This is a genomic window from Spirosoma terrae, from assembly GCF_010435915.1.
GTDB lineage: Bacteria > Bacteroidota > Bacteroidia > Cytophagales > Spirosomataceae > Spirosoma > Spirosoma terrae.
The window spans coordinates 576,716-626,887 of record NZ_JAAFZH010000003.1 but is presented as its reverse complement, the minus strand read 5'-3'; the positions used below and the strand labels follow the sequence as shown (position 1 = coordinate 626,887).

Sequence of the window (50,172 nt, the reverse complement as noted above, 5' to 3'; positions counted from 1 at the left end):
TGAGAGTTGGAAAATGCGCCCGATGCTGACGAAATTTCAATTCCACTACGGTACGATTAGAAGACTCGAAATTGGCTTCCACTTCCTGGATAGTGTATTATTTCAATTCCACTACGGTACGATTAGAAGATAAGGATTTATGAGCAGCGTTCGAATCGCCTTTTAATTTCAATTCCACTACGGTACGATTAGAAGCATCTGGGCGGTGTAGGCAACCAGTCCGGCCAGAATATTTCAATTCCACTACGGTACGATTAGAAGAGGTTGCGTCGACAAGACGTTTATAGAGTTGAAGCAATTTCAATTCCACTACGGTACGATTAGAAGACACTTTATCGCCCTGTGTGACTACAATGAGCAGTTATTTCAATTCCACTACGGTACGATTAGAAGCGAGTTCTTCAATAACACCTGCTGCGATGTAGCCCCATTTCAATTCCACTACGGTACGATTAGAAGGGTTTTCGTCAAAAGAAAGACGATAAGCCTTTAGACATTTCAATTCCACTACGGTACGATTAGAAGGTCAACCAGGATCCGGTTACGCCTGAGTTTAAAGAATTTCAATTCCACTACGGTACGATTAGAAGCAGGCAACAGATTGCCAGGGCTCATCGCACTAAAAATTTCAATTCCACTACGGTACGATTAGAAGTAATGGCAAACCAGCACCTGGCAAGGTACTAGACAAATTTCAATTCCACTACGGTACGATTAGAAGTTTTTCTCTTGAAAGAGGTGGTACTGATAATCCTGATATTTCAATTCCACTACGGTACGATTAGAAGAATCCCGTCTCTGATTTCTCCTGTAGAGGGGGATCGGATTTCAATTCCACTACGGTACGATTAGAAGTGTTCATCCCGTTCTTTTTGCCTGTCATTTGCACTAATTTCAATTCCACTACGGTACGATTAGAAGATGAAGAGTTCATGCAAGCAATCACTAACACCCGCCATTTCAATTCCACTACGGTACGATTAGAAGATGAAGAAGGCGAAGTCGTTTGTGGTAATCTTATCATTTCAATTCCACTACGGTACGATTAGAAGATATGATTTTGTGGCTCTAGCGTTTGTTTCTCCCTCATTTCAATTCCACTACGGTACGATTAGAAGTCGTGGTTCATAGCGACTTGTTTGAATAAAATGGAATTTCAATTCCACTACGGTACGATTAGAAGTTAATAGCAAATGGCGCCGAGGACAATCTATTTAATTTCAATTCCACTACGGTACGATTAGAAGACAATTGTTTGGCTGCGTAGAAACCGCCCAGCCCTGATTTCAATTCCACTACGGTACGATTAGAAGTTGACAACCTACATACTTGTTTGCCGCTATCTCAATATTTCAATTCCACTACGGTACGATTAGAAGGACGACGCGCCAAGGCCGATAAGGAGGCTCTTGTAAATTTCAATTCCACTACGGTACGATTAGAAGTACGCGATTGTTCGTTACATCATCAATAAAGCGCTAATTTCAATTCCACTACGGTACGATTAGAAGGTCCGCTTTAGGCTCAATCAGCACAACACCGTCGTATTTCAATTCCACTACGGTACGATTAGAAGACTGGATGAAATCTGATCAGGGGTTCGCTTCGATATTTCAATTCCACTACGGTACGATTAGAAGTTCAGCGAACCGTCCGCATTAAAGGCTGTTACGTTATTTCAATTCCACTACGGTACGATTAGAAGTTTTGCCCGGCCAATTGGAAATCCCTTGGGTTTTAATTTCAATTCCACTACGGTACGATTAGAAGACCGCTGGTGCTGAGGCTATGGCGCAGTTTATAGATTTCAATTCCACTACGGTACGATTAGAAGGATGAATCGTAGAATACACGGGTTACTTTAACAACTCATTTCAATTCCACTACGGTACGATTAGAAGTTTTGTCTGCTCAGTATAGCAGCCTTCGCGCAAAAAAATTTCAATTCCACTACGGTACGATTAGAAGGACGAAAAAGGCAACCGACTGGCCGTAGTGGCCGCATTTCAATTCCACTACGGTACGATTAGAAGTGTTTGTTTGAGCATCAACAGCGATGCTTTGAAACCATTTCAATTCCACTACGGTACGATTAGAAGATCCGAACGTATCCGAGCTTCACCGCCAAAGAATTTATTTCAATTCCACTACGGTACGATTAGAAGTTCGCTCGATGACCCGGCTAAGACGGTTACTACAACATTTCAATTCCACTACGGTACGATTAGAAGCAGGTCAACAAAGCTGTTGTCGTCTCAACGATTTACATTTCAATTCCACTACGGTACGATTAGAAGTTCACGCCTGACTATGCTGGTACCGAACATGACGTTATTTCAATTCCACTACGGTACGATTAGAAGGCGCTGACGGGATTCGGGCTTACCGTTGGCATCGAGATTTCAATTCCACTACGGTACGATTAGAAGGACTCACCAGGGAGCTAAAAGAGTATGGCGATACCGATTTCAATTCCACTACGGTACGATTAGAAGAGCAGTGACGGGTTCAAAAGATGCGATGGATCTATATTTCAATTCCACTACGGTACGATTAGAAGATCGCTCATGATGGGGTCATTGACCAGATTGCGACATTTCAATTCCACTACGGTACGATTAGAAGCGTAAGAAAACAATCCCTTGTGTCACCACCAAGCGATTTCAATTCCACTACGGTACGATTAGAAGTTGATGAGGTAGGTTTTCCCATCTTTCAGTACCCCATTTCAATTCCACTACGGTACGATTAGAAGAATTCAAAATGGATACGAAACGTTCTATTTTACGTAATTTCAATTCCACTACGGTACGATTAGAAGGCGCTGATACGTCAGAGGGGCGACAGAATAGAAGCAATTTCAATTCCACTACGGTACGATTAGAAGTTTTTGCGCCGATTGCACTTGCGCAGATATTCCCAAATTTCAATTCCACTACGGTACGATTAGAAGCCCCTTGCCGCACCCGCATTGTTAAGCCGGTATCGATTTCAATTCCACTACGGTACGATTAGAAGAAAATTGTCAGTAGCTATACGGGTGAAGTTGCCTATATTTCAATTCCACTACGGTACGATTAGAAGCCGTCAAGTTGGTGATAAAAAAAGGGCTTTGCAAGCCCCAAATGCCTTTCTCATTACTGATAACCGGTATAAAATATCGTCGACCTCAGATAGTACGAAAATACCCGGCGATCGACGACACATTATTAATCAGAACGTTATACCGTTTACACAAACTGTAGGCCATATAAAACCAATACATCAAAGAACGTTTTGGGGTGATCGACGACGCGACCGCTCATAAAAAATCATCGGTCGATTGGCGTTCAACGCCTACAATTTGCTTGTCCAGCCACTTTTTATCGCGGTTTTTGAACAGGATCAGGCTGTCTTCCTCATCGTTCATGATCCGCCTGGCTTCATAGAGCAACTCCTTTAACTGCACGTCGGTCAGTTCGCCCTCGAAAACCGAGTTCTGAATCCAGTTCAGATACCGACGACAGAGTTTCAGCATCTTCCCGACCCGCTTCTGCTTAATATCGTAAACCAAAATCACGTACATAGTTCAATGATAGAATGAGTGAGTGATAGAATGAGCGAATAAACAGCTAATACCAATTATTCACTCATTCTATCACTCACTCATTCACAATTAATTTTACCACCAGGCCTTAAACGGTTTGTAGGTATCGATGCCCAACAGATGCTTCTGAAGCTTGTAACACTCCAGCTTGATGAGGTGCTTGTAACTCACGCTACGTCCTAACGACCGGTGCTTGATCGTTTCCTTCAGCGACTCATCGAACGCCTGTAAAAACCGCTTTCGGGCCGACTCTTTCATCACACATCCGCCTACCTCCATCCGAAAATCAGACGGCTGCAGTTGGCGCTTGTTGACCATCCTGAAAATGAGCCGGTCGATCAGAATCGGTTTGAAAATCTCGGCCATATCGAGCGCCAGCGAGTATCGACGCGCCCCCGGCTCGTGCAAAAAACTGATCGTCGGGTTTAGCTGCGTGTGATAAATCATACTCAGACAGGCGGCATAACACAGCATATTCCCCAGCGAAATCATGGCATTCAGCTCGTTCTGCGGGGGCCGTTTGCTACGTCCGTCCAGACAGAAGGTTTCGCCCAGAATAGCGTCGAAGCATCCGTAGTACGTTTGCCGAATGTTGCCTTCGATGCCCATCAGTGTGGGTACATCGGAAGCCGTGTGGACCGACGCCAGTAATTGCTCGACGGTAGCAATGGACTCCGAGAGGCAGTTATCCTTTCGATTATCGTAGTATTTTAACACGCGCAAAATATTGGTGGCCGCTCCTTCTACAAACGCCCGCGCAATAATGATCCGCTTTTTCGCCGATACGTAGTGTTTTGTCTGCTCAACCTGCATCTTACCCGCTAACAGGTATTCGCGCGGCATAAACGAACCCGTATAATGTTCGTAATAGTCGAAGAAGTGAACGGCAATTCCTTCCTTACCCAGAAAATTATAGAGGGCTGAGTTAGCATCTAAACTCCCGAATATATACAAATCGGACACCTGCTCGATGGGCAGAAAACGCGGTTGTCCTTCGTTACCAGCCTCATCGACGGGTGTAAACTTGAGCGTGTTATCCTGCCGGCTTAAGCGTCCCGGATTCATCAGGTATTTAGTTTGTTTCATGTTTTTTTAGACAGGATTTACATGATTCACATGATTTTTATTTACATGAAATCATCCCGTCAATCTTGTAAATCCTGCCTAAAAAATCACTTCTTATACGCTCGGTATTTTCGTTTAACCGTAACACTACTCCCAAAATTGATGAGCAAACCGATATCCAATCCTGTGGCTGCTAAGTAATTGACCAATTGGGCTTCATGTTTTGGATGTACTACTTCTACAGCTTTAAGCTCAATCAACACCACCCCTTCAACCAACATATCCGCTACATAATCACCCACCTGAACTTCCTGGTAAAATACGGGTACGCTAACTTGCTGAACCACCAAAATCTCCCGATTCAGTAATTCGACAAAGAGCGCATTTTCATACACTTTCTCCAGAAAACCGGGCCCAAGAGTGTTATGAACGGCGTGAGCGGCTGCAATGATTCGGTGGGTTAGATTGTCATTCATTTTCTGACAGGATTAACAAGATGTACATGATTTTACTTTCCGGTGAGACGATTATTCTCAAAGAAGTAATCCTGTCAATCATGTTAATCCTGTCAAAGTGATTCTTCTATGTAACAAAAATCAAAATAACTACACGACCGGCATTTGCTTTTGGCGATACGTTCGGGGCAGTGTTCGGCCTCCACGATACGTTCTATATCCTGCACCCAGTTTTCAACCATCGCTACGTCGTCATCGGCCAACGTAACGGTTTGCGTCTGACGGAGTTTTGGATATTCAATCAATCCGGTAGCGCCCTCGATGCCGTTACGTCGGAGCAGATACAGATAAAATTGCACCTGCGCTACGTGTGAATGCTCCAGCTTATCGGACTTTTTGATCTCATGCACCACTTTATCGACCGGATCGTAGAAGTCGATTTTGGAACCATCAAGGAGGAGTTCGCGGTATCGTTCGGCCCGTTGCGGGTATGACTTTTCCCCAATGAATGAACCTTCAGCTACCAGTTCAGAGGTATGCTCCATCTCTATTTTGTGATGAAACAGCCACGTTTTCCGATGACAGACTTTGTAGTATTTGATATACGTACCGGTGATGGTCATGAATGTCAATAAAAATCATCATCTGAAATCAACTCTGCCAATCCAATACTGGGATTGTATTGACCTTTGTGGGCTATATAAACTCTTACAGGCTTATCATCTCGTTTGTCATCAATCGTGATTTCACGCACATAGAGAGCATTTATTTTAACACCTTTGTCGATTAGGTATTTAGGCAATTCGACAGATTGATCGTTTTTCAACTCATTTAACTCCGACCAATTTTTAAATCGGGTCTGTGTTAGTTCCTCAACGAACACAGTGGCATTACCAATAATATCACGGCTACGCCAGAAAGTGGTTTCTGTATCATCTTCTTTTGCTACTGTCATCGAACCAATTATCCAGTTACTAATAAACAGTTGCCGCAAGTGTTCAGCATTTACTATTGCCCGAGTTGTCTGAGCTGGCGGTTGGTCATAGACTTCATTAAGTAAATCGGTAAATGTAGCCGCTGAATACGCTCTAACGGATAGTCGCTCTTTAGTTGCAATCAGAGCAGGGTTAGGTTCCCAATCGGCTCCTCGCTGATAAGTACCATACGGAGCAGGATATAATTTACCTGAAATAGTCGGAATCACTACGTGCAATTCGCCAACTTTCTCTTTATCGAAACGGCTAAGACGACCAGCACGCTGGATGAGTCTATCTATTGGACATAACTCAGAAACCATAATATCAGCACTAATATTGACACTCATTTCCCCAATCTGAGTCAAAATAGCAATTCCTTCTGCTCGCTTTCCTTCCCAAGCAGCACGTCCTAATTTTTGTAGTAATTCTTCTTCTTTCTTTGCTTTGTGCGGCTCTGTAAAACGACTATGATAAAGTATAGGAGTAATGCCTCTTGCCTCAAACCAGTCGTAGAGCTGCTTAGCTTTAGCTACAGTATTCGCATAGATGATTGCAGATTTAGCTGATATGCATTTATTCAATAAGCCTTCCAATTCTGAAATATTTTCATACTCCCGAATTGATCGAATGCGGCATCTGTCACGTGTAAGCTCAGATTCGTCTTTAAAGATTTTATTAACGTTGTATCCTGTCGCCCGATACTGCGATAGACAAGAGTCAGGCAATGATGCACTCATCAGTAGGACAGGTACTTTCCACGTATGCAGCGCCCTTAACAATGTTAAAATGTTTGCCTGGGTAAAATCATCGTAAAAATCAGCTTCATCAATCACCAGGCAGCTATTAGCCAAATTAAAGGCAATTAAGTGATGATCTTCGCGAGTAAGCGTTAGTGACATTAGTAAGTGATCAATCGTACACACGGTAACTGGTGTCATCAGTTGTCGTGCCGATTCATGCTGCTTCTGCGCTTCCTTAAAATGAATTCGTTTTTCTTCAATGGCTACCCTAAACTTGTTATGCCATGCACTCGAGTGATATAGCCCTGTGTCTGAAAGACTTTCTGCTACGTTGATTGCCAGTGCGTTTGATGTAAAGCGAGTAGGCATAGCAATAACCAATCGCTGAGCCTTCCCAGCTTCAATTTGTTTAGAAGCCCATAAAAGTGCAGAATCTGTTTTACCTGCGCCAGTTGGAGCTCGAACTAATAGCAAATCTTCTTGCCAATTCGCTTCGACTATCTGCTGTACATTACGTCTTTCCGAATGAGGAAATTTGTATTCAAACGATTTAGGGTCAGGCAACTTTTCTCCTGATTCCTTGGCACTTGTTCGACGATCAGCTACTTGTAAATAAGACCTTACACCAGCATATTCATAGTGTGGTAGCAGAGCCTTTTCAAAATCATGGTGGCTTTCAAACTGGTTGTTATGTTGCTTAAACTTCCGCCATATCTTTTCACCTTCGCCCTTAAACACTGGTCTTTTCCATTTATCCTCGTGTCGAATGGACAGCTTTCCATGATGTGCACCGATAGCAACTTGAACGGGTAATGAGAAATTATCTTTCTGTCGTTGAATTAGTGAATCAATCTCGTGCCTAATATCTGCTTTTAACAAATTCCGACCTGTCTGCCCTTTACAAGCACGTTCGTAATCTTGGTAAGAGCCACCATATTCAGCATGCCATTTTAAGTATTCATCATAATCACGTTGACAAGCAGACTGCCATTGTGGATGTTTTTTACCATCATCATGAAACTTGCAGGCTCCGTTTAAGCGCTTACGTAAATCGCTACCAGTCAAGCGTTGATATTTATCAAATGTGGTGGATAAAGAGCGCGTCAACATTTGTCCTTCATCAACAACACCTGAAACATGCTGTGTAAACGTAATGCCGCTGGGTTTGGCAAGAGGTTCAGTAGTAGTCATATGCTAACAGCTATTTTGATGTGGAGTAAATACGTTCTTACCGCTCCAATTAATGACTGGTGCGGTAAGAACAATTTCTAGTTACGGCCCGCAAACTCTTCAAAAGTCACTATAGCACTATCACCTTCACTTAAATCAGTTAGTGTTGAAGAAGCCAATAAAGTCAACGCTTTCTCATAGGCTTTAAAGACGGATTCGTTTGTATCGTCATCCCCTAAAAAATATTGCGCACCACGTGCCTGTAATTCTGCCAAAATATTTTTTTGCTGTGTTTCACTAACTGAAAAATAGCGAGCAGCCTTGCGGCTATGTTTTGTATCAAATACGATCAGGACTCTTAGTGGCTCACCACTTACCGCATTTCGAGCTTGATTTGAATAATCATGCAATGAACGAGTAGCCTCCAGGAACAGCCGTACGCGACGCATACGCTCCGTTTCGGGTGCATGCTTGTGATGCGTTGTTTCTAAATGAAATGAATTCTGATAGCGGAAAGCCTTCGATGTACTCAGTGACGTAATATCCAGATAAAAATTCATTAACATCATATCATTCTCGCTGAACTCACGAGTGGCAAGAGCTTGGTCACGACTGTCTTCATTGGGGTCCTGTTTAAGACGAATCAACAAGTCTCTGCCCACTTTGCTTTCGTCCAAGGCTACCGCCATTGTAGCAGATAGTGGCGCTGTCCGGCGGCCTGAGTAATCTCCCCTTGAAGGATGCATAAAACCGCCCATATCAGCCCGAAGATCAACTTCAATATGGTTGCTGACTCCATCTCCGTTTGAGACATATGTTTGTGCTCGATTGGGGTCAGCTTCATTTAAACGCGACATAGCAGAGAATAAAACGTGACGTTGCATCTGCCCAGAAACATATACTTTCCCGTCTGGTGTCCGCTTTATAGATGATGCATTACCAAGTAATTTTTCGCCACCGTTAGCCATGTGATAGTCAAAAGGAGCAACTAGAGAAACAAGTATTCCTGAAATTTCCATGAAGAATATTGGTTTAAGAAGTTATAAATTAAGCTTGTGCATCGGAGACATCATCTGTACCATCGGCTTGCGTTCCTGCATCGCCAGATGTATCTGTATCTCTAGGCTCGTATTTGTTACGTAAGCGTGAAAAGGCAATAAGTAGGTTCTTAGCTTGGTCAAGAGTAATGCTACCAGCAGCTGTTTGCTCCATAAATAGACTAGCTTCTTCAGGCGCATCCATACCCGACAGACGACCAGCGCGGGTAACGGCTTGGGCAATAAGTGCGTCGCCAGATTTGGCGGAAAATGTTGAACTTTCTAACTCGACCAACACTTTCGCTTTCATCTTACGCATATCTTCTTTAGTAGCCTTTTCATCGCTTTCTTTAGCTACACGATAAGCTACGTAATTCAGCCATCGGCCTAATGACTTGGCGGAACGAACTACTTCTGGTTGAATGCTTTCCATTTTTTCAAAATAAGTGGTGAATAAGATGCTGGTTTGAGAAGGGTATTCCGCTCGTTGAGCTAAGAAATCACGGAATGATGCTCGATTAAATTGGATTAGGAAGCGAGCCGTAAATAAATCGAAAACCTGATAGTCATTTCGGTTATCAGTACTTCGTGGTCCAGCGTTTAGCAACATAGTGTAATATAGACTGTCAATAATTTCGCTGAGACGATTTTCTTTCGCTAAATCAACGAGATAGTGGTTATATCGAAACGACTGCGCTTTGCCATAGCTGATGACATACATTTGAGCATTTTTCAAGCTTTCAAGAACATCCAGCGCCCAAGTCGTGTCTTCTGCTTCTTTTGACCATCTACCAATTGCACCTAAAAGTGCTACAGGACCAAGCGCGCTGCTTCTAGGTGCGTGAGGAAAATTGCCATCATAGATTTTGGGTCTTAATGGACTTTCTTTTGTCACCTCACCTTTTTTGTTTTTCTCCTGAAACACTCCGCCTTCCATGGCTTCGCTGCCCAAATAACGGTCCTTCATTTTACTAAAAAGTCTAATGAATCGGACTGTATCTTTAATCGAATCGAAAGCAGGGATGATGGTTGTATTGCTACGTTCTGTCTTACCTTGCGAGTACGTCTTATAAGCCATTGCAGGCTTGTTAGAGGTAAGTGAAGTAAGTAGAGCAAAGGCATTTTCAGCGGTTGATACTGAAGGCTTTCCTCGGCCAGCAGTTGCACCAAAACTTAAGTATTCGCCAGATGTCGGCGTTGATGACATACTGGCCTTAGTTGGTTTATTTAAGTTTATAACTCCACCAGTTTTGACTAACTCACTTTGAACTTCTGCAATCCAATCTGTGCAGCTTTTAATTAGATTACCTGCCGCTTTATCTGAAGCAATAACATTAGGGGCAAGAAAAACACCTTTACTTGTATCTCCCTTTGCATCATCGCAAAACGTGAATTTTACCGAACGCATGCCAACATAAGAGGCTGCTGGTTTCAGGCGAAAATCCAGTAAACTTTTTTGTAATTCACGAATCAAGGCCGGTGCATGCTCATTGAATGAAATGCCCTCTTCAAGATTTGTTTCAGCCAAAAACAGCGCGTAGCCGTATCGTAAATATGGGTGCGTCATAGCCTGTCTATTTGAATATCTACCCAGCCATCATTTGTGCCGAGGTATGCAAGATTGTTTTTTACTAATGCCTCTTCAAGTCGCTGCAACAGAGCCGTAGATATATCAAGTTTAAGTACATAGCTACCATTCGTCATTAAATATTCCCGCGTTGCCAAGGTTGAATAGTAGAGAGGGAACAAACCTATTTGAGCCGTAAAGAGATCGCCTAACGCTTTTTTCGTCGGACGGTCGGGCTTTTCAGGATCACGTTCGATCAATCGCTTACGTCGAACTACTTCAATATCCTGATTCATACTACCATTGGCATGAACTGGGTTGTCACCAGCATCCGTACGTCGAAAGGCTTTCTTCCATAAATCATCAATGTGGATGACGGGAGGAACCAGCGTAAGGCTAATGTCGAACAGATGATAAAGTAGGGGCAAATAGCCAGACTTGGAATAAGTCCGCTCAAACTTCATCTTGTCTTTACCTTTCTGTTTTTTCTCATATACCTTGGCCATATCTTTGAAAAGTCGCTCTCGATCTTTTAAGGCCAGATGTAAGCCAATTACATTCTCGAAAAGTCCGCACAACTGGTGTTTCGAAGGAGCAGTAAGCGTTTTGTAGTACGAACCGGGAACTTCATCAACCATTGAATAAGGCGCTAGTGGTTGCAGAATCAGTTTGCAGTTTGTTCGTTCACTATCTTGAGTAATGAATGATATATCCATATATAAGGCATAAAAAAAGCAAGAGACGTTCAAAGATTACATGTTGGCATATAATCATTATGAGTACACTTCATTCCAGCTGTAGCTTTGGACACTACTTCCTTAAATTGAACTTGGTATAGACATAACTCTGAACGTCTCCTGCTTCACAAAGCAAAAGATATTTTTCATTAAAAACTACACCTATGTAAGTAGCGAAGCTTTTACACACAATCCTATTTTTAATAATACGCTGACTATCAGACAATTAATATGAAAAATATTTTTAGTATATTTGTGAGCCTGATAACTGGAATTGAAAAATGTAAGTAGTTAAGCACAATTGTCTAATCGTACCAATCAGGAATTAGCCCAGCTTAGCCTGGGCTATTTTGTACCCAAATACAACCGTTACCAATAGCATTGTATTTTCCCACGCCAGCCAGCACGGCCAATTCTAAAATTTCTTTCGGGCCGCTGAGTTCGAACGTAAAGCCGTAGTAACCACGAACCTGCGTTTGCGCTCTTGAATCTTCTTTTATCGTAATCAGCCGGGAGCGCGGGTCCCGATTCGGGAGTAAGTGATACGTTACCGCCGACGTAGCAAAATCATCGTCAGACGTAGCGTCAGCAGCGACCGCCCTCGGTACGCTGTTCCACTTCGCCAGCAGGTTATCAATCAGTAACGGTCCATATTGTACGTCACCTGGATGTAAGTACTGGTCCATGCCGCGTCGTCCGGTTCGGCGTTCCGACTTCTCGGCAATCACCACGGGCGAGAGTGTCCGTAACGTAACGGTCGTTGACGAAATCTCTAGCGGTATGGCTTCGACCCGTTCAATGATGAATTCGGCCCGGTGCTTCGGTGTCGCGATGACGCATCGCTGGTCCTGAAACAGACCCATAATAAAATGCTGGGCGGCCTTATCGACGTAGAAACTCACCACCCATTCGATATGGGGTGTCGTAACCCATAGTCCGCCCGCTTTCGGGTCAATTCGGGCATTTGGGATGATTAAATCCGAAAACGTAAACAGTTTAAACCGTCGCGTGGGCGAGTATTCGTAGCCCTGCTGGTGCAGGAATGTAGCATACTGCGCGTCGGCATCGGCCAGCACGGCGTAGATGAACGCACTCAGTCGATACGCGTAATTGAACGGTACGAGCGTCTGTCGGGCTATCGGACGTAGCGTTAGTTTGAATTGCATGTTTCTGTATAGGCGTAGATAGTGAAAGGTGAATGCTATTTTTTTTACGATTTTACTCGTTTTGACAAACAGATTTAGTAGACGGCAGGTAAATCATAACCCAAAGGTGACTTCTAAAACGGCAATCTATTTGCCTAACCACACTTTTTTATGCCTGTCGTTAAAAATCAATACGAACGCCTGAAGAAAATCAACGATTATCTGAATAGCTGGGGCGGCAAGCCCAAGTCGAAAGCGGATCTGCTTAAGCGGTGCAACTGCTCAGAGCGGACTTTTCGGGAAGATATCCGACTAATGCGCGACGATTACGGAGCACCAATCGCGTATGATTACCGGCTTCAGGGCTATTACTACACCCATCCATTCGAACTGGCCGTTCCTGTTACGTTAACCAGTAAAGACCTGGCAGCGCTTCATACCGCCGTTGCAACGCTCAACCAGTTCAAACACGTTAATTTATTTACCGACCTGCGCGGCACGGTCGACAAAATCGACAAGGCGGTTCGGTTCCGGAGCAATCCTGCCGACAACTTTGGGCAATATATTCTATTTGAGTCGGTACCGTATGTAAAAGGCAGCGAATGGGTCGAGGCCTTTTTACAGGCCATTCATACACGTAGCGTCGTACAGTTCGATCATCAGCGGTTCGAGACTGAAATCAGGAAATCACACCGTCTGTTTCCATATGCGATCAAGGAACATCGGAACCGCTGGTACGTAGTAGGCTGGCAACTCGATTATGGAGCGGTTCGCGTGTTTGGTCTGGATCGCCTTGTCGACGGTTCCGTATACGTAACAGACGATACGTTTGAGGCTCCGGCTTTCGATGCCGACCTGTATTTTCGGCAGGCATTGGGTGTAGCGGCTTACGACAACCCACCCGAAGACGTCGTGCTGTCTTTTACCCGTCAGCAGGGCTTGCACTTCCAGGCTCAGCCGTTTTATCCATTCCAGACGGAGGACATACTTATTAACAATGACGAGGAGTTTCGGGTAAAATTGTCCATTATCGTCAACAAAGAACTGGTGTATGAACTGGCTCGCTTAGGAAATGGCGTCAAAGTGATTAGCCCGCCGTCGCTAATCGAAAGCCTTACCAACTTTCTACGGCAGGCCCTGGACCGATACGATCAGGCTACACGTAGCGGCAGCCCGTTTGCAGACTAATCGGCCATGAAAAAGCCCGGCCATCAACGGTACCGGGCTACTACGTTCGTATGTTTATGTAATTACTTTCCGATGCAGAAAGTAATTAATTTAGACAAACTATTGACTTTCAATATATTACAACTAAATACACACTAGCAAGATACAAACAGGATCCAATTGCCGCTGTTTATCCTAAATAGTTAGACTTTATAACCGTTAGGCGAGTTAGTCTTGTAAGCAATACTTTAGCTACTGCGAACTCATTATTACTTACCGTATTGCCATACCGTTTTACGTAGGCTGATGTAGGCTCCAATCGTATTGTCATATAATTGTCCAATATCCGCCGACATTGATGCATTGAGATAAGAACCGCCTAACCAATTCACAGGCAGTGCGAGTTGTACGAGTGATGAGAATTGGGCAGGTGTACCGGGTAAAGGCTCACCCGGCACACCATGGTTTTGACTGTAGGAAAGCTTCGTCATCAGTTTTATACGCTGAAGGACGGTAGCTTGTAAGCCAATATGAGCCATCTGCACGCGATTATTATTTATAGCCCAATTGGTCGTATTGCGATACACCTCACGAACATCTTGTTTTCTGGTAATAAAGGGCGTCCCAATAATGCGATCATGATATACCCACCCCTTACTGTATTGTTCATTGTTAAAATAATGATCCCCACCTTTAACAGTTGTATTGGTTTGATTAAATGTAGGTCCGCTTTGATTGAGCGTTGAAAGGTACTCTATTAGTAAACCATCGATTCTAAAGCTTGACGTGCGATTGTTGACTGGTCGTATGCGTAACCCAGTTAGACCATCTGGTAGATTCTGCATCATTACACCAGATGCATCTTCAAAGCTGTGTTGATGGTAAAGCATTAGGTTCACCGAAGGTAGCTTGAGTTCAAACCCAAAATCAGTACTACCTACGTGGTTCCCAAACAGATTAACCCAATCAAACTGAGTTAGTCTCGGGTCCAGTTTACCACCTATCCTGATTGCAAAGAGTACATTGGGAAAGTCTCGAAACTCACCTGGCAACTTACCATTTACGGCTAGACCAGGTGGTAGATCATTTGACTGACCTCCCCATTGCACATTATGATTAAGCCCAATGTAAAATCGTACAACTGACGAGGGCTTACCTACCCTAAAAAAGACCGATTTCTGATGCAGGAAGGAATGCAGGATGTAGTCAGTATCAAATTGACCATGAGCAATAAAAGCATTGATTGCTAACCATTGCCTGCGCCCTAGTGGCGCAAAGCCTTTGGTCCCGAATCGGATTTTAGGAATAGGTAATGCGTTGCCAGACCAGGAATAGGAACCTGAACTCAGCGTTGTGTCCACTAGTCCAATTACTTCACGTCGCCTACCAACCATTAGCTCAAGCTGCCGATGGGCTAGCTGAACGTAGTACTCTGGCATGAGTAGTTGATTCTCTTTACCGATATTACCCACTGTCTCTGCGCTATAGTTGAGAATATAGGCTCTACTGGGTGCTTTACGGGCATACAATCCGGAGGTATCTGTCAGCAAGACAGATCCGTTGATGCCAACTCGTGCGGTTCCGATTGGGGCGCTGGCAGGTACGGTGCCAAATTGATTGGCTCTTAGCCAAAACGGTGTCCGTTCAGCAGAGGAGACAAGACCACCGACTTCTACAAAGGCCTGGTGTTGACTGTTGATTTGGGCAAAGGTGGATAACGAAATAATGAGTGCACCAAGCAAGGAAAGGTATTTCATTGGAATGAATGCGTGTGGCTATTGGCTTATCGAGGAGTCAAGGCATAAGTGTACAGAAAATAGAGATATATTTTGAAAACTAACTTTTAAGCGGTTACAAAATCTGCTTTGCAGGTTGTAGCCTTGACAAGCACTTACTGTAGAATTGGTTGAGGATGCCTTTAAACGACTCCGCAAAGGCATCCTCGATTGGGTAACGATCCTTACTATTGCTTCCTTTATTTTGCTCTATTCCAGTAAAAGCTCTTGCTTCAAAGTCGGGGCTGCTTCCGTTACCGGGTTAGATACTTTGTTTTTCTGAAAGTATTTCTTTAAACCTAAACAGGGCTGTTCAACCAAATGCCAGGACAAAATAGCCAGCAAGAGGGACACACCGTAACTGATAGACAGCATTTTATAAAAAGAAATATGAGGATATAAAGCGATCAAGGATTGCTGGATAGGAAACCCATAAATATAAAGTCCATAGGAATAATCCGCCCCCTGACTGAACCGGCGTATAAGCCCCTTAGGAATAAAAGCCAAATACAGTACTATATACCCCTGAAATAACACATAGGGAACAATAAGCCAGCTTGTAAAATAAGCGCAAATACCAAGTATCCCTATCATACTGACAGCTATATACGTAGACATAGGAATTTTATGTCTAAGCAAGTAATAAGCGGCTCCACAGAAAAAATGGGTACCAAACCGTAAGAGCGGATTTACTACAATAACGGTTCCGCGATTAAGGTATGAGTACATATAATAAATGGCAAAAAATAAGAAAAGTCCCACAATAATGGCCGTCATAGCCCGCTGAAACGCTCTAAAGCTTTTAACGTAGCTAACTATACCAATAGCGAGCAACACACCATACATGTTTACCTCCCAAGGCAATGTCCATAGTGATCCGTTAACTATAGTCTTATACGGATTATGCTGAAAAACACCGGGCAACCCTCCTTCAACCCCTTGGAATATTACGATGTTTTTAACTAAATACTTGATTGTTTGCTTGTTAAGCAGATATTGCTCAATAGGCAATGTGGTAAAAATAAGGCCAACAAAAAACACACAGAATAATATGTTCACAATCAGGGCTGGATAAATCCGTAACCCTCTAGACCAGACAAATGCTGTTACGTCGTAATGAGTTTCTAAACTTCGCGTGATTAGAAAACCACTCGTTACAAAAAACAAATCAACCGCTAATGCACCCAGGTCAAACGCGTACTCAGTGATAGGTGCGGGAATGCCCATCAGTGGGTAGCAATGATTATAAATGACAAGACTGGCAGCCATGAAGCGTAATAGGTTGAAATTATTATTTCTGTCTATTACATACTCAGAGAGGAAAATTGATTTCATAGGTGGAATAAGATCAAAAGAGGAAAGGAGAACAACAATTTTAGTCACGAATTTAACTATATAAATTACTTTAATTAACTTTTATGGACCTGGATACGGTCAGATCAAGCCGATGAGCCCGAAAAAGCAGATAAAGCCAATCAAACTAATAATGTCATTCATAGGGAGGGGGAAACAAAGAAGTTCTAATAGCAAATTTTACAAGGCTGATACCCCATTGCTCGAGCCTCGCTTACACTAACCCGGCTGACTCCTGATTGACATCGGTTAAGGCCATGACATTCGTAACTATGATAGGCATAGGCACTTCGACTACCGCAGACCAAAACGGAAGCCACCGCTGGTGCTTTACGGGGATGCTTTTGGTATGTAGAGCGGGGTGCTGGGCGTTGGCTGGTAAAACTCGTAGTTGTAAACAGCCAAAGGCCAATAAGTAGGATCTGGATCAGGATTCGCATGGTAGTTAGCACTGGCATTCCGACCGATCCACGTATTCCTTATTATTATTGCTATTTATGTAGTAGCAGCCACCTCTGGGGCCGACATATAGCTGTTTACCATTGTGCTTTCGGCATTGTACCACAGCATCTATATCTTCGTCGCTGCTTCCACTATTACTACCGCCTGAACAGGCTATGATTGAGAGACTTACTAAAAAGAGGTAAAGGATTCTTTTCATAGAGAATTTGTAGAGAAAATTGGGCTAAAACTAGGGCTTATAGCAATTCCGAGCTACGGGAAAAATACGGTATTTTAACTGGGAGTTTACCCGTTTCAGTGTCTCCTCTATGAATAGAATCAGTAGGCGGAAGGTGAATCAGGTATATAAAAAAAGCCTCATCTTGATAGAATGAGGCTTGACTTTTTTGGTGTCACGTGATTAATTCTGCTAATATCAATAGCGTATCTTAATGGTTCCATCACTGGTACGGTACATATAACCAACGGGAACTCCACCTGTTGTTGCTGCGGCATTGTCAGCATAGGTGGGTAGAACAACTCTATCGTACAGGGAATCGCTACAACGTATGTTTCTAGCGCCACCTCCTGTTGGTGGCGACACCTGAGTTGATACCGTATAGAAACCTAGGGGACCAGGAATTGTAGTTTTACCTGTTGGTTGATTTTTTCTGTCTTCAACGGCGTATGTCACTGGGCCATTGAAATCTGTGAGATCACCTGTAGAGCGAATGGCACTCAGCATATATCCAAAGCTGTCATAATTACTCGATAGATAAATCGTTCGCAATACTTTCACTTGTGCGTTAACCCCCGTTATCGAAAAGGCAATCACAGGGCCTTTTTCGCCAATACTGATTCCCCGAGCCAGATTCTCAACATGGATAGATGAAATCGCGAAACCAGATACTCGATTAAGTTCAATCCCATATCCTAACGCATTTTTTCCTACTATAGAGATGTCTCGTAAAGCCTGGAGATCACCCCCGTTTGCATCAATCACTATACCTCGTGTATTAGCGTCTTCAGTGGTATCAAAAATGATTTCTCCTCGTGTAATCTTAAAGTTTTGAGGGCCATAGCCAGGATTTGATCCTGGTGGCTCAATTAAGATCCCAATATACCTGACACCCCCAATTAAGAAATGATCTAACCCTGCATGCTCATTGATTTCGGTAGAATAAACACCAATCAAGCCTGCCTTCCCTAACAGATGCAGACTTATGTTTTCTATTCCCGTTGAAAAGATGTTGATCTTACCTGGAGGAGAGAAATTTTTGTTACTTAATTCTACGAGAATTGAATCGGAATAGCTTGAAGTAGGTCTTATTTCAGAGACACGCGGCCCTTCTCCTAGTAATCTTATCTTGTTTGGTATTACAAGCCGTTGAGCTACGCTATAAACTCCTCTGGGTAAAAAAACTACCCCCGAATTTCCATGCCCCATATAGCCTACGCTTCTGGTTACCGTGTAATTAATCGCTGCATTCAAAGCTGCTATATCATTGGTAGTACCATCGCCTTTTGCCCCAAACCACTTTACGTTGACAACACCATCATAAACTCGTAAATACCGTCCTGCCCCCGAAGTAATACTTAATGACATAGCTCCATCAGGAGTAACTGTTGACGTTGAGTTATACCGAAACATACCTTCTCTGCCTTCATCAGCAATGTAAATAATGTCAGGAAGAGTCGCAGACAGGCTGGACACCTGACTAATTAGGTGAGCTGGGATTGATTGTCCATTTACTGCCGCTACCCGGGCACTTCCTGGATGATCAGTCGTTAGCCGCAACCATTTACTACCCTCCCAGTAATAATAGCCAGGTGTCACGTCATTCTGATTGGCTGTGTTATAGACCAGTAAGCCAGTGACTGGCTTGGTGATTGGGGAAGCAAGTGACGTTTTGCTTAATGCTACTTTAGGAGGAGCAATTCCTCGATACTCACTTCCTGTTGTATATGGACCGCCACTCACTTCCAGTGCCGCTGAACCATCGGGTGGTGCAGTCGGTAGGCCTACCCGAACTTGCGCTTGAAGTGAAGCTAAACCTAAAATTAAACTGGAGAAAAGAAGACAAACAAGTGGGCGTAACCTAATAATAATCCGGTGCATATGGCTAAACGGTTGACATGGACAACTAGATAAATTAGGGTAACTAGAGAGTATCGTAGCCAATTACCCAATACGATAAATATAGGCTTTAAGGGTATACTTTAAGTTACCATAAAATGTATTTAATTGAATGTTCGCATCATATGAACCTATATCGTGTAATTTGTATCATTATTTTACTAAACGGTAGATGTAATAATGTTGACAAATGGATACATTTGGCCACGTCTAACGGAATATGTCTTGTTAGTCCATCCCCATACCACTCCTGTCAACCATGCCCCTTTCTCCCTTATCCAGCAGCCTGTGGCTAGCCATTTTAACCTGCCAGTTTACTCTTGCCCAAACCGTGATCAGCAATGCCTCTCATTCGGCAGGCACATCAGATAATACGGGAACGAGCCTTCAATCAGGCACCGAGGTTTTACACTCCTCGCTTAAAGCTGGGGTACAATTTGAGGTCAATGGCAGTTACGAGCACGTGGGCCAGTTCTACGTAGCGGAGGATGGCCTCTGGAACCAGTCCAGTCAGCTTGGCTCACAAATCAAGGGTACTGATTACTTTGGCTATGCGCCTAGTCCGTTCGGTTCTGGCTTAGTCTACCAGGGGAAAGGCATCATGGGTGCTTCGGCTACCAATGGCGGACAGGGAGCAGGGCGGCCTGCCTTTGGACGAATCGAGCTGAACAGTACGGGCGAGTTCCCCCTGGCAGCAGGAATGTATATTGCTGGCACCATAGCCTTCAACCAACATGGGCCCGGACGTAGTAGCATTATTACCACTCCCAACTGTACACAATCAGCATCTCCAGAGCATGCAGTTGTTTTTGCTCCAACGGCTAGTGTGCTGGGAGCTAACAAACAAAATTACATTGATGGCTTCGCCAGTGTAGCAAGCATAAGCAGCCCTTTTCTCTTGCCAGTAGGCGATGCTACCGCTGGATTAGATGGCTATCATCCTCTCCTAATCAATTCCTCGCAAGAAGGTACGATTACCGCTCGCTACCTCTATAGCACGCCTTATCTAAATGATACCCGAAGTGAAGCGATTGAGTGGATTTCGCCAACAGGAAGTTGGTTACTCAGTGGACCGACTGGCACTAATTTGACAGTTTATGCACCTGAGATTACTAAACAGAACACTGAGACGGCTGAGCTGCAATTGGTGGGCTACAATGGCCGCCAGTGGGTTCCGTTAGCGGATCCTGTTTACTGGTCTACAGATGGGACTACTCAATTCAGTGCTAGTTTGATAGAAGGGGTCTCAGTCATTGGCATAGGGTTAGTCAAAACCGAGAAAGAATCCATTGGCTTGACACTGTGGCCCAATCCGACTAAAGCCTCATTGCAAGTATCGGTATCCTCCCGTCAGCCTATTGATCAATTACAGGTGTTCGATCTAAAAGGCAACCCACTACTTCATCCGGTGACAGCTACCCCTATGGTGAACACCTCCAGCTTGTTGCCAGGTACCTATGTACTAGAAGTGCAGACACAAGATGGCCAACGCCTTCGTCGGCGTTTTCTGAAGCAATAATATTTCCTTTTCCTCATTCTCATTCCTGCCCTAGCCAAATGGGCGTTGGCCTTACTATATCCATTTCCTATCATTTAACTATCCTTTTCCTTCTTTATGCAAACGCAATACATATGTTGGATACGCCAGCTAGTAAGCCTGGCGATACTAGTAGTCATGGGTTTAAGTGCCGTTTATGGCCAGGTTCGAGTGGGTTTACCTAGTGCTGCGCCTGAGAAGTCGGCCAGTTTGGAGATCAACAGTGGTCCTTACCCTTCGGGTAGTGAGTACCGAGGATTGTTGCCCCCTAAAGTAGCGCTGAAACAGAGTATAAGTGCAGCACCCATCACCCAGCCAGCTACGGGACTACTGATTTACAATACGGCTACGGCCAGCGATGTGACACCGGGTTACTATTACTGGGATGGTAGTAGATGGTTACGATTCGAAACCTCCAGCAAAGGCTCTGCTCGGGTAGCTGCCGCTGGTGGCGGACAAGCAGTACCGGCTTACCTGCTGAGTGAGATTCAAAGTCTAACTACTACAGCCGATCATATTCTATTAGTCGAGCCAGGTCGGGAGGGCTTGTTTCGCTACGTAAGTGGCGATACTTCTCCTAATGATAGTGCCATGGTACTAGTACCATCTAGTGGAAAGCGTTATAAGCGAGTATTCTCTGGGCCTATTGACGTCCGCTGGTTTGGCGCTAAAGGTGACAATGCAACTGATGATACCCAAGCCATTCAAGCAGCGGTTAATGCTGCCGCTACTGCTCAAGCAATTGTTTATTTTCCAATGGGAGTTTACAAAACAACTTCTCAAATTCTACTCAGACGCGATATACGCGGAATTGATATGGCCAATTCCTCATACATACGTCCTGTGGGAAGTGGTTATACTGCACTAATGACAGAAGAGAGTTTCGTTTGGGCTGTGTGTAAAATTCAAATATTTGGTGATCCTGACAATCGACCTGCGGTAAATGGTATTCAACTAAATAACCCACAGCGGTCAGTAATTAACTGGATTGGCGTATTTAATTTGGATGGATTTGGCATGAAAGTAGTTAATGGTTGGGACTGCACATATCTTACTATAACTACTGAGAATTGTGGGAACAGTAATAATTATGCCTTTAGTATTATAGGTGATAATGAGACTAGCAACATGACCCATGTATTAAGGTTGCAGGTTGAATTAGCTCATGAACGCGCAATCTTTTGCTCTGGTAATAACCTGAGTATTACTATCGATAATATCCATTCTGAAAAAGCCTATGCGACGAGCTCAGGCAATGTATGGGTATTGGGAGGGGGAAGCTGCACCTACAACAATGTTCGGTTAAATGCTCTCGATACAGATGGTTCCTCATCGTCTAATGCCATTTGTTTATTACAGGGTGCAGCAAATACCGGAAATGATTTCAGGGTAGAGGGGAATATAAAAGTAGTAGCTGACGCTAATGGCGGTGGTAGCCCAATAACATTAAATCAAACCTCGATTGCAGGTCAACTTGCCAGTACCGGCACAGGGCCGCTTTGGGTGAATAATTCATCGATTACCAAGGTCACTGGAGTTGCCGTAAAGACTAAATTTAACAATTGTGTGATTGGAACCGTTGAGACAGGATTTGCAGGAGCGTGGGAAAACCGGCAAATTTTTATCGATTCAGAAATTGGTTCGCTGACTTCAATAAGTGGGGAGTCAAAACTTGAATTAATCAATACGGTGGTTAACAATGCTAATGACTTGGGGAATGCTCGCACAAAATTATTTAACTCAAAAATCAGTGCCCCAAACGGTGTTGGAGTGAATTATAGGTCGCTTGAGCTATATGGCTCTGAGATAATTGGTAATGTAACGACAGACGTAGGCTATCTAGGCCTCTATAGTAATTCTAAGATAACAGGGAATTTAACTATTGGGACCAATCGACAAGTTATATTCGATTTATCTAGTACGCTCACCGGAACGTTAACCAACATGAGTTACCCTGAATCGGCTGCTTATTATGGCTCTTGGGAGGAAGGTAAGATCACCAGAAACCCCAAAACATTTGAAGTTTGGCAATATAATAACTCAAGTTGGCAGCCAATCAATACTTTTCTAAGTCAGCTTACAAAGGCTGGTTCTCCAACCACCGGAGATATCCCAAGTGGTTTTAGCCGGATCGTAGTTAATACGGCGGATAATACCATAAAGCTGTATACTAATCATGGAGGATCTCTATTTTCGGTATTGTTAAATTAGTTATGCATTACCCAAACCCGTGATGTGAGTTAAAGAGCGGGCATTTCAATACTCAACAGGCAATCGCCTAACTGACTTCCGGGAGTATTGGGCACTAATCACACAATACAATTCTACACATAGGAGATGAGTTGGAAAAGGATGAGTAGTCACCTTTTCCACTTATTCACAAATGCCATAAATCGACTCTGGGCAAAGGTTGCTTCGCCTTCTGGCTAGCCCTAAGCAGAAAATAAAAATGTTTTCTCAACCCTCACTTTTACCTCTTTCACCACTTTTATATAGCAACCCAAACCATCCTCTTCAAACAAAGAAGCCCGAATTGACTAATCCGGATTTCTGAAAAGAACAGGTAATTGACCTATTGTTTAATGAGCTTGATCGCTTTTTTCTCCTTACTTGTATTCACCTGCAACAAGAGTAAGCTAGGGTGATTACTCATTGGTAAGCTAATACGTTCCAGTTGAGAAGCTTGTTGTATATGTTGTTGGCCAACCTGCTTACCTTGCTGGTCAACTAAACGCAACTCAACAGTCTTGCCAGCAACTCCAGTGATTTCTATCTCAATGGAGAGTCCTTCAATTGGATTACCCAGTACCTTAACCTGTAAGCCTTCATTCTCTTCCGAAGCTCCTAATCTGGCGGGTGTGTTGCACAGGGCTAACCAATTGTAGCTGTAGGTAGCAACAGAGCTACCCTGCTGAGCGCTTAAGGTAATAACCGGATTGTCCGTATAAACCCGTAACGTAAAAGGACCATTAGCAAGCGTAGGGGTCATTTCATTAACAACAGAGAAACTAACTGGCTCGCCTGTCAAACCTATGTATTGAGGGGCAAAAGTTACACGGTGCTCTTGGGCCGTTATGGCTTGACAAGCCTCCTGGGTGATTCCATAAATACCAAAGGTTGTCGGCATCGGAGATACGTTACAAGCCTTTTGCCAGTCATAGGTAAACTGTGCAGTGTTTACTCCTTGCTGAGCAACGAGCCTAATCAGTGGATTATCCTTATAAAGACGCAGAGTAAAAGGGCCAGCCATTGTTGTTGTTGACATTTCATTAACAACTGAGAATGATATAGGATCGCTTGTCTGACCAAGGTATTTAGGCAAAAACTGAATGAAATATTCGCCATGATTGGCATCCGTAATCTGACAGGTCACTAGACTTACCGACGTAATGGCAAATGTGATCGGTGCATGCTCATAAGCGCCCATATCAATACGGCCTTGATTGATACGAGGTTTGCCCGCAAGATCTAAAAGCGAGACGGTTTCCGTTGTGCTACTGGGATCGCCCATATTGATCGCTGGACTACTGTCTCTAAGTTGATAGTCACCTGTACTGCTATCAACAAAGAGGGGGTCTTTGTCAATATTGCCAGTTCCACGATACCCACCCTGAATAGTTGAATAACTCACTATTAATTGTGCAATTTCACTCCCCTCATACAAGCGAGATTTAACTATAGGCCCATCAGGTGCGGTATTTTGCCACACCAAGCAATTGGTCAACGTGATTTCGTTTCTATTTTTTACAGGAGGGACGGTTGGCTCTAATTCAGCATAAAAAGCTCCGCCAGCTGTTGATGCCGAGTTACCAATAAAATTGCAGTTAATGAAGGAGGGTTTTGAACTTGCGTATTCTGACGTATTATAGATCGCTCCACCAAGGTTAGCGGAGTTATTTAGAAACACACAATTTTTAAAGGATGGCTGATTCGATTCCACATGAATGGCTCCTCCTATACCTGCTTTTACAGAATTATTAGCAAACCAACAATCTTCTATTGTATTGTTTCCTGAAACAAGGTCAAGTACCCCTCCTCGTAGGCTTGGGTAACCTGGAGCAGGGGTATGATTTACGAATTGACAGCGTCGAATAGTTAATGCATCCATGCCAGATCCAAATCGAGTAGATATTGCTCCGCCAAAACTATAGGCTCGATTCGAATCAAAAATGCAATCTTCAATCACAGAAGTAGAGCTTCCTCCTTGTGAATTAGTTGTGTAAGCGCCACCAACCCCCATTAAATTGCGAGCAAAGTAACAATGCTGAATAGTGATATTACAGTGAGCGCCATTCCTTGGAAGGACTATTATACCACCGCCACCAGTAAAGGAGCTAAACGATTGAAGATTGATAAATTGACAGTTAGTAACCTGAACATTATGAATACCTGCTGATACCTCAATACGGATGCCACCGCCCCCATCTTTATGGGTGGCCATATACGTATCCTGAAATGTTATTCCATCTATGTGTATAGTAGAACTAGCATCTCTGATATCGATTAAAATTTCAGCTTTGACAGAAGGGTTAGCTGCTATATAACCGGAAAAAATTGTTTGGTTCAGTTTGGTATCTCGCTGCGACAAAGCAGTTTCATTCCCCGCAAATCCTCCATAGAGTTGTACTCCTGAAGCCACACTGAACGAGGAAATTTGTCCGGTATTACTGATTGTTTGCGAATAGGTACCTTTTGCCAACCAGAACTGAATCCCTGCCGGAGTTTGTGTTGTTTTATGGGCTAGCTCCACTCCTGGAAGAGAGTTATTCCATGAGCTTCCAGATTTATTTCCAGAGCCATGCTCTGTGACATAGACTATCGATTGTGAAAAGGATGATGAAAATAGTAGAAGTGAGAGAATGAGTGTAAATAGATGCTTCATTATGGTGGATTAGCTATGAAGTATAATAGTAGACAGAATCATGTAATAATTAATGCCCCGTAAGCATTAAATAAGAAATTCAACGTCAAGCGGAGTTTTTGCATCAACCAGTAAGCCGGGTTTCGTATGAGACTTGGCTTACTGGTTGATGTGTTCACATGTCTATTTCCTCTCCAGTAGCTGTTTAACCAAACGTTTCAACTCATCGATCTCTGCCTGTTGCTTTTGGCTAATTGCTTGCTGTTGCCGCTTATCCTTCTCCAACTGAATGCTATACAGTGTCAACTCTTCGATCTTCTCCAATAACTTGGCATCCATCTTAGCCGCATCAATTCCTTGTTCAACTATCTCGGCTGCCGACGGCACTCCTGGTAGGTGTTGATGCTTCTGGATGTATTGATCCACTTCCGATAGCGAACGTAGCTTGTAGCCATTCATAAACACCTTATCCGACCAATCGGCTTCACTACGTACTGAGTAATGACCTGCTGAGGTTAGTACCAGTTTACCAGTGGCATCAACCGTGAGTAGTTTATCTGTTGTAGCCAGTTGAACCGGACTGTTGGCTGTCAGTCGGCTTAAGCGAACGCCGGATTCATTATCCATTCCACTGTTGACTTCTAAGCGAGCTGTTGGAGCTGAAGTACCAATACCGACGCTAGCTTGATTACCCAGGATAACGGCATCACTGATGGCTACGGTTGCGCCTGCACCAATGGCCGTAGCATTCGTTAGGTTCTGCGCAATAGCATCGGCTCCGGTACCAAGCAGCGTATTGCGCGAGCCACTGTCATGATTGCCGGTATTAAAACCAATATAGACGTTATCATCAGAATTGTTGCTGGCAGGGCCTGTTCCATTCCCTATATAGGTATTATGATTGCCGGTGACATTACCTCTACCAGATAGTATCCCAAAGAAGGTATTACCTTGACCTGTTGTATTGGTGAAGCCTGCCTGGAAGCCAACAAATGTATTGAAATCAGAAAGGGCATTATAACCCGCCTGAAAGCCAACATAGACATTCGACCCTCCCGTTACATTATTGTAGCCCGATTCATGGCCATGAAAGCTATTATTCGCTCCCGTTGTGTTTAAATAACCTGCCCTGAAGCCAACAAAATCATTGCGGGTCCCGGTGGTGTTTGTCCACCCCGCCTGAGCTCCTAAAAAGGAATTGTAATGCGCTTTATTATGAAGGCCAGTTTCTGCGCCATAAAAGGAATTATAGCCGCCACTCTCAGTGAGCAACCCTGCATCTGCTCCTATGAATGTATTAAAGTTACCACTAGTATTACCTTTACCAGCATAAAAGCCCATAAACGTATTATAGGCCCCAAGCGAGTTATTTAAACCTGCCTGATAGCCAACAAAAGCATTGTCATAACCACCTGCATTGTTTCTGCCTGCTTCCGGGCCGACAAACGTGTTAAACCCACCTGACTCCGCCGTATTGGCAGAGTTGACAATATAGCTTGTACTGGGAAGCCCCTGAGCTTTTAACTGGTAAGAAAATGAGAAAAGAGCTACACTCAATAAGTAGAAAGATTTGTTCATAGAAAAGGGGTAAACTGAATGACTGAGTCGAGAGTACTAAATAAGCCAGGAAGTTACTATTAATTGATCAAAAGAAAGTGTCCATGTCTTGTAGCCCATCGAAATAACGCCTTACAGAGCAAATGCTTAGTCTATTCTAACTAATAGCCGGAGCTAACCGGCAAAACAACCGTTTGTACCAATCCTTTGCCCAGCAATCCTGCTATCTATTTTCTTTGATTCATCAATTCATAATGACAAGGATGCTTCATAACCTAGCCGGGTATTCTATTCTGTTTACCATTGCTGTAGTTGCCCTTAGTCTGGTTATAGTGCTTATCAAATTACTGGCTAACGCGATTCTGCTGGTGGCAGGTGTAGTACTAGTGGTTTACGTCTGGAAGAAATACAGCACCAAATCCTATACGATTAACACCTTCAAGCTGTAATAAGCCTACAAAACAAATAAGGCAGATCAAACCAGACCTGCCTTCGTACTCAACATGGCTCTAGTTCGGCTGTCTTTCGGATACAATCAAGCTAGTTCTCTATGGTTGACATGCATACTTCCTAGGGCTTAAGCAGTAACTGGCTTCCGACTCCCCATCGTATGGACACCGGTTGATCATAGATGATACGGAGAGCATATGCTTGGTAGTAGCTTGGAAGACTAACTGCATGTTTCAGATGAAGTACATCCGTAGCAACCGGCTCACGATTACAAGACCAGGTGCTCGCTTCATTCCAACCACCATTTTTCACCGTATACATAACGGGGCAATAGGTTTTCGTTGAAAATGGATATAAGGTGGAATAGTCGGAAAACTCGGTTGCTGAACAGAGCACGCGAATTTGCCACTCATACTGCGTTGAACTGGCTAGCTTTGTTACCGTATACGTGTAATAACCCCGGCTTTCCATCGGGATGTTGCTAATGACCCGCCAGTTGGCCGATCCGACAATTCGCAAGCGAATTTCAGCCTGCGTTCCAACGACCCCGTAACTGTGAAACCAGTTTAGCGTGGCCGAACTATCCGTAGTTGATGCGCCTCCAATAGCACTGGGTGACGAGCAAGGCAGGGTCGCAAAGGTCGTTAGTGGCGAATAAGCGGAATACTGTCCACTCTGACAATTCGTTCGCAATTGCCATTCATAGGTTGTATTGGTTAACAGTCCAGCCAGAAGCAAATAACTTTTGTCGTAATTGGTCAGGGTTACCCAACTGCCGCCGACAGCTCGGTAACGGACATCATACGTAACACCTATACCCATTTGGTTCCAACTGAGCGTGGCCGTTGTTGGCGTTTTTTCATAAACACCTAAGGCATCCGGAATCCGACACTGAGTAGTAAAGTTGGTTCCTGTGACAAACGAGGAGCTCACCTCCGCCGAACAGGTGGTTCTAACCTGCCATTCATAGGTCGTTGCGTTCGATAGACCGGTGAGGTCATAAGAACCATTATTGGTAGTCCCCGTTAAACTACTGATGGTAGTCCAGGTGGGTGACCCTACCGGTTTATATCGAATCTCATACATGGTCCCTGCTTCATTCTCGATATACCAAAAAAAGCGAACCGACGACGAGGTGATATAACTGACATACACCGCTCCATCTTGTGGCGCATTGCAACGGGGGGTAAAGGTCGCTACAGGCGAAAAGTCTGATTTGGCACCTGCCGCACACCCATGACGAACACGCCATTCATAAGTGACATTGGTGGTCAGTCCAGTCAAGGAGAAGGTACCGTTACTTTGGCCTTCGATCGTACGCCAGTCGGCACTGCCTTGTGGACGGTATTGGACATCGTACGTACTACCGGGTTCTATACTGCCCGGTAAATAACAGGATACCACAGCAGCCGTAGCCGTTGTTCGGCTCGACAGACCAATGGGAACGGAACAGCTCGTCGAGAAGTAATGAGAAGTCGAAAAAGACGACTGATCCAAGGAAGAACATATACTTCGGACCTGCCACTCATAGGCTGTATTATTAGTTAGCCCCGTTAAGGAATAGCCACTAGTACTGATGCCTGCTATGTAGTTCCACTCAGTAGTCCCTACTGGTCGGTAACGCAGTTCATTGGTTCGGTTAACATCATAGAAATTCTGGGACCAGTAGACATAGGCGACTGAAGACCAGGCGTAGCTGACCTGTAAGGAATAAGGTACCTGGCAAGGTAACGAGGAAAACGATCCAACAGACGTAAAGTCGGAGCGTTCAGTGGGTGAGCAGACACTTTGGACCTGCCACTCATACATTATTGCTGGCGAAAGATTGGTTAACGAATACGGTGTTGTGGTCAAATTAGACACCGTTGTCCAATCTGGTGAGCCTGACTCTCGCCAGCGTAGGGTGTAGGTATGGCCAGCGATTGCAGGGCTCCAGTACAAATACGCTTTTTGGTACAACGGTGTTACGCTGGTATAGGAAGGGGGCAGACAAGGAATGGTAAAGCGAACTGTCTCCGAATAGGTATCACTTCCCGTCGCCCTCACCCGCCATTCGTAGGTAGTACCAGAGGTCAGATAGGACAGTGTCGTCGTCGTCGTTGTGAGTCCGTTGATGAGTATCCAGTTACTGCTTCCTTGTGCCCGCCATTGCACTTCGAAGCTTGACCCGGCAATGGCCCAGCTTAGTTGAGCGGTATTTCCCGACACATAGGTCGTTAAACCGGGAATGAGTACGGCCAGCGTTGAGCTAAGACTACCTGTTGTCGAATTGGATGGGCGTATTCGGTAGTAGTATTGGGTTCGGGCCTGCGTTTTGGTATCAATAAATGTGGTTTCGTTGGGGGCTACCCCACCAATAGGCACGAAGCCATCGGTCGGCGATGTGGATCGCTCGATGAAATAGCCCATTTCATTGTCTGCATTGTCCTGCCATCGCACGGTCACGGCATTTCCATTCAGGGTATATGCCAGGGCACTGGCAGGACTAACATTGGTCGGCGGAGCGTTCAGACTATAGCTAGTGTGCTGCTGTCTTAACGCTAAACCGGCTTGCATTCGATCATACTGGCCGGGGGTGAAATCATGCGTGCAGGGGAAATAATAGGACATGATATTGGTTACCGAAGGCGCATAGGTCTGGCCATTGGCATCTCTGGCTGTGCTTGATAGATCATACTGAACACAACCATTGGGATAGATATAATTGGTTCCAGGCTTGAGATAAGGATCCGCTGGTGTGTCACATATATAGTCACCAGCATAGGAACAGTTAGCCCCAGCTCCTCTGGTCACTAGCTCCGTTGAAGGATCTGTTCCATTGTTGGGCCCAAATGTGTGAATCAGGTTAAAACTATGCCCTAGTTCGTGGGGTATTAGCCGATTCCCCAGGTCCTCAACCGATTCGATGGCAGGAGCCGTGGTAATAAATGAGCGTGTCGAATAGAGCCCGTCGGCAGGATAGTAGGCAAAGCCTCCCAGGCCTGAATTAGTAAATCGATTGACATAATATTGATTCATAGCATTGGGCGCATCCCGTCCATCGATGGAGGAGTCTTCAGGGTAGGGAAATCCGTTGAATAGCTGATCGTTATCAATGTAGTCGGGCGCTGTACCAGCAAAATAAAACTGAATACCGTAGCCATTATATAGATAATAGCTGTTGGTTATAGCCATAACCTGGTTCAGATTGGCCAAACTGAAGCCATCTGATCCATCACTTTTGCGGAGGATATGAGGCCGTATCGGCACATAAGTAATCGCGGTAAAAGCGGCGCCTGATGCGCGCTTTTTCTCTAATGCCAGATTCGCTTGTTGAACCAGTTCCTGGGCCAGTCTAGCGGGAATAGGGGCGATACCACATTGACCCAACGGGAGCGAATCGATACGTTGAGCCATTAAATGATTGAGAGAGAGGAGACTAAAAAAGAGGCAACAAATCCAGATAAAGGTATTTCTCATTGAGTTACGGAGGATAACAACGTATCGCTAAAAGTGTCGAAAAATACGACTCAGTTTCGTATTTTAGCCAAGTAATTAGTCGGTTTCGTATTATTTATTTTTAGGGTAACCAGCCTGTAAAATGCGTTAATAGGATGCTTGACTTATCCAATTATTGCCCTTTGTGTGAACCCGATGGTTACTCGCATCCATACGGGGATTTATTGGAGAAAATACACCAGCCGATTATAGCTATAGGCTTGCTGAGGGGCTAGTTGTACTAACAGGACAGCCCGTTTATGATGCAATTCATGGCAACAGCGTGTGATCCGCCCCGTCCAGACTTCAGAACCAGACAGTTATCAAAGGCTACATGAGCGAGACAGGTCGAGTGACGGGTCCTCATTTGCATTTTAGGGTAGGCTGGCAGGGAGCTTGTATCAATCCGGGTTACCTGTTAGTTGACCCATCTGACTTGGCAGCCGTACAGTAAGCTCAGACAGAGTGAGTACTTGATTAGTGTATTACATCCCTCTAATTGACAACCGTCTGTATATTTCTCCACTTAATCTGACAACGAACTGTCAATTTTTAACCAGATTAAACAATAGCCAGACAATTTCAATAAAAGCTGCTGGTAATGGTGCCAAGGTGCAAAAAAATGCTAGCGACTGATAGTTAGTTTTTAGCCGCTAGCATTTTCAAACAGAATAAATAATCTTAGCTAATTAGCTCAGCCTTTTTCTGTTTTGGCCGGTGAAGTAAGGCGTCCGATCCATTAGGCATCTGGATCGTAAAATACTCGTTTAGCTTCTTGGCTATGTGTATATCTAGTTGATGCAGTACGTGCGACAATTGATCAATAACCTGATCTCGGTGTTCAGAAACGGCATCGTTTTGATCGCCCGGACCGAATTTAAATTCAGTTTCGTTGATTTGATTTTCGATCTCGTCTCTCAGAGCTATCTGGTCAGACAAGGGTAATTGGCTAATTGCGTTATGATTGATAACTGCTGTGTAAGTCTTCATCGGAATTGGTCAGTTAACTGGTTAGGTGTTGTGTTTTAGAAAAAGGAATATTAACTCTGGCAATAGCCGCTTTCGACAATTGATCGCCAGTGATTTAGTCTTTCCCATTTGTCTTTAAGCTTCACCAGGAAGTTGACCAATCCCAAGGTGACGAAAGCTACATCCTCACCATTTTCCTGTGTCCGCTCTGGAAACTCATTGGATAGCCAGACTTGAAACAAGTCGTTAAGAATCTCAACCCGGTTCTCGACACAATCCATTCCGTGGAAATCTCTTAGCAGCTTAGTCAGCTCCTGCTGGGCTTCCTGCAACTGGTTTATAGCCGTTTGCTGATTAGCCATTATTCGTCCCTCCTTCCTTCGTCTGGTTAAAGAAGTACTCCCATTCTGCTGACTTTTCATGCAGCTCAGCCAAAAATTGAACGAGCTGTAAAGCCGTGTGTAACTGGGTCTTATTAGCAGGCATTTTCAGATCGGTATCAAGGCTAGTTAGCCAACGGAACAGGAGGTCATTGACACTGTCGATAACGGCTGAGGTACGATAGGCAACCATGAAGTCCTGAATCAATTCCATCGTTTCGGCTTGAACCAGAAACAGATCCGTATTTACAGTGATGGATTTGTCCCTAACCTTAGCAATTGCTTCAGCGCTAAATGGAAACTGAATGGGCGGGGTTGATGGGTTTGCACAGTTATCTTGTGCAGAGTACTTTTGCTCTGTGTTCATAGGATTTAAAGGTCTTGTGTTCATTGAGCCCTATCGCTGGTTTTCCAAGGACGTAGCGTTAGGGCTTTTATATTATCTCTCATCTACTTTTTCGCCAGTGCATCGATATCATTAAGTGAATAACTCTGTCCAGACAACTCATTAATTGCTGCTAACAGGCTATAAACTAAATCGAGACGTGGCGAATTTTTCCCCGATAAAATTCGGGTGACACTAGGGCGTTCCAAGCCAATTTTCATGGCGATAGCATCATGGGTGATTGCTAAGCTGTTTGCAAGGGTAGCTATGTTCTTACAAACCTGTTGAGCTTGTTCTTTCGAGAGTTGAGCATATTGCTCTTTCATGTATAGCTGAAGTTTTACCGTGCTGTCTCCACGTTTAGTGTTAAAACTTATACAAAGGTTGTAATAAATTTGTTACGTAATAAATTTATTACAATTAATATATTATTCGGTCCCAAGAAAGGTCAAATTCTCAACAACAGATTTTATAAGTTGGCTCAGTAGTGTACCCGGCAGAACCGACAAAAGGGGTTCTGCCGGTAAGTGACTATTGATTTTAGCATGATTATACCACAGATTAATCCAAAAGAAGGAGTCGTTCAAATATTGGCCAATACTGGTTCTTGAAATATTGATCAAACTTGTACAGTTGCTGATAATCAGTTGCTAAAAAGCAATTTATTATTGAAATCCGCACGGTAATATTTGAGTGTAAAATTCTATAGCTTAAAGTTTTTGTGCTATTTTTTTGGTCAGTATTCACTAACCAATTACTAATATGATCAATCTAAAGGATTATTGTAGTCCGCCCTCGCCAGACTCAATTATGCGCAGTCTAATGTATGCTAAGTCAACATTGATTAACCTCAAGGGCAGAGGTAAGCAGTATGATCCACTAATTGATGAAATAATAGCTATTGAGTCGGATGTTAGGATACCTACATATAAATATCTCATGGCTAAGCTTAAAATTAACCGAGAGCAGTTAGGAGAAATTATTAATGAGCTAAACAAAGACTTTATCTATGCATTGTATGATGAAAATTTTATAATACGATTCTCCCAAGAATATGTATTGCACGTAAGAGGGCAGAGAGATTCGGCTTGGTTTAAATGCCATTTACCAATTGTTCCACGAATTGGAGAAACCATTGACATACCTTTCTTAAAGGCTTACATAGGGGGAGGGTCTAAATTTACCATCAAGGATATTCGGCATAGGCTAGAGGATAAAATTATGAGAACCGAGGTTTCGCTCGGTTATGATGATGAATGGGAGATTGATCAACTGCGAGATCGTGCCATAAGGGAAGGCAAGTTAGATTCATGGCGATCAATTGGAATGTCTAAGTGTAAACTGGCAAAGATGCTGCTAAAGCTCTATCCAGATATGGTTACTGAGAAATAGTATTACCAATTTAACCTATTATTTATATGGAAACTTACGATTCAAATTTAGAAAACGAGTATACTGTCCAATTCTGGCGGAAGCGATTTGAAGAGCTAAAGCCCCAGCTTAATCGAAATTGGCATGGCCAGCTAGCGGCCTTCGATCCCTCATTTGACAGCCTGAAAGGGGCCAACGAAATGAGGTCTGTTAGCCATAAGAAAGGTAGTCTTGTGGTGACACAAAATGTCGTCAATCAACTAGAAAAGATGCTTTCTAAGAAGCCTCAGAGAAAGCATAGAAATAAAACGCTCTTGGAAAGAATATCAATGTACTAATAGACGAAATAACGGATAGAGCAATGGAAGAAGGATTTCAGGAAAACCTAGAGCACAATGAATATAGTGTTCAATTCTGGCGAAAAAAATTCGAGGAATTAAAGCCCCAACTCCAAAAGAACTGGCACGGGCAATTGGTCGCCTTCGATCCATCTTTTGACAGTTTAAAAGGAGCCAATGAAATGCGGTCGGTGAGCCATAAAAAGGGCAGTTTAATGGTAACGCAGAAAGTTGTCAGTCAACTAGAAAGAATGCTTTCGAAAAAGAGGAAAAGCAACAGGAGAGAGAAGAGTCTGATTGAAAGGATAAATATGTATAAACCTAAAGCACTAAGAGACCTTGAAAATGAGCGCAAACAACTTAACGAAAGAGGGCTTTCTAAAAACAGATGATTACAATGAGTATACTGTCGGATACTGGCGTAAACGTTTTACCGAACTTCGTCCGCAGCTAAAGCGCAACTGGCATAGTCAACTGGCTGAATTTGAGCCAGCCTTGGATAGTTTAAAAGGCGCAAATGAAATGAGAGCTGTTAGTCATGGAAAAGCTAGCTTGGTAGTAACGCAGCGAATTGTTAACGAATTAGAGAAAATGCTCTCAAAAAAGCCTGGCAGAAGACGTATCAACAGAACACCGTTAGAGCGGCTTAATTTACGGTAACAGCAACCTTTTAGCCTCAGCTGTCTTTGTTAAAATAATGAAATGGCTATTCCCGGATCGGGAATGCCACCTCCAAAAAGTTGCTAAAAAGCAACTATTCCCTCCTCCGATTTTCAATAGCCACTATATATTATCTGTGAATCGATATTAAGGTCGAACTGTATATCCATGTCTAAACTGCTGCTTTCAGTAAGACAACATGAGTATATCTCCGGCAAAATACAGCCGTAACAAATGAAGAACTGTTGTTATTTATTCACTGAATAAAACGAATAAAAGTGAATAATATTCAGCAGTATTCAATTCTATTCAGTGAATAAAGTGGGCGAAATCTTATGATAATTATTTGTTTATCAGAACTTTAAGATGCAATTCATTTTATTCACTGTGAATAAAAGCAAGCGCAGTATAAAACCGAAATTATTCAGAGTGAATAAACAAAAAGCCCAGCTTACGCCGGGCTTATGGGTATAGGTGGTGGGAACGTTATTCCGCATTATTGCATGGCTACCACACGGCTATTCTGCTGAACAGCTTGAGTCGATAGATTCAATTCTTTCTTGATACTAGTACCGCCTGATTTTACTTCCAACTCATACTTGCCATCGGTCAGCTCATCGACATTTAGCTTCAGAGCGGCTTTTTCATCTTTGCGGTTCAGGCTCTGACGGAAGATCACCAAATTATTAGCGTTGCGTAAGACGATCTCAGCGGGTGCATCCGCTCCTTTCACCACTGATACCCGTACCTGGTTATCGAGAGTTACGAAAGCGCTAGCATCAAAAGCGTTTGCTTTAGGTGTGGTTGGGTTAGTTAATGAAGAAGCACTGATCAGAGCGGAAAGGGCGAGGTTGGAAATGAAGGTTAACATGGTCGTATTTGCGTTTAGTGTTGTTCTGGTGTTGTTTATCTGTTCGTTGTTTACTGTATGCCAAAGGTTATGCCAACTAGAGCCATCTATTGATTTACACTTATTTAACTATTGTAGCTTACTGGCTAACTGTCCGCTGGTGGACAACCTGTGTTCATCTACGGACAAATGTATAGGGCGGTAGAAGACAGCAAAAGAAGGAATGGATGAGCAGTAGAAAACAGCGATGGATACCGGATTTTGCAGTATAAATGGTTGATAGCACTTAAAGCGTTTTTTCTGGTAACACCTGTGAACTTTTGACACTCTGACACTCTTTACAAGCAAATGACTGATAACCATAGGCTTGCTTGCTAAAAACCGTGTCAAGCAGAATGTCAGTGTGTCAATGAGTGATAATTCATTTTCAAGTGATTTACTACTGACCTTTTGACATTCTGACACTCTTGAGCAGTTTGTCAAAATATCAAGAAGGTCAGAGTATCAGAATGTCAGAGGGTATTTATGATAAAATACGATCATAGGTCTATGAGGCTTGACACTCTGACACTTTGCCTGACACGCTTTATTATCTATACATATCTGACTATCAGTTAAATATACCAGAGAATGTCAGAGTGTCAAAAGGCCAGTGGATAAGCCACAAATTTGTAGTTAGCTCTGTATGGTTAGGGAAGCATGTAGCCTAACCTGCTGAAAATCACCGAACCGGGAAAATCCCGTTTCGCCATAACTAACTGATAGTCTGAGAATCATGCATAGTGCAGAATTGCTGTAATAGGCTGGTTTCTAGCCTCCACAAATTTGGGGAGACCTCAGATAACCATCATCTTTAGGAGTAGGCAGAAGGACAAAGACGCAGCTTGTTGATTCACTAAACCAACTCAAATCTCAGGCCGTTGATGTAGCCCTTTCAATAGTTGAAACAATCGCATTCTCAATGATAGCTTCCTTCCGTATAAACCGTGGCAAAGAAATGTCAACAACTCGATAAACGAGCGTGCTAATTACAGCGATGCAATAGGCGGATTATGATAAACAGAGGTCCGGTAAAATTAACCGATGGATGCAGTATAGGCTCATCTGATTGTTATAATTAGCAATATTTAGTAGTACCACCGTTACCCAATCAACTTTATCGATTGGTGAAGGCTTATTAGCTATTGATAGAAACCAAAAGCACGGCTCAACGTTGAGCCGTGCTTTTAAGTCCGATAATGACGAAGGTTTTGAAGATTCTATTGCGCTGAATACTCATAGCGCTCCGTTAGAGTCGCACAGGCAGTTGTCAGCGACGCACTCACATAACCATAACCCCCTCCCGGATTTATTTGAACAAGGGCTGAGTTATAGGCTCCATTTGTCGAAATTATTTGACCATAATAAGGAGGAGTATACCATTGTAGATTATAGCCATCTGTGTAAGGCCCTACTGCATAAACGGTGACCTGGCTACCCCGAGTTGGGTTTTGAGGACCGGTTACCACAAAATCAGGAGTACCTAATTTATTTATATTGATCTCAAGCATATCAGGAGCATACTTTAGATCGCCGTTGCAATTGGTAACTGGGCGTACGTAAATCAGCCGTTTCCCCTGGATATCTGAGTCGGAAACATGAAAAACATTCCCATTGGCTACTGCCTGAATCGGGGAGGCCAGCGGCAGACCGGACCGTTGTGGATTATCCCAAATCTCCAATTCAAAACCTGATGGATTGTCCCCATAACCCAGTACCCGGATATCTAATCCAGAGCCCGAATTATAGCACACATAAGGAGTTGTCACTGCACGAGGATACCCGCAGGGCGTACTTTGATTACAACTACAGGAATGAACCGATCGAGCTAAACCAATGACAGCACCGGCAACAGCACCATAAAGGGTACCCATCGGACCAGCAGCAGAACCTAACCCAGCAGCAAACCCAATATAATTGACTACGTTAGCGGAAGCACATTCACTGAGTTCCTGTAAACAGCCTCCATCTATGGCAATGCGTGCGCCAGGTTGACTATCTACCCGAGGCATCGATTCAAGAATGGCCTTAGTGCTATATTTCATGACTGCTCCAATAACCAGTAAGTTGGTTTTAGTAGCCTGATCCAGATCTGTTCGACTTCTAATCTGATCCTGTTTAGCTGTAAACCATTTGTTTTCTTCGTCCCAGGACGTAGTACTTATAGCACTAAAGTGCTTCGATACATCACCTAAATAGGTTCTCAGGTTTAACGCAGCCGAGGCATTTATACGGGCTGATCTCGACAGGCTAGCCAAAAACACATCAGCACTCTGAACGCCACTTGTCTCCAGGCTATCCAATGCCTTTCGCATGAGCGTAGCTTGCTGAGGAGAGAAGTAGGCCAATGGATCGAGATTGTCCATATGGAGTTTCATGTGTGTGTAAGCCATTTTGCCAATTTGCTCTTCTAAAGAGGCCGAAGAACTTATGGCTTCTGTCGCAGAGTCCGGTGCCTGGACTGTTATTAAAGTAGAGCGTTCACAGGCTAAAACACACCAAAGGGCCAGGAAAATAAACAGCTTTTTCATGTGAATAAAAGTTTTAGTAACATCTATGAAGTGCTTGATGCTGTGGAAAGTAAGGTCAATTTTCACAGCATTCCAATTAAAATATAATTTATTTAATTTTAATTTATATTATTACAATATAAATACTCAACTGAAAATATAGATATATATTACTTTAAGTATACGTTAACGCATTGATTTTCCACTAATTGCTAAAAGAGTTGGTAATTATACATAGTATTAAATACTCATTTATTTTGTAACTTATACTGATATACGTTTACTTATTTTTGTTTTTGGGTAATTTATGATCTGGTTTAAGTTATAAATAGCTAAACGTGTTTACAGTAAACTTTTGTCGCTTGTTATACGTCCTAGTTTCCGCCGAAGTCGATCCTATTCTTTCCCATTGCCAATGCTATAATCTACTTTTGGTTGACTTTTCGCCTGTAGAGTTATATCGCGATTGTTTTGCTCAGTCCATTAGTGTAGAGAGTGCAGGAAATGCATACCCAAACAAAAAGTATTTAGTCCGTATCTTTCAGATATACTGTCCAACGGGTTATCATCGCTAATTGTACGGGCTTTACTTTACAGGTCGGTAAGGCTCAATTCCTGTTCTTGTTTGAGCTAATTGTAGATATATAGTCTTGCCGTGCTTTATACTACTGAGTGTATCTGTCAAGCTCGGCTAGCTCGTTCTGGATGATCAACTCCCAGCGTTTTTGGGCCAAAGCATCAGCCCCATAGTTGGTTTCCTCGTCATACACAATTCGTCGTTTGGCTAAAGCTGCCATTGTATCCGCATTTAACTTTTCCAGAAATCTGGCTTTTAGTCGGGGCTTTTTCGCATAGGCCTTTAGTTCCCGTCGAAGGTGGCGGGAATAGATTTCGGCTAAATCGAACAAGGTTTGTTCATAACGAATAGCGGCAGCTGTATTCGCTGTTGTATCAATCCAGGAGGCCGATTTAATGAACGACGTATATACAGAGTAATTGGTTTTGTCCGTCCAGATATTGGCATTTTTGGAGTCAAAGCCAATTGTAAATTGAGCCATTGCCGGGCGCGTGGGGTCCCCGCTACGTTTTATAAGAAAATCATTGACTGTTAATCGACGGGTTGCGCTCTAGTCGATATAGTCCTCATGGCGGCTTTGGGTAAAGCCTTCAAGCGACAAAAATAACAAGCAGCTATGCAAAACGGCTCGGAATCGCATTGGGAAGGGTGTGGTTTATGCTGGCTTTACCTAATCATTCAGCCCGATCAGGACTTTCTGCAAGTTACTTTTTCTATCAAGGATTTTCAGCGCATCAGCCATTTGTCTTAACTTTAATGACATGGAAATCTTCTTTTGTGTCCTCCTCATCATCTGCATACTAGCCTGCTGGTATTGTGAACGACGCATCAAGGCGTATCAGCAGGAGATGACTCGACTGCGGGAGCGGCAGCAGAAGCAGGTGGTGGAGATGAAGCAGTTGGCCGACGAATTAGCCCGCACTCTACGGATGGCGAATCCTCTCTATCACTACCACGAGAATTGAGAACAATGATTAAGGCTTTGTTTTACAGGCTAGGGAGTGGGCTGGCACACCTGGCAGTCTGGGGACTAGATAAACCTGTCTTCTTTCCTGCCGTGTGGGTGCTTAGATTAATGCTACGGTTTAGAATGTGGGTACGAAGTGGGAAACGAGCGGAACTACCCGAACCGCCGGTCGAATAAGTAATTAGTATTAATGAGTCGTTGGTGGACTGGGCGGCACAAAAGTCGTATACACAGTGGCGATAGCCGAAACAATTGACGCTACTTTATTGAATGTTTCAAGCTGGTTAGGCTTCAATTGCTGCTTTAAGTGGTCTAACTCATATAGTAGTTTCTGGATATTTGCTTCTGTCAAAGCATCTGTAATTACAAAGCCACCGTTACGGTATAAGTCATGAGCTTTCATTTTAAGTGACATATAATCACCTCTCCACTGTATCTCACTAATTAAACCCATATCCTTAAACCCGATGAGCACTCCTTCAAGTGTATCAGCATCTAAGCCGGTTAATTGTTCTAGCTCATCAAAATCAACATCAGTAATCTGTTCGACTCGAACATTCTGACACAGCCATTTCAGTAAATTGTCCTTGATTCGGGTGGTAATTAGAGGTAGCATAGAATTGTTGGATGGCGCGGTGTTTATTTGCTGAATAACTTCACATCGAATGATCCATCCGAGAATGTCTGTGTAATTTTAAGTTTATTACCCACTTCGCTAAACGTTATACGTTCATCATACTGCGTGTCTCTCCACCTACCGTCAAGATTCGCCCAGATAGCCCTATTGCCCTCTATTTTGACTTTGTAAGCAAACTTTTGACTATCATTTGGCCGGGTATATTTGACAATATACTGTCCTGCCGACTTGGAAACTGAAATGATATTGGCTGGCTTGCCCATAACGGAAGCAATGGTATATTTTGCTACATCTGCTTCAGTAAAATGGCGCAATTGAGTTGGGTGAATCGCTATGATTCCCAACAAAATAATTATGATGGTTTTCATGAGTGTGGTTTAGGATTTTAGTTAAAGAGAGTGAGGCTAAAGGTGTGTCAGGTTAGCTAGATACACCTCACCCCCTTCAAACATTATTCAGCCTTTCCGTTCGGCTTCAAATAACTGACAATGGTTTGCTGTAAAGCCTCTGCATGATCATAAATAGAGTCCAACGATTGCAATTCATGCTTCGTTTCGCGTTTGTCAGCATCCATAATCCCGATGTACTTCTTCTGCCCATTGAAGTGCAACCGGCAAATCGGTTTCCGATTGTTATCATCCAGTAAAATGGCAAAGTAACTTTGTGCGTCCCGATGTACAATGCGGGCGGCACTGATGTGAGGACGCAGGATAGCTCGCACAATGTAAAAGCCTTCTAGTTCCTCAGCCGTTGTCACTACGTTCGGGCCTTCTTTTTCCTGGCTAGGAACTGGCGTAGGCTCCGACGCGGCTGGTTGAACGGTCAGTTCTTCCTGTACCAAGGCAGTTTTAAGACGGTCGGTGATCTGATCGGATAAGGAATGCTGAAATGACTTTCGGACCAAATTGGTAAAATACTCCATCATTTTAGCCGTTAGCTGACCTGAATACACTTGCTTGGCAAAATAGCGAACAATGGCATCGCTCGGATTACTCATTTCCTGATGAATCAGTGATTTGAGTTCACCCATGTACTTTAGCTCGCTTGCCGTTGAAATGATGCTATCGACATCGAAATAGGATTTACTAAACTTCTTGACTTCTTCGACCTGGTTGTCACGTAGGTCTAGCAGATTCAGTTCTAGAAAGGGTTTAGTGTCCATCTTGTTGGGCTCTTCCAGATCGGTATAGAACCGGTAGACAACCCCATTGGTCAGAATGCCAAACCTGGCCTTGGTTACGTGGAAGTAACGTAGGAGCTGATTGTCGTGTAGGGTGAGCGACTGATTCCAGTGTTTACACTCGATGAGCATGCAAGGTTCGGGTTGCCCGTTCACGTCTCGCATAATTGCATAGTCCACTTTTTCACCTTTCTTGGTACCAATGTCCGAAATGAACTCCGGAACAACTTCAAACGGATTGAATACGTCATAGCCGAGCATATTCAAAAATGGCATCACGAGTGCATTCTTGGTCGCTTCTTCGGTTTGAATGGAATCTTTCATTTTGGCAACCCGGTCGCTGAGTTGCTTGATTTGGTCTTTGAAATCCATAAAAGGTAATGGTATAAATGGTATGTGGTTATAAATAAGTGAAGCCGACGAAAGGTGAATCGCCTACCCTCTTTCCCTTAAATTGAAAAATTAATGGATAGTCCAGCGCCCGTTAGCGTATTGTACCCCAATCCAAAGAAAAGCCCGCCTTGGGGTCGATAGTGTACTTTCCCCCCGCCCCCAGCAGCGAACTCGCTGCTGCCATTCATATAGTAACCACCCCCATTGAAGCGATTATCGGAGTAATTGGTATAATATACATCAGAGCCGATTACGCCTTCGACTCCTAGTGAGAACTGATCAGTAAACCAATAGTCATACCCGGCAGTGAATAGCATATAACGTTTACCGCTACCAATGATAGTGCGGCCGTAGTTAGCTTTCTGCTCGGAGACGAATTTTCCTTTCTGCCCATTAAATTGAAATGCATACCCAGCCCGGAACATGCTTTTGTTTCGCTGGTAATGCAGGTCCATCATCAAGACCTTTTCATGGGTGAATCCAAGGCCTAGACCAAACTTTGGCTTGGCGAGATTGTCAGATTGTGCGTAGGTTGAAATGCAGCCTAAAAGGCCAAAGAGAAAAGTGAATGTTTTAATCATTACGGTGTGGTTGAGATATAGCCCTAAGTTCAAGTAACTCTTATTTTACTTATTCATAGGAGCTACTACGAAATAGTGAATATTATAATCTATTTTTCGGTATACCCTTCTTAATAGTAATACGTTTTGGTAGCTTTTGGCAAGAACTAATACGACTCGTACTCGTAGTGTAATCTTTCAGTTACACTTCCACCTGTTGTTGTTGTGCGTGTGATGGGTAGCTTAGCCGCATTGTATTCATACTCATAGCTCGTGGATGTAGTAGAAGTGGAACTGCCCCCTAAACTCGTTAAGGTCGATGTCGTGTTCAGGGTTAATACGTTGTTTTTGCTAAGGGTTATCACGTTATCGATACCGCCATAATAGGTGTTTGGCGAACCTCCTCCAAATTGTAAGTTAACGAAGCCATTGGGATAGGGAGAGGGAATCACAAACACCCCATAGAAGGGATTAACGTTGTTATCATGCGTATAGGTAGTTGTCGAGGTAACAATCGGGTCAACCCCACCTCTAGATGGAATATTGGACTCGCTGGCCCAAGTCGTTAGATTGGCACTGGTAAACGTATATGATTCTGATCTTCTTAGAGTCAATCCACTGATGGCAAAATAACTAGAACTACCAACCAGTTGATTGGCAGCATTGTAGCTCATACTGACTGAGAAGCCGTTAAGGTAATTAATACCTGATATCTGCCCGGCTGCATTATAGAAATACTGATATTGTTCGAATCGGTTAGGCTGGCTCCCTCTGGGATAGAGTACAGCAGTATGTTGCAATTGAGTTAATCGGTTCTGGGAATCAAATGTGTAGCTACTATACTCTAGCTCAGAAACCGTTGAGTCTGGTGTTTGATAGGTTTTTATCTGGTTAAGCTTGCCTTGTGCATCATAGGTAAAGGCGCTGACTTTGGCTTTATTGTCAGGTAGTTCAAGTGTAAGTGATTTAACGCGAAGTCGAGTCTGAGAGGAGCCAGGGGTAATATCCGCTAATCGGTGATCAGCACAACTATACATCCCGCCAATGATAAAAAGCAGGGCCAGAAGAGTACGGAATAGAGTAGTCATAATCGTATTTGTCTAGTAAGTTTAGTAACAGATACTGATTTAGAAAGGACATTCTAGCGTATACCCGGCACAGTCAAACAACTCATTATCTGAAAGTTAGAAAATTGGTTATTTATACTCACATGACTGTGCAGGCTATAACTAGCCTCACCCTTTCCTGTTTATAGAATATGATACTACAAGGTGAATGATAGTGAGGCAATTATTGGCCGATCATCACTAGTGCCAAAACCATACGTTTACTCAGTGTCCCAACGGAAAAATAAATAAGGGATTCCTTACTGCTCGTTCTCCCAGATAGCCGGGGCGGGGAGAAAACTGGCGTAGCTTTGAGCGAAAACAGGGGGATAGTCTTACAGCGCTTTATGCGCTACGATTCAGTGATTAGAAAGTCTTAACTGTTTGACATTCAAAGGCCGTTTAAAACGCGAGCAGAAATAATGAAGGATTCATTTGGCCTGAATTTTCCAGGTACCCGGAGTAGTAAAAAGAGGCCGGGTATTTCACCAGCAAGTAGCCTATCTCTATATATGCCGCTCGCCCGCTTATAGCTTTTTGCCGATTAAAACTAACCTGTTTGGGTAAGCAGTGGAGTTATCCGCTAATCACTATAAGACAGGATAAAAGCCTGTATTCACATGACAGAACCGGCATAAATAAATAGACTTACAATAAGCCTAAAGGAAAGTTTGATTTACAGGGTTTTTGCCTGTAGAATAAATTCTGCGGATGTAAGTTTTGGGAAGCCCGACCTTTTAGGGTGGCTTACGTTTGTTGAGTTGTGAGTAGACAAATGGTATAAGCTGAGTAATTTGAAGTCATCGGGTGGAGATTGGATAGTCTTCCTCCGCTGCTCTTTCTGCTCTGCTAAGACGTATCCCACTTCAGTAGGTGAATTGATGATTATTGATTGAAGGGAATAATTCATCAATGCGTTGATTGCCAATTTTTTATCCAAAATGATAAAAACCTAAAAGGTGGTAGCGCTTTAGAGAAAGAATTTATGCAAGATGTTTATTATCAAGTTTTTACCCAAAATAGCAAATAAGAAAACGGTAGGCAGGCAATAGCCGAGGCTGAGATAGATTATCGGCTATCCGTTTCTTTACACATTGAATTATTAAGTATGGCAAAACCAGCTCCTATATAGCAGGAGCTGGTTTTGCGGATTAGCCATCTTATTGGTTATAATTTAATAACGAGGAGAAAGCCGATATAAGGTATCAGCACCAGTGAGTGTAAATCGGTCACTTACAGAGAGCTGGGTAGAATCGATGCTTAAGGTCATTATCAGATATTGATCACGTAGACGGGGATCTACATCGCCATCACGCGGTACCAGATTCATAAGTGGAAACCACAACTGGCCCTGGCGAAACGCGACTCGATAATCAACACCGGGTCGCAAATCAACAATCTGCTGATCCGTCTGCGTACGCATCGTCATCGACACCAGTGCATCCCGGCCAGTTAGTGTTATGGCTGCATTGTCAAACACCTTGGGATACATCACCTGCGGATTGACAATCCATTCTACTTCGGCCAGATAAGACTGATCGAAATAGATGCCAGCGGCCCCTGATGCCAGTACATGAATCTGGTGTTTTTTACCAGGGTGTATGCCATATAACTTACCGCGCCACATCGTATAGCGAGCTGGCTGACAGTCCTGTTCACCTATAAACACATCCAGTTTTTCATTGTAAAGTACTGTCCGGGTTTGATTGACCAACTGTTGACCATAGGTAATCCATACGTCACCGGATCGATGATCCACACCTAGCGAGAATTTAGCTGCTCGGTGATCGGGTAAGGTTAGCGTAAATAAATCATGCGCATGTCCCCGATCCGATAAGTCATCTTTCCCCGCCTGGGAGAAACGACAGAGCAACTTTTGTTCGCTATCGATCCAGTAGGCTCGATCGGCGCTAACCGACAGGGCATTGAACTCATGCAAGCCGACTCCCTGACCGGCATAATCAATGCCGTCCAGGTCTTTGCCCGTTCCCGTTGTCAGCTCACCGACACTGGTAGGAATAATAGCCCTGTCTCTGGCCCGGACGCGGCCATAGTCCCGCTCCTGCCAGGCATACAACCCGCCTAGCAGCACCTCCATACGCACACCTTCGCCTTTCGTTCCGTCAAGGTCATAGTAATCGGCTGGTCGCCACTGGCGGAAGCTATCGTCCCGCTCACCGTATAATTTGGGCTGGGAAACATAAATGGAGTACTTGCGATTATGAGCGAGTATAACCGTGCTAGGCAAGGGTTTATAAATGGCAATTGTCTCTTTTGTAACAAGTACCTCATTGATATTCCATTCCTCAGGTTGGCCAAACGCGATGCCGTTAGTTGCGTGTAAAAAACGGTTCTCACAAGCCGCTTCCTGGGAATACATGGCATTGTTAGCTAGAGAGCGGCCCTGTCGAAGGGCGTAGTTGAATTTGCTCTCCATCGGTACGATATGACCGACACCAAAGTCAGGCGTATAGCTGTTTCTTCGCTCGCAGCCATTATCCCACAAAGGATATAACCGGCATAAATCAACAAGATTGACATAGGTATCACCTCCAAACACCTCGACTCCTGATAATATATAAGCGATTTGCTGCCCCGATGAATCGGCTTCGATAGGCAATTCAGCTAATACCTCATCGGTAATCGGCAGAAAGTAACCGGTCGGATAATAGCTCCGCTCATCGGCGGCGGGCTGCGGATCGGCACTTTTGACGTGATTGACAATCGCCAGACTCACATAGGAATCCGGCGACTCGATTACATCCACTGCCTCCCAGTCTTTCAGGCAGGCCACTATCGTACCCGGAGCTAAAAACGCATCAACAAAATTCCACGGTCCATGTTTTTGCCCTGGACGTGGATTACCCGCCGTGCCCCAGCGGATTCTATATTCTGGTTGGTTTGTACCCGCAAAAGCGCCTTCCCGGTACTGAGGAAACAGGCTCTGGTAGGGCGAGAAGATCAATTTATCATTGTCGGTATCGATATTGCTGTACGAAACATCGGTCCGGCTTTGGTTGTGTAAAAACCAGGATTTGATTCTCGTTTTGTCACCTAACTTCGGCCTTCCGTTCGCATCACCTCCGGCCAGTAGCTGTCCGTTGGTTTTGTAATTTTTGGTATAGATATGTAGCGGCCCGCCTCGACCTGATGGAAACGGATCGACAAAGTTTCCGCTGCCTATTGGATCTTCTAGGAGTTCGGCAATAGTGAGCCTGATTTCATTACCCTGCGAGCCGTGGGCCGCGCCAAGCATTTCCAATCTTGAGCTAGGACTTTTCGATAAATCAGGCAAAATGCCGGTTGTCAGTACATCTGGCGCGTGAAGGGTCGCCCAGTAGCTTTTATTGATTGTTACCGTGGGGTCGTTAGTGCGGCCCTTGAATGATATTTCAACAATAGCCCCCTGGTTTTTAATGTTCGTGTTCTCTGTCTTGGTCCAGTGCGGCCCGTAATGAGAAGGCCCTCCGCCGATGCCGGTGTTGGCGAGTCTGAACCCATTGTTCCAGCTTGCATGAGGCTCAATCTTTTTGTAGCCCTGATCACTTTCGGCTGTCGTACTATTCTCTGGTACGTTGACTGTACAGTTAATGGCCAACGCCTGAAAATCCAATCGACCTGATGCTTGCGTGCGTACAATCTCAATACTACCCAGCCGCCGTTTCCCATTGCGAGCATACACCATTGATTTGGGCAACTTAATGTTATTGAAAACAGCGCCTACTTGAACTGTCTTGTTGTCCCTGGCGGGAGGAAGGCCAGACCAATCTGGGAACGTTATATCGGCCAATGGCGTCGCAAAATAAGGAATGCCACGAGTGTCTCGGCAAACAGCGGCAAAGCCATAGGTTTCCCCCCGTCGATACCCGGCCAGACGGGTAGCTACCTGAACCCCTTTGTTGTGATTGTAGTCCTCAATGATTGGGAGCGACGCAAAGACTTTCCCGCCAAATCGCGTGTTATATAGCGATAGCTGTCTGGTAACTGTTTCAGGTAATGAATTGGTCAGCTTGTCGCCGTCCTGCCGATACGGATTTTCTGGATTTGGCTTTGGTTTAAATGTCGGAGCAGCCGTTGTGTCGGGTGTAAATAATTGCTCACAAAACTCTGTAGATACTTGGCTTGCGTCAACAGCCAGCGCTGGCGTGGTATCGACATTGAACGCATATAATCGGCTATTGAGTGAAGCAATAGATTGAACGCGCTCGAAGGATTGCTGCTGAGATAAGAACTCCGCTGTATTTAACGCCGTACCCGAAAAGGTCTTGACTTCAATAGGTATGGATGCTAAATCATTCGCCAGAGTGTCTAGTTCTATTCGCTGCGTCAGTAACGCCCGCTCGACACCTACCGATCCCCTGTGATATAAAACAGCTACCTCTAACGTATTCCAACGACTATCGACGCCTGCTAGAACAAAACGAAGGCCATCCTGGGTCGCTACACCTGACGCACCCATATAGCGGACGTGGTGAGAGATACTAGGATTAGTAGGAATCGGCTTGTCTGAGACAAAATAAGGGCGGGTCGTAATCGGAGCCCAGGGCGAAGCATGGCCGTCCAGCGTCCTATATCGGTACGTAATCTGGTAGCCTCCCGATAGCAAATTACCATCAATCCGTCTTTCATAGTCCAGGGAGCCAAAGTTCACCTCGGGCATTACCATCATCTGGTGAATAGACAGGTGGCGGGGGTAGGTAGTTAATGATCCTAGTTGGATCTGGCGATGATACAAACCTCCTCCCTCTTCCCAGCAACGATTCAAATTCAGGGTTCGGATGCCGTGGCCATCCACACCGTCAACCCACTGGATACGGGTTATCAATTCGTTTTCGGTAATGGTCGTTAGCTGTATATGATCGCCTGCGTATAATTCCAAACGCTCATTATTAGGATCATATTGATCATTGTACAACGTATAGTACACATAGGCAAACCCTTTTGGCCGGATCGCACCAGCAGGCAGAATGCCCACTCCATACGAATCGGGATCGACAAGACCAATCTCGGAAAACATACCGTTTGTCGATAATACGGCTAGTCCTAAATCGGTATCAATTTCGCCTAGTGGCCAATATCCGTCGGGTAGCGAGTAGGCGGGTGATGTACCGGCCATGACTTCTAGCGCCAGTGACCGACCTTCTTTTGGATCACCTTCTGGATCAACATTATAGAGTAGTCGAACGTTACGACCCGACCGATAAGTACCATCTGGTTGCAGCGATGGACTAATATCCTGGAGTTGCCCTTTGCTAAAATATTGCGTGTGTCTTTGTGTCATTGTCCTGTTGTTTGTAAGTATTGCTTAGTAAATAGAATTAATTGCCGGAGCCAAAGCTGGGAGCTTCTTGAGGTAGCGATCCACCATCGGCCATAGCCTGCTAACTGTAGGGAAGTTTTCGTTCACCACACATACGATTAATCGAAGCGGCTGTTCATGACCCGGTTGGGATTGTACAAATACAAGCAGTCTTATTGGGAGCATCTGTTCAAAAATGAAATGAAGATTTGATCAGAATGCTTGTAGAGTAAGCCTTCTGATCGATATTAAGTTACGGCACTACCATCCAGTCCTCTTCCTTGATCGGTTCGCTTTTAGCAATTTTACTGAGGAGCTTCGGAATCTGAACGGGAGCCCCGAGTAAATGAGCACTACCATCAATTAAACTGTAGGTCAGTGTATTCCAGCGCTTGGCCGCTACTTCTGGATCGTCGGTCATCATATAGTCTTTAGCTGCTATCATCCCATCGACTACGCGCTCAAACGATTGTCCTGGTGCATACCCTAGCACCTCATCCGACCACCTAGGCCCGTCGATCCAAGTACTGGCGGCTATCATCAATTCCGTTGGTACAGAAGGCACGGACCCTAATAAACCTCGGCCTACATCCCAGCTTAAGGAAGTCAGCATATCTTCCTGAGGTTCATCGCCGGTAAGTAACCCACTCAATAAGCGGTAGAGTAAATTGACCATACCCACACCAACGGCGTTGAATAACAATAGATTGGTGACTG

At 44.0% G+C, this 50,172-nt stretch carries 37 protein-coding genes and 1 CRISPR repeat array (1 of these 38 running past the window's edge); of the genes, 8 read left to right on the top strand and 29 right to left on the bottom strand.

What is annotated here, in order from left to right; all coding sequences use genetic code 11:
• Nucleotides 1-33: 33 nt before the first annotated feature.
• Nucleotides 34-3,084: a CRISPR direct-repeat array (repeat unit 30 nt; unit sequence ATTTCAATTCCACTACGGTACGATTAGAAG).
• Nucleotides 3,085-3,301: 217 nt separating this feature from the next.
• The 9 genes from cas2 to cas6 form a co-directional block, all read right to left on the bottom strand.
• The gene (cas2, locus tag GK108_RS10425) at nt 3,302-3,565 is read right to left on the bottom strand and encodes a CRISPR-associated endonuclease Cas2 (RefSeq protein WP_163946891.1); all 264 of its coding nucleotides are present in this window, start codon (nt 3,563-3,565) and stop codon (nt 3,302-3,304) included.
• Nucleotides 3,566-3,661: 96 nt separating this feature from the next.
• Nucleotides 3,662-4,672, bottom strand: coding sequence for a type I-B CRISPR-associated endonuclease Cas1b (cas1b, locus tag GK108_RS10420; protein ID WP_163946889.1), 1,011 nt, complete (start codon nt 4,670-4,672; stop codon nt 3,662-3,664).
• An 86-nt stretch (nt 4,673-4,758) separates the two neighbouring features.
• Nucleotides 4,759-5,127 carry a GxxExxY protein gene (locus GK108_RS10415; protein ID WP_163946887.1) on the bottom strand — a complete coding sequence of 123 codons (369 nt, stop codon included), beginning with the start codon at nt 5,125-5,127 and terminating at the stop codon, nt 4,759-4,761.
• A 92-nt stretch (nt 5,128-5,219) separates the two neighbouring features.
• Nucleotides 5,220-5,729 carry a CRISPR-associated protein Cas4 gene (cas4, locus tag GK108_RS10410; protein WP_163946885.1) on the bottom strand — a complete coding sequence of 170 codons (510 nt, stop codon included), beginning with the start codon at nt 5,727-5,729 and terminating at the stop codon, nt 5,220-5,222.
• Nucleotides 5,730-5,734: 5 nt separating this feature from the next.
• Nucleotides 5,735-8,014: a CRISPR-associated helicase Cas3' gene (gene cas3 / locus GK108_RS10405; RefSeq protein WP_163946883.1), complete on the bottom strand. Its 2,280-nt coding sequence runs from the start codon at nt 8,012-8,014 to the stop codon at nt 5,735-5,737.
• 77 nt (nt 8,015-8,091) lie between these two features.
• Complete coding sequence (cas7p, locus tag GK108_RS10400; RefSeq protein WP_163946881.1) at nt 8,092-9,012, bottom strand: type I-PGING CRISPR-associated protein Cas7/Csp1; 921 nt, start codon at nt 9,010-9,012, stop codon at nt 8,092-8,094.
• A 28-nt stretch (nt 9,013-9,040) separates the two neighbouring features.
• Nucleotides 9,041-10,597, bottom strand: coding sequence for a type I-PGING CRISPR-associated protein Cas8c/Csp2 (gene cas8c / locus GK108_RS10395; RefSeq protein WP_163946878.1), 1,557 nt, complete (start codon nt 10,595-10,597; stop codon nt 9,041-9,043).
• On the bottom strand, nt 10,594-11,313 hold the full coding sequence (cas5p, locus tag GK108_RS10390; protein ID WP_163946875.1) for a type I-PGING CRISPR-associated protein Cas5p: 720 nt from the start codon (nt 11,311-11,313) through the stop codon (nt 10,594-10,596). Before cas5p ends, cas8c begins: the two co-directional genes overlap by 4 nt.
• A gap of 356 nt (nt 11,314-11,669) precedes the next feature.
• Nucleotides 11,670-12,500, bottom strand: a complete 831-nt coding sequence (cas6, locus tag GK108_RS10385; RefSeq protein ID WP_163946873.1) for a CRISPR-associated endoribonuclease Cas6 — start codon at nt 12,498-12,500, stop codon at nt 11,670-11,672.
• Nucleotides 12,501-12,650: 150 nt separating this feature from the next.
• Between cas6 and GK108_RS10380 the strand changes: the two genes are divergently transcribed.
• Nucleotides 12,651-13,667, top strand: coding sequence for a helix-turn-helix transcriptional regulator (locus tag GK108_RS10380; protein ID WP_163946870.1), 1,017 nt, complete (start codon nt 12,651-12,653; stop codon nt 13,665-13,667).
• A gap of 248 nt (nt 13,668-13,915) precedes the next feature.
• Here the strand turns inward: GK108_RS10380 and GK108_RS10375 are convergent, their stop codons facing one another.
• From GK108_RS10375 to GK108_RS10365, 3 genes are all read right to left on the bottom strand, one after another.
• The gene (locus tag GK108_RS10375; protein ID WP_163946869.1) at nt 13,916-15,403 is read right to left on the bottom strand and encodes a capsule assembly Wzi family protein; all 1,488 of its coding nucleotides are present in this window, start codon (nt 15,401-15,403) and stop codon (nt 13,916-13,918) included.
• A gap of 228 nt (nt 15,404-15,631) precedes the next feature.
• Nucleotides 15,632-16,756, bottom strand: a complete 1,125-nt coding sequence (locus tag GK108_RS10370) for an acyltransferase family protein (protein ID WP_163946867.1) — start codon at nt 16,754-16,756, stop codon at nt 15,632-15,634.
• An 895-nt stretch (nt 16,757-17,651) separates the two neighbouring features.
• Nucleotides 17,652-19,334 (bottom strand): glycosyl hydrolase family 28-related protein, encoded by a 1,683-nt coding sequence (locus GK108_RS10365; RefSeq protein WP_163946865.1) that lies wholly within the window; start codon nt 19,332-19,334, stop codon nt 17,652-17,654.
• A 277-nt stretch (nt 19,335-19,611) separates the two neighbouring features.
• Here GK108_RS10365 and GK108_RS10360 point away from each other — a divergent pair, with 277 nt between their 5' ends.
• Both GK108_RS10360 and GK108_RS10355 read left to right on the top strand, forming a co-directional pair.
• Nucleotides 19,612-20,871, top strand: coding sequence for a T9SS type A sorting domain-containing protein (locus GK108_RS10360; RefSeq protein ID WP_163946863.1), 1,260 nt, complete (start codon nt 19,612-19,614; stop codon nt 20,869-20,871).
• A gap of 96 nt (nt 20,872-20,967) precedes the next feature.
• Entirely contained in the window at nt 20,968-23,100 is a 2,133-nt protein-coding gene (locus tag GK108_RS10355; RefSeq protein WP_163946860.1) for a glycosyl hydrolase family 28-related protein, read from the top strand.
• 361 nt (nt 23,101-23,461) lie between these two features.
• On the opposite strand, the gene GK108_RS10350 is transcribed toward GK108_RS10355, so the two are convergent.
• Entirely contained in the window at nt 23,462-25,771 is a 2,310-nt protein-coding gene (locus GK108_RS10350; RefSeq protein ID WP_163946859.1) for a right-handed parallel beta-helix repeat-containing protein, read from the bottom strand.
• Nucleotides 25,772-25,933: 162 nt separating this feature from the next.
• The gene (locus GK108_RS10345; protein ID WP_163946856.1) at nt 25,934-27,328 is read right to left on the bottom strand and encodes an autotransporter outer membrane beta-barrel domain-containing protein; all 1,395 of its coding nucleotides are present in this window, start codon (nt 27,326-27,328) and stop codon (nt 25,934-25,936) included.
• A gap of 242 nt (nt 27,329-27,570) precedes the next feature.
• Here GK108_RS10345 and GK108_RS10340 point away from each other — a divergent pair, with 242 nt between their 5' ends.
• Complete coding sequence (locus GK108_RS10340) at nt 27,571-27,756, top strand: hypothetical protein (protein ID WP_163946853.1); 186 nt, start codon at nt 27,571-27,573, stop codon at nt 27,754-27,756.
• Nucleotides 27,757-27,877: 121 nt separating this feature from the next.
• Here the strand turns inward: GK108_RS10340 and GK108_RS10335 are convergent, their stop codons facing one another.
• The 5 genes from GK108_RS10335 to GK108_RS10315 all read right to left on the bottom strand — a co-directional run bounded on the left by GK108_RS10335 (nt 27,878) and on the right by GK108_RS10315 (nt 33,294).
• Nucleotides 27,878-31,216 (bottom strand): fibronectin type III domain-containing protein, encoded by a 3,339-nt coding sequence (locus GK108_RS10335; RefSeq protein ID WP_163946851.1) that lies wholly within the window; start codon nt 31,214-31,216, stop codon nt 27,878-27,880.
• Nucleotides 31,217-31,915: 699 nt separating this feature from the next.
• A complete protein-coding gene (locus GK108_RS10330; RefSeq protein WP_163946849.1) occupies nt 31,916-32,224 on the bottom strand; it encodes a hypothetical protein in 309 nt (102 codons plus the stop codon).
• A gap of 50 nt (nt 32,225-32,274) precedes the next feature.
• On the bottom strand, nt 32,275-32,565 hold the full coding sequence (locus GK108_RS10325; RefSeq protein WP_163946847.1) for a hypothetical protein: 291 nt from the start codon (nt 32,563-32,565) through the stop codon (nt 32,275-32,277).
• Nucleotides 32,558-32,950, bottom strand: a complete 393-nt coding sequence (locus tag GK108_RS10320) for a hypothetical protein (protein ID WP_163946845.1) — start codon at nt 32,948-32,950, stop codon at nt 32,558-32,560. The genes GK108_RS10325 and GK108_RS10320 overlap by 8 nt, the downstream gene beginning before the upstream one ends.
• Nucleotides 32,951-33,033: 83 nt before the next feature.
• Nucleotides 33,034-33,294, bottom strand: a complete 261-nt coding sequence (locus tag GK108_RS10315; protein WP_163946843.1) for a helix-turn-helix domain-containing protein — start codon at nt 33,292-33,294, stop codon at nt 33,034-33,036.
• A 436-nt stretch (nt 33,295-33,730) separates the two neighbouring features.
• Here GK108_RS10315 and GK108_RS10310 point away from each other — a divergent pair, with 436 nt between their 5' ends.
• The 4 genes from GK108_RS10310 to GK108_RS10295 are packed head-to-tail and all read left to right on the top strand — an operon-like array spanning nt 33,731 to nt 35,337.
• The gene (locus GK108_RS10310; RefSeq protein WP_163946841.1) at nt 33,731-34,360 is read left to right on the top strand and encodes a hypothetical protein; all 630 of its coding nucleotides are present in this window, start codon (nt 33,731-33,733) and stop codon (nt 34,358-34,360) included.
• A gap of 26 nt (nt 34,361-34,386) precedes the next feature.
• Entirely contained in the window at nt 34,387-34,677 is a 291-nt protein-coding gene (locus tag GK108_RS10305; protein WP_163946838.1) for a hypothetical protein, read from the top strand.
• 23 nt (nt 34,678-34,700) lie between these two features.
• A complete protein-coding gene (locus tag GK108_RS10300) occupies nt 34,701-35,069 on the top strand; it encodes a hypothetical protein (RefSeq protein ID WP_163946836.1) in 369 nt (122 codons plus the stop codon).
• Nucleotides 35,023-35,337, top strand: coding sequence for a PIN domain-containing protein (locus GK108_RS10295; RefSeq protein ID WP_163946834.1), 315 nt, complete (start codon nt 35,023-35,025; stop codon nt 35,335-35,337). The genes GK108_RS10300 and GK108_RS10295 overlap by 47 nt, the downstream gene beginning before the upstream one ends.
• Nucleotides 35,338-35,833: 496 nt before the next feature.
• On the opposite strand, the gene GK108_RS10290 is transcribed toward GK108_RS10295, so the two are convergent.
• From GK108_RS10290 to GK108_RS10245, 10 genes are all read right to left on the bottom strand, one after another.
• Nucleotides 35,834-36,208, bottom strand: coding sequence for a hypothetical protein (locus GK108_RS10290; RefSeq protein WP_163946831.1), 375 nt, complete (start codon nt 36,206-36,208; stop codon nt 35,834-35,836).
• 1,238 nt (nt 36,209-37,446) lie between these two features.
• Nucleotides 37,447-38,757, bottom strand: a complete 1,311-nt coding sequence (locus tag GK108_RS10285; protein WP_163946828.1) for a hypothetical protein — start codon at nt 38,755-38,757, stop codon at nt 37,447-37,449.
• A gap of 644 nt (nt 38,758-39,401) precedes the next feature.
• On the bottom strand, nt 39,402-39,794 hold the full coding sequence (locus GK108_RS10280; RefSeq protein ID WP_163946825.1) for a hypothetical protein: 393 nt from the start codon (nt 39,792-39,794) through the stop codon (nt 39,402-39,404).
• 673 nt (nt 39,795-40,467) lie between these two features.
• On the bottom strand, nt 40,468-40,896 hold the full coding sequence (locus GK108_RS10275) for a hypothetical protein (RefSeq protein WP_163946823.1): 429 nt from the start codon (nt 40,894-40,896) through the stop codon (nt 40,468-40,470).
• Between the two features lie 23 nt (nt 40,897-40,919).
• Nucleotides 40,920-41,285 carry a hypothetical protein gene (locus GK108_RS10270; RefSeq protein ID WP_163946820.1) on the bottom strand — a complete coding sequence of 122 codons (366 nt, stop codon included), beginning with the start codon at nt 41,283-41,285 and terminating at the stop codon, nt 40,920-40,922.
• An 83-nt stretch (nt 41,286-41,368) separates the two neighbouring features.
• Entirely contained in the window at nt 41,369-42,469 is a 1,101-nt protein-coding gene (locus GK108_RS10265; protein WP_163946817.1) for a type I restriction endonuclease, read from the bottom strand.
• Between the two features lie 77 nt (nt 42,470-42,546).
• The gene (locus GK108_RS10260) at nt 42,547-43,071 is read right to left on the bottom strand and encodes a hypothetical protein (RefSeq protein WP_163946815.1); all 525 of its coding nucleotides are present in this window, start codon (nt 43,069-43,071) and stop codon (nt 42,547-42,549) included.
• 146 nt (nt 43,072-43,217) lie between these two features.
• Nucleotides 43,218-44,138 carry a type 1 periplasmic-binding domain-containing protein gene (locus GK108_RS10255; protein WP_163946813.1) on the bottom strand — a complete coding sequence of 307 codons (921 nt, stop codon included), beginning with the start codon at nt 44,136-44,138 and terminating at the stop codon, nt 43,218-43,220.
• A gap of 1,192 nt (nt 44,139-45,330) precedes the next feature.
• The gene (locus GK108_RS10250) at nt 45,331-49,437 is read right to left on the bottom strand and encodes a hypothetical protein (protein ID WP_163946810.1); all 4,107 of its coding nucleotides are present in this window, start codon (nt 49,435-49,437) and stop codon (nt 45,331-45,333) included.
• Nucleotides 49,438-49,708: 271 nt separating this feature from the next.
• Nucleotides 49,709-50,172, bottom strand: the final stretch of a protein-coding gene (locus GK108_RS10245; protein WP_163946809.1) for a hypothetical protein. The gene runs 7,618 nt beyond the window's last position; the window shows 464 of its 8,082 coding nt (coding positions 7,619-8,082); its start codon lies off the right edge, out of view; the stop codon is at nt 49,709-49,711.

What these genes read in the sequence shown, in the direction of transcription:
- cas2 (WP_163946891.1), bottom strand. Translation starts at nt 3,565, where the DNA reads ATGTACGTGATTTTGGTTTACGATATTAAGCAGAAGCGGGTCGGGAAG.
- GK108_RS10315 (WP_163946843.1), bottom strand. Translation starts at nt 33,294, where the DNA reads ATGAAAGAGCAATATGCTCAACTCTCGAAAGAACAAGCTCAACAGGTT.
- GK108_RS10345 (WP_163946856.1), bottom strand. Translation starts at nt 27,328, where the DNA reads ATGAACAAATCTTTCTACTTATTGAGTGTAGCTCTTTTCTCATTTTCT.
- cas7p (WP_163946881.1), bottom strand. Translation starts at nt 9,012, where the DNA reads ATGGAAATTTCAGGAATACTTGTTTCTCTAGTTGCTCCTTTTGACTAT.
- GK108_RS10255 (WP_163946813.1), bottom strand. Translation starts at nt 44,138, where the DNA reads ATGACTACTCTATTCCGTACTCTTCTGGCCCTGCTTTTTATCATTGGC.
- cas3 (WP_163946883.1), bottom strand. Translation starts at nt 8,014, where the DNA reads ATGACTACTACTGAACCTCTTGCCAAACCCAGCGGCATTACGTTTACA.
- GK108_RS10285 (WP_163946828.1), bottom strand. Translation starts at nt 38,757, where the DNA reads ATGAAAAAGCTGTTTATTTTCCTGGCCCTTTGGTGTGTTTTAGCCTGT.
- GK108_RS10355 (WP_163946860.1), top strand. Translation starts at nt 20,968, where the DNA reads ATGCAAACGCAATACATATGTTGGATACGCCAGCTAGTAAGCCTGGCG.
- GK108_RS10305 (WP_163946838.1), top strand. Translation starts at nt 34,387, where the DNA reads ATGGAAACTTACGATTCAAATTTAGAAAACGAGTATACTGTCCAATTC.
- GK108_RS10330 (WP_163946849.1), bottom strand. Translation starts at nt 32,224, where the DNA reads ATGAAGACTTACACAGCAGTTATCAATCATAACGCAATTAGCCAATTA.
- GK108_RS10295 (WP_163946834.1), top strand. Translation starts at nt 35,023, where the DNA reads ATGAGCGCAAACAACTTAACGAAAGAGGGCTTTCTAAAAACAGATGAT.
- GK108_RS10320 (WP_163946845.1), bottom strand. Translation starts at nt 32,950, where the DNA reads ATGAACACAGAGCAAAAGTACTCTGCACAAGATAACTGTGCAAACCCA.
- cas8c (WP_163946878.1), bottom strand. Translation starts at nt 10,597, where the DNA reads ATGACGCACCCATATTTACGATACGGCTACGCGCTGTTTTTGGCTGAA.
- GK108_RS10290 (WP_163946831.1), bottom strand. Translation starts at nt 36,208, where the DNA reads ATGTTAACCTTCATTTCCAACCTCGCCCTTTCCGCTCTGATCAGTGCT.
- cas6 (WP_163946873.1), bottom strand. Translation starts at nt 12,500, where the DNA reads ATGCAATTCAAACTAACGCTACGTCCGATAGCCCGACAGACGCTCGTA.
- GK108_RS10300 (WP_163946836.1), top strand. Translation starts at nt 34,701, where the DNA reads ATGGAAGAAGGATTTCAGGAAAACCTAGAGCACAATGAATATAGTGTT.
- GK108_RS10360 (WP_163946863.1), top strand. Translation starts at nt 19,612, where the DNA reads ATGCCCCTTTCTCCCTTATCCAGCAGCCTGTGGCTAGCCATTTTAACC.
- GK108_RS10270 (WP_163946820.1), bottom strand. Translation starts at nt 41,285, where the DNA reads ATGAAAACCATCATAATTATTTTGTTGGGAATCATAGCGATTCACCCA.
- cas1b (WP_163946889.1), bottom strand. Translation starts at nt 4,672, where the DNA reads ATGAAACAAACTAAATACCTGATGAATCCGGGACGCTTAAGCCGGCAG.
- GK108_RS10280 (WP_163946825.1), bottom strand. Translation starts at nt 39,794, where the DNA reads ATGGCTCAATTTACAATTGGCTTTGACTCCAAAAATGCCAATATCTGG.
- GK108_RS10365 (WP_163946865.1), bottom strand. Translation starts at nt 19,334, where the DNA reads ATGCACCGGATTATTATTAGGTTACGCCCACTTGTTTGTCTTCTTTTC.
- GK108_RS10415 (WP_163946887.1), bottom strand. Translation starts at nt 5,127, where the DNA reads ATGAATGACAATCTAACCCACCGAATCATTGCAGCCGCTCACGCCGTT.
- GK108_RS10350 (WP_163946859.1), bottom strand. Translation starts at nt 25,771, where the DNA reads ATGAAGCATCTATTTACACTCATTCTCTCACTTCTACTATTTTCATCA.
- GK108_RS10335 (WP_163946851.1), bottom strand. Translation starts at nt 31,216, where the DNA reads ATGAGAAATACCTTTATCTGGATTTGTTGCCTCTTTTTTAGTCTCCTC.
- GK108_RS10370 (WP_163946867.1), bottom strand. Translation starts at nt 16,756, where the DNA reads ATGAAATCAATTTTCCTCTCTGAGTATGTAATAGACAGAAATAATAAT.
- GK108_RS10325 (WP_163946847.1), bottom strand. Translation starts at nt 32,565, where the DNA reads ATGGCTAATCAGCAAACGGCTATAAACCAGTTGCAGGAAGCCCAGCAG.
- GK108_RS10265 (WP_163946817.1), bottom strand. Translation starts at nt 42,469, where the DNA reads ATGGATTTCAAAGACCAAATCAAGCAACTCAGCGACCGGGTTGCCAAA.
- GK108_RS10275 (WP_163946823.1), bottom strand. Translation starts at nt 40,896, where the DNA reads ATGCTACCTCTAATTACCACCCGAATCAAGGACAATTTACTGAAATGG.
- cas4 (WP_163946885.1), bottom strand. Translation starts at nt 5,729, where the DNA reads ATGACCATCACCGGTACGTATATCAAATACTACAAAGTCTGTCATCGG.
- GK108_RS10340 (WP_163946853.1), top strand. Translation starts at nt 27,571, where the DNA reads ATGCTTCATAACCTAGCCGGGTATTCTATTCTGTTTACCATTGCTGTA.
- GK108_RS10250 (WP_163946810.1), bottom strand. Translation starts at nt 49,437, where the DNA reads ATGACACAAAGACACACGCAATATTTTAGCAAAGGGCAACTCCAGGAT.
- GK108_RS10310 (WP_163946841.1), top strand. Translation starts at nt 33,731, where the DNA reads ATGATCAATCTAAAGGATTATTGTAGTCCGCCCTCGCCAGACTCAATT.
- cas5p (WP_163946875.1), bottom strand. Translation starts at nt 11,313, where the DNA reads ATGGATATATCATTCATTACTCAAGATAGTGAACGAACAAACTGCAAA.
- GK108_RS10260 (WP_163946815.1), bottom strand. Translation starts at nt 43,071, where the DNA reads ATGATTAAAACATTCACTTTTCTCTTTGGCCTTTTAGGCTGCATTTCA.
- GK108_RS10380 (WP_163946870.1), top strand. Translation starts at nt 12,651, where the DNA reads ATGCCTGTCGTTAAAAATCAATACGAACGCCTGAAGAAAATCAACGAT.
- GK108_RS10375 (WP_163946869.1), bottom strand. Translation starts at nt 15,403, where the DNA reads ATGAAATACCTTTCCTTGCTTGGTGCACTCATTATTTCGTTATCCACC.